The 57,671-nt window shown below is 45.1% G+C and carries 54 protein-coding genes, 1 tRNA gene and 1 riboswitch (2 of these 56 cut by a window edge); of the genes, 15 read left to right on the top strand and 40 right to left on the bottom strand.

Going from position 1 to position 57,671, the window contains the following annotated elements; genetic code table 11:
* On the top strand, window positions 1–4 hold the 3' portion of the coding sequence (locus AABI20_RS05755) for a GNAT family N-acetyltransferase (RefSeq protein ID WP_338347087.1). Its footprint begins 293 nt before the window's first position; only the last 4 of its 297 coding nucleotides appear in the window; its start codon lies off the left edge, out of view; the stop codon is at window positions 2–4.
* A gap of 252 nt (window positions 5–256) precedes the next feature.
* Here the strand turns inward: AABI20_RS05755 and AABI20_RS05750 are convergent, their stop codons facing one another.
* The 3 genes from AABI20_RS05750 to AABI20_RS05740 all read right to left on the bottom strand — a co-directional run bounded on the left by AABI20_RS05750 (window position 257) and on the right by AABI20_RS05740 (window position 4,474).
* Window positions 257–1,552 (bottom strand): acetylornithine deacetylase, encoded by a 1,296-nt coding sequence (locus tag AABI20_RS05750; RefSeq protein WP_338347084.1) that lies wholly within the window; start codon window positions 1,550–1,552, stop codon window positions 257–259.
* 416 nt (window positions 1,553–1,968) lie between these two features.
* Window positions 1,969–4,131: an AAA family ATPase gene (locus AABI20_RS05745; RefSeq protein ID WP_288846840.1), complete on the bottom strand. Its 2,163-nt coding sequence runs from the start codon at window positions 4,129–4,131 to the stop codon at window positions 1,969–1,971.
* A gap of 61 nt (window positions 4,132–4,192) precedes the next feature.
* Entirely contained in the window at window positions 4,193–4,474 is a 282-nt protein-coding gene (locus AABI20_RS05740; RefSeq protein WP_248661608.1) for a transcriptional regulator, read from the bottom strand.
* A 210-nt stretch (window positions 4,475–4,684) separates the two neighbouring features.
* On the opposite strand from AABI20_RS05740, the gene AABI20_RS05735 reads away from it, so the two are divergent.
* The 3 genes from AABI20_RS05735 (at window position 4,685) to AABI20_RS05725 (ending at window position 8,199) form a co-directional block, all read left to right on the top strand.
* Complete coding sequence (locus tag AABI20_RS05735) at window positions 4,685–5,857, top strand: DUF998 domain-containing protein (protein ID WP_047975660.1); 1,173 nt, start codon at window positions 4,685–4,687, stop codon at window positions 5,855–5,857.
* Between the two features lie 41 nt (window positions 5,858–5,898).
* Window positions 5,899–7,398: a 23S rRNA (uracil(1939)-C(5))-methyltransferase RlmD gene (rlmD, locus tag AABI20_RS05730; protein WP_338347081.1), complete on the top strand. Its 1,500-nt coding sequence runs from the start codon at window positions 5,899–5,901 to the stop codon at window positions 7,396–7,398.
* Between the two features lie 90 nt (window positions 7,399–7,488).
* A complete protein-coding gene (locus AABI20_RS05725) occupies window positions 7,489–8,199 on the top strand; it encodes a DUF6198 family protein (RefSeq protein WP_288846835.1) in 711 nt (236 codons plus the stop codon).
* Between the two features lie 141 nt (window positions 8,200–8,340).
* On the opposite strand, the gene AABI20_RS05720 is transcribed toward AABI20_RS05725, so the two are convergent.
* The 8 genes from AABI20_RS05720 to AABI20_RS05685 form a co-directional block, all read right to left on the bottom strand.
* Window positions 8,341–8,967 carry a folate family ECF transporter S component gene (locus AABI20_RS05720; protein ID WP_047974896.1) on the bottom strand — a complete coding sequence of 209 codons (627 nt, stop codon included), beginning with the start codon at window positions 8,965–8,967 and terminating at the stop codon, window positions 8,341–8,343.
* Window positions 8,968–8,999: 32 nt separating this feature from the next.
* Window positions 9,000–9,094, bottom strand: a riboswitch (THF riboswitch).
* Between the two features lie 138 nt (window positions 9,095–9,232).
* Window positions 9,233–10,744: a peptide chain release factor 3 gene (locus AABI20_RS05715; RefSeq protein WP_288846834.1), complete on the bottom strand. Its 1,512-nt coding sequence runs from the start codon at window positions 10,742–10,744 to the stop codon at window positions 9,233–9,235.
* Between the two features lie 138 nt (window positions 10,745–10,882).
* Complete coding sequence (locus tag AABI20_RS05710) at window positions 10,883–11,818, bottom strand: ABC transporter ATP-binding protein (protein WP_047974898.1); 936 nt, start codon at window positions 11,816–11,818, stop codon at window positions 10,883–10,885.
* Window positions 11,818–12,870, bottom strand: coding sequence for an ABC transporter ATP-binding protein (locus AABI20_RS05705; protein WP_338346105.1), 1,053 nt, complete (start codon window positions 12,868–12,870; stop codon window positions 11,818–11,820). Before AABI20_RS05705 ends, AABI20_RS05710 begins: the two co-directional genes overlap by 1 nt.
* 10 nt (window positions 12,871–12,880) lie before the next feature.
* On the bottom strand, window positions 12,881–13,906 hold the full coding sequence (locus tag AABI20_RS05700; protein WP_288846830.1) for an ABC transporter permease: 1,026 nt from the start codon (window positions 13,904–13,906) through the stop codon (window positions 12,881–12,883).
* A gap of 9 nt (window positions 13,907–13,915) precedes the next feature.
* Complete coding sequence (locus tag AABI20_RS05695) at window positions 13,916–14,833, bottom strand: ABC transporter permease (protein WP_047974901.1); 918 nt, start codon at window positions 14,831–14,833, stop codon at window positions 13,916–13,918.
* Between the two features lie 199 nt (window positions 14,834–15,032).
* Window positions 15,033–16,673 (bottom strand): peptide ABC transporter substrate-binding protein, encoded by a 1,641-nt coding sequence (locus AABI20_RS05690; RefSeq protein ID WP_338347076.1) that lies wholly within the window; start codon window positions 16,671–16,673, stop codon window positions 15,033–15,035.
* A 225-nt stretch (window positions 16,674–16,898) separates the two neighbouring features.
* On the bottom strand, window positions 16,899–18,455 hold the full coding sequence (locus tag AABI20_RS05685) for an ABC-F family ATP-binding cassette domain-containing protein (RefSeq protein WP_047974944.1): 1,557 nt from the start codon (window positions 18,453–18,455) through the stop codon (window positions 16,899–16,901).
* A 137-nt stretch (window positions 18,456–18,592) separates the two neighbouring features.
* Here AABI20_RS05685 and AABI20_RS05680 point away from each other — a divergent pair, with 137 nt between their 5' ends.
* Together AABI20_RS05680 and AABI20_RS05675 are read left to right on the top strand one after the other, a co-directional pair.
* Window positions 18,593–18,922 carry a VOC family protein gene (locus AABI20_RS05680; RefSeq protein ID WP_047974903.1) on the top strand — a complete coding sequence of 110 codons (330 nt, stop codon included), beginning with the start codon at window positions 18,593–18,595 and terminating at the stop codon, window positions 18,920–18,922.
* 119 nt (window positions 18,923–19,041) lie between these two features.
* Window positions 19,042–19,114, top strand: a tRNA-Lys gene (locus AABI20_RS05675).
* A gap of 133 nt (window positions 19,115–19,247) precedes the next feature.
* Here AABI20_RS05675 and AABI20_RS05670 read toward each other — a convergent pair.
* Together AABI20_RS05670 and AABI20_RS05665 are read right to left on the bottom strand one after the other, a co-directional pair.
* A complete protein-coding gene (locus AABI20_RS05670) occupies window positions 19,248–20,846 on the bottom strand; it encodes a peptidoglycan amidohydrolase family protein (protein ID WP_338346098.1) in 1,599 nt (532 codons plus the stop codon).
* A gap of 329 nt (window positions 20,847–21,175) precedes the next feature.
* The gene (locus AABI20_RS05665; protein ID WP_047974904.1) at window positions 21,176–22,171 is read right to left on the bottom strand and encodes an NAD(P)/FAD-dependent oxidoreductase; all 996 of its coding nucleotides are present in this window, start codon (window positions 22,169–22,171) and stop codon (window positions 21,176–21,178) included.
* Window positions 22,172–22,247: 76 nt separating this feature from the next.
* On the opposite strand from AABI20_RS05665, the gene AABI20_RS05660 reads away from it, so the two are divergent.
* On the top strand, window positions 22,248–23,204 hold the full coding sequence (locus AABI20_RS05660; protein ID WP_288846826.1) for a nucleoside hydrolase: 957 nt from the start codon (window positions 22,248–22,250) through the stop codon (window positions 23,202–23,204).
* 139 nt (window positions 23,205–23,343) lie between these two features.
* Here AABI20_RS05660 and AABI20_RS05655 read toward each other — a convergent pair whose 3' ends face one another.
* The 8 genes from AABI20_RS05655 to AABI20_RS05620 all read right to left on the bottom strand — a co-directional run bounded on the left by AABI20_RS05655 (window position 23,344) and on the right by AABI20_RS05620 (window position 33,581).
* The gene (locus tag AABI20_RS05655; protein WP_047974906.1) at window positions 23,344–23,991 is read right to left on the bottom strand and encodes a deoxynucleoside kinase; all 648 of its coding nucleotides are present in this window, start codon (window positions 23,989–23,991) and stop codon (window positions 23,344–23,346) included.
* Window positions 23,992–24,137: 146 nt separating this feature from the next.
* Entirely contained in the window at window positions 24,138–25,271 is a 1,134-nt protein-coding gene (locus AABI20_RS05650; RefSeq protein WP_047974907.1) for a S1C family serine protease, read from the bottom strand.
* Window positions 25,272–25,342: 71 nt separating this feature from the next.
* Window positions 25,343–27,232, bottom strand: a complete 1,890-nt coding sequence (locus AABI20_RS05645; RefSeq protein ID WP_338347071.1) for an ATP-binding protein — start codon at window positions 27,230–27,232, stop codon at window positions 25,343–25,345.
* A 24-nt stretch (window positions 27,233–27,256) separates the two neighbouring features.
* Window positions 27,257–27,970, bottom strand: a complete 714-nt coding sequence (gene yycF / locus AABI20_RS05640) for a response regulator YycF (RefSeq protein WP_047974909.1) — start codon at window positions 27,968–27,970, stop codon at window positions 27,257–27,259.
* A gap of 155 nt (window positions 27,971–28,125) precedes the next feature.
* Window positions 28,126–29,115, bottom strand: coding sequence for a ribose-phosphate diphosphokinase (locus tag AABI20_RS05635; RefSeq protein WP_059394109.1), 990 nt, complete (start codon window positions 29,113–29,115; stop codon window positions 28,126–28,128).
* A gap of 133 nt (window positions 29,116–29,248) precedes the next feature.
* Window positions 29,249–30,067, bottom strand: a complete 819-nt coding sequence (locus tag AABI20_RS05630) for a Cof-type HAD-IIB family hydrolase (protein ID WP_047974911.1) — start codon at window positions 30,065–30,067, stop codon at window positions 29,249–29,251.
* Between the two features lie 113 nt (window positions 30,068–30,180).
* On the bottom strand, window positions 30,181–32,634 hold the full coding sequence (locus tag AABI20_RS05625) for a phosphoketolase family protein (protein ID WP_288846821.1): 2,454 nt from the start codon (window positions 32,632–32,634) through the stop codon (window positions 30,181–30,183).
* A gap of 218 nt (window positions 32,635–32,852) precedes the next feature.
* On the bottom strand, window positions 32,853–33,581 hold the full coding sequence (locus AABI20_RS05620; RefSeq protein ID WP_047974913.1) for a GntR family transcriptional regulator: 729 nt from the start codon (window positions 33,579–33,581) through the stop codon (window positions 32,853–32,855).
* Between the two features lie 92 nt (window positions 33,582–33,673).
* Between AABI20_RS05620 and AABI20_RS05615 the strand changes: the two genes are divergently transcribed.
* On the top strand, window positions 33,674–34,180 hold the full coding sequence (locus tag AABI20_RS05615; protein ID WP_047974914.1) for an aminoacyl-tRNA deacylase: 507 nt from the start codon (window positions 33,674–33,676) through the stop codon (window positions 34,178–34,180).
* Window positions 34,181–34,253: 73 nt separating this feature from the next.
* Here the strand turns inward: AABI20_RS05615 and dnaB are convergent, their stop codons facing one another.
* The 8 genes from dnaB to AABI20_RS05575 all read right to left on the bottom strand — a co-directional run bounded on the left by dnaB (window position 34,254) and on the right by AABI20_RS05575 (window position 42,477).
* Window positions 34,254–35,738: a replicative DNA helicase gene (gene dnaB / locus AABI20_RS05610; RefSeq protein WP_338347064.1), complete on the bottom strand. Its 1,485-nt coding sequence runs from the start codon at window positions 35,736–35,738 to the stop codon at window positions 34,254–34,256.
* Between the two features lies 1 nt (window position 35,739).
* Window positions 35,740–36,192 (bottom strand): 50S ribosomal protein L9, encoded by a 453-nt coding sequence (gene rplI, locus AABI20_RS05605; RefSeq protein ID WP_338347061.1) that lies wholly within the window; start codon window positions 36,190–36,192, stop codon window positions 35,740–35,742.
* A gap of 83 nt (window positions 36,193–36,275) precedes the next feature.
* A complete protein-coding gene (locus tag AABI20_RS05600; protein WP_047974916.1) occupies window positions 36,276–38,309 on the bottom strand; it encodes a DHH family phosphoesterase in 2,034 nt (677 codons plus the stop codon).
* 219 nt (window positions 38,310–38,528) lie between these two features.
* On the bottom strand, window positions 38,529–38,792 hold the full coding sequence (gene rpsR / locus AABI20_RS05595; RefSeq protein WP_047974917.1) for a 30S ribosomal protein S18: 264 nt from the start codon (window positions 38,790–38,792) through the stop codon (window positions 38,529–38,531).
* Window positions 38,793–38,822: 30 nt separating this feature from the next.
* Window positions 38,823–39,347, bottom strand: coding sequence for a single-stranded DNA-binding protein (ssb, locus tag AABI20_RS05590; RefSeq protein WP_047974918.1), 525 nt, complete (start codon window positions 39,345–39,347; stop codon window positions 38,823–38,825).
* A 31-nt stretch (window positions 39,348–39,378) separates the two neighbouring features.
* The gene (gene rpsF / locus AABI20_RS05585) at window positions 39,379–39,675 is read right to left on the bottom strand and encodes a 30S ribosomal protein S6 (RefSeq protein WP_047974919.1); all 297 of its coding nucleotides are present in this window, start codon (window positions 39,673–39,675) and stop codon (window positions 39,379–39,381) included.
* 195 nt (window positions 39,676–39,870) lie between these two features.
* The gene (locus tag AABI20_RS05580) at window positions 39,871–41,244 is read right to left on the bottom strand and encodes a Na+/H+ antiporter NhaC family protein (RefSeq protein WP_338347058.1); all 1,374 of its coding nucleotides are present in this window, start codon (window positions 41,242–41,244) and stop codon (window positions 39,871–39,873) included.
* Between the two features lie 6 nt (window positions 41,245–41,250).
* Window positions 41,251–42,477, bottom strand: coding sequence for an MFS transporter (locus AABI20_RS05575; RefSeq protein ID WP_047974921.1), 1,227 nt, complete (start codon window positions 42,475–42,477; stop codon window positions 41,251–41,253).
* Between the two features lie 233 nt (window positions 42,478–42,710).
* Between AABI20_RS05575 and zwf the strand changes: the two genes are divergently transcribed.
* A complete protein-coding gene (gene zwf / locus AABI20_RS05570; RefSeq protein ID WP_248661633.1) occupies window positions 42,711–44,171 on the top strand; it encodes a glucose-6-phosphate dehydrogenase in 1,461 nt (486 codons plus the stop codon).
* A gap of 96 nt (window positions 44,172–44,267) precedes the next feature.
* On the opposite strand, the gene AABI20_RS05565 is transcribed toward zwf, so the two are convergent.
* The 3 genes from AABI20_RS05565 to AABI20_RS05555 all read right to left on the bottom strand — a co-directional run bounded on the left by AABI20_RS05565 (window position 44,268) and on the right by AABI20_RS05555 (window position 46,485).
* On the bottom strand, window positions 44,268–45,479 hold the full coding sequence (locus AABI20_RS05565) for a GNAT family N-acetyltransferase (protein WP_338347053.1): 1,212 nt from the start codon (window positions 45,477–45,479) through the stop codon (window positions 44,268–44,270).
* A 16-nt stretch (window positions 45,480–45,495) separates the two neighbouring features.
* Entirely contained in the window at window positions 45,496–45,798 is a 303-nt protein-coding gene (locus AABI20_RS05560) for a helix-turn-helix transcriptional regulator (protein WP_338347050.1), read from the bottom strand.
* Between the two features lie 192 nt (window positions 45,799–45,990).
* The gene (locus tag AABI20_RS05555; protein ID WP_338346079.1) at window positions 45,991–46,485 is read right to left on the bottom strand and encodes a DUF1440 domain-containing protein; all 495 of its coding nucleotides are present in this window, start codon (window positions 46,483–46,485) and stop codon (window positions 45,991–45,993) included.
* A 98-nt stretch (window positions 46,486–46,583) separates the two neighbouring features.
* Here AABI20_RS05555 and AABI20_RS05550 point away from each other — a divergent pair, with 98 nt between their 5' ends.
* Both AABI20_RS05550 and AABI20_RS05545 read left to right on the top strand, forming a co-directional pair.
* Window positions 46,584–47,132 carry a YbhB/YbcL family Raf kinase inhibitor-like protein gene (locus AABI20_RS05550; RefSeq protein WP_168778611.1) on the top strand — a complete coding sequence of 183 codons (549 nt, stop codon included), beginning with the start codon at window positions 46,584–46,586 and terminating at the stop codon, window positions 47,130–47,132.
* 320 nt (window positions 47,133–47,452) lie between these two features.
* Window positions 47,453–47,962 (top strand): hypothetical protein, encoded by a 510-nt coding sequence (locus AABI20_RS05545; protein ID WP_152666232.1) that lies wholly within the window; start codon window positions 47,453–47,455, stop codon window positions 47,960–47,962.
* A gap of 347 nt (window positions 47,963–48,309) precedes the next feature.
* On the opposite strand, the gene AABI20_RS05540 is transcribed toward AABI20_RS05545, so the two are convergent.
* Entirely contained in the window at window positions 48,310–48,720 is a 411-nt protein-coding gene (locus tag AABI20_RS05540) for a MarR family winged helix-turn-helix transcriptional regulator (RefSeq protein ID WP_288846813.1), read from the bottom strand.
* 106 nt (window positions 48,721–48,826) lie between these two features.
* Between AABI20_RS05540 and AABI20_RS05535 the strand changes: the two genes are divergently transcribed.
* Window positions 48,827–50,485 carry an alpha-keto acid decarboxylase family protein gene (locus AABI20_RS05535; protein WP_338347047.1) on the top strand — a complete coding sequence of 553 codons (1,659 nt, stop codon included), beginning with the start codon at window positions 48,827–48,829 and terminating at the stop codon, window positions 50,483–50,485.
* 253 nt (window positions 50,486–50,738) lie between these two features.
* Here the strand turns inward: AABI20_RS05535 and lepB are convergent, their stop codons facing one another.
* From lepB to AABI20_RS05515, 4 genes are all read right to left on the bottom strand, one after another.
* Window positions 50,739–51,368, bottom strand: coding sequence for a signal peptidase I (lepB, locus tag AABI20_RS05530; protein ID WP_047974930.1), 630 nt, complete (start codon window positions 51,366–51,368; stop codon window positions 50,739–50,741).
* Between the two features lie 48 nt (window positions 51,369–51,416).
* On the bottom strand, window positions 51,417–51,731 hold the full coding sequence (locus tag AABI20_RS05525; RefSeq protein WP_288846808.1) for a hypothetical protein: 315 nt from the start codon (window positions 51,729–51,731) through the stop codon (window positions 51,417–51,419).
* Window positions 51,732–51,766: 35 nt separating this feature from the next.
* Window positions 51,767–52,702: a ribokinase gene (locus AABI20_RS05520; protein WP_047974932.1), complete on the bottom strand. Its 936-nt coding sequence runs from the start codon at window positions 52,700–52,702 to the stop codon at window positions 51,767–51,769.
* Window positions 52,703–52,816: 114 nt separating this feature from the next.
* Complete coding sequence (locus tag AABI20_RS05515; protein WP_047974933.1) at window positions 52,817–53,332, bottom strand: hypothetical protein; 516 nt, start codon at window positions 53,330–53,332, stop codon at window positions 52,817–52,819.
* Between the two features lie 68 nt (window positions 53,333–53,400).
* Here AABI20_RS05515 and rpiA point away from each other — a divergent pair, with 68 nt between their 5' ends.
* Window positions 53,401–54,258: a ribose-5-phosphate isomerase RpiA gene (gene rpiA, locus AABI20_RS05510; protein WP_288846807.1), complete on the top strand. Its 858-nt coding sequence runs from the start codon at window positions 53,401–53,403 to the stop codon at window positions 54,256–54,258.
* 166 nt (window positions 54,259–54,424) lie between these two features.
* Window positions 54,425–55,786 carry a threonine/serine exporter family protein gene (locus AABI20_RS05505; RefSeq protein ID WP_338347044.1) on the top strand — a complete coding sequence of 454 codons (1,362 nt, stop codon included), beginning with the start codon at window positions 54,425–54,427 and terminating at the stop codon, window positions 55,784–55,786.
* A 113-nt stretch (window positions 55,787–55,899) separates the two neighbouring features.
* Here the strand turns inward: AABI20_RS05505 and relB are convergent, their stop codons facing one another.
* Entirely contained in the window at window positions 55,900–56,184 is a 285-nt protein-coding gene (gene relB, locus AABI20_RS05500) for a type II toxin-antitoxin system RelB/ParD family antitoxin (protein ID WP_288846805.1), read from the bottom strand.
* A gap of 266 nt (window positions 56,185–56,450) precedes the next feature.
* Between relB and AABI20_RS05495 the strand changes: the two genes are divergently transcribed.
* The gene (locus AABI20_RS05495) at window positions 56,451–56,876 is read left to right on the top strand and encodes a cytidine deaminase (RefSeq protein WP_338347041.1); all 426 of its coding nucleotides are present in this window, start codon (window positions 56,451–56,453) and stop codon (window positions 56,874–56,876) included.
* A gap of 71 nt (window positions 56,877–56,947) precedes the next feature.
* Here AABI20_RS05495 and AABI20_RS05490 read toward each other — a convergent pair whose 3' ends face one another.
* Window positions 56,948–57,439 carry a helix-turn-helix domain-containing protein gene (locus tag AABI20_RS05490; RefSeq protein ID WP_338347037.1) on the bottom strand — a complete coding sequence of 164 codons (492 nt, stop codon included), beginning with the start codon at window positions 57,437–57,439 and terminating at the stop codon, window positions 56,948–56,950.
* A gap of 166 nt (window positions 57,440–57,605) precedes the next feature.
* Window positions 57,606–57,671, bottom strand: partial view of an AEC family transporter gene (locus AABI20_RS05485; protein WP_338347034.1) — the final stretch only. It continues 891 nt past the right edge of the window; only the last 66 of its 957 coding nucleotides appear in the window; its start codon lies off the right edge, out of view; it ends in the stop codon at window positions 57,606–57,608.

The following is a 57,671-nucleotide window of genomic DNA, read 5'->3' as shown; positions in this document are numbered from 1 at the left end:
GTAGTCTGGATGGAAATAGCCCCCGTCGTCAATAAAAAGCGCCGAAAGTAGGATAAGTAGCAACCCCATCGTCAACAAAGGTAAAAAGCATCCCCATCCTCTATCAAAAACCGTCAAAGCTAATTGGAAGAACAGCGTTTCATCCAGATTCACTTTGACGTTTTTTAGTAGAAATCGGCCCCATTGTGCAGGAAATCCACCACCGGTTCGGTCGACTTCTTTTTATTATTTTAGGTTAGCAATCACCAGCGAATACCTAATGTGCTTCTACTGATTTTTCACTCTGACACCAGTCGAGGATAAAGGCAGCAATCGTTTTAGTGTAGGTTTGCAGTTGTGCCAGGCTCGCCGACTCATTATCGCTATGGGCTTGAACAAACTGGCCCGGACCGTAGACGACGGCCGGAATATGGTAGTAGCCAAACCAACCACCATCAGAAACCGAAGTCGACATTCCCACCACCGGCTTTTGGCCAAAGCTTTCTTCATGGGCCCGCGCTAATTTTTGGAAGGCATCGCCATCCGGATTTAATTCCAGCGCCGGGAAGATTTCACCTTGATCAACCAGCATCGAATCACCACCCCACTCAAAGGTTGGCAGGTCATCCTTCAACCATGGGTCAGCCTTGGACGCTGCCAGAACGGCCTCTTCAACCTCTTGTTCAATTCCCTCAACCGTCTCATTAGGATAAAAGTGAACTGTAATCCACAGCCGACATTCATCGGCCACAAAGGCCGGGTGGATGCCGCCTTCGATATAGGCAGGGTTAATCGTATCCGTTCCGGGTGCAAAGCCAGGATAAGACTTTGTGATGCCCCAATAGCGCTCAAGTTGCTGGAGGGCATTCATAACGACCGGCATCTTTTCAACCATGCTAGCAGCCTTCAGGCCACCACCAGTCTGAACCATTTTAATCCGGTTCCCATCATGGTAGGTATGAGGCGACTTCAGCGTAATCCAGCCTGTGATTACCCCACCTTGCCCCTGGAAGTGCGTATCGCTGGTATCACCAACAATGGCAAAATCAATCAGGTCTTGGTGGTAGTTCAGCAAAGTCTTAGTTCCCGCTTCGCCCAACTCTTCGCCAACCACGGACTGCAGGTAAAGGTCACCGGGCAAATCAATATGCAAATCAGCCAGGATTTTAAAAATCAAGACATAGGCAGCCATTGCCCCCTTCATATCACTCACTCCGCGACCAATTAAGGTGTCGCCCTTTTTATTCAGGACAAAGGGGTCGGTTTCCCACAAATCCTGATTTTCCAGGGCAGCCACATCGACATGGCCATTTAACATGAGATTGTGATGGGTTGCCGGTGCGCTCCCCGGCTTCTTGGCTTCGAGCAATCGGTCTTTTTCATAAAAGTCTTCAATTTTGGTTTCCAAGCCATATTGCGCTAATTCGCTGGCCAGCCACTCTTGTAGTGGGCTGGTATTTCGTGCCGGCGGTGAAACCGTTTCAAACGCGACCAAACGCTCAAGAATGTGTAAAAACTCTTCTTGCCCCTGGTCAATAGCAGCAAAAACCGCTTGCTTCTCATCAGTAGTCATTTTTTCTCCAATCAAAAAAACTTCTCTGCAACAGTGTTTTGTGCTAGAGAAGTTTCGAGTTGGACAATGAGCCCTAATTTAGTATCAACGTATTTGGCTTTCCTACGCGAGTGCTAACTCTCAGGTTCAAAGGGTCCCTTTTCAGGTCTCAGCGGATGGCTCCCCTAGCCTTTTTAGAATAGCATACTTTTGTGCAGAATCGCAGCAAAGTGTTGTGATTGTTGCCAGAGACTGCGAGGGGTCCACCGAAAGTCTTCAGCTTGCTGGCACGAACTGCCGAAAAATCCACCGAAAGCCGCCAGATTGCTGCCGAGGATCACCAAAAAATTCACCAAAAGTCGTAATCAGATTGCAGAGCTAAATCCCACTCAACACGCCCAGCCGCAACCTGCGACTGGGGCTCGTTTTAAAAGCGATTACTTTGCTGATTTGTCATCAGACTTTGCATCGTCATCTTCTTCGATAGCTGAAATGACAACCTTGCCATCAACCAAGTCAGCTGACAATGCCTTTTTACCAGGGTTATCCAAGTAGAAATCAGTTACTTGATCACGAATCTGTTGTTCAATTACTCGACGCAATGGACGAGCACCTAGGGCTTCATCATAACCATCTTCAATCAAGTGTTCCTTGACACCATCAGAAATCCGCAACGTCAAGTCCTTCTTAGCCAAGGTCTTATCCACATCCGCCAACATCAAGTCGACAATTTGCTTCAAATCTTCCTTAGTCAAGGCTGAGAATTCAACCACACCGTTGAAACGGTTCAAGAATTCTGGACGGAAGAACTTGGACAACCGGTCCATTAAGTCACCCTTTTCCACATCCTTGTTACCAAATCCGGCATTTGAAGTGGCAATGACCACGGTATTCTTGAAGTTCACCACGTTTCCTTGACCATCCGTCAAGCGACCATCATCCAAGACCTGCAAGAGCAAAGTCAAGACTTGTGGATTAGCCTTCTCAATTTCATCCAACAAGACGATTGAGTAAGGGTTACGACGAACTTTTTCTGTCAAAGTATTGCTGTTGTCGTCATAGCCAACATAACCGGCTGTTGCACCAATCAACTTTGACACGGCTGTTAAATCAGAATATTCTGACATATCCAAACGGATAATGGAGTCCTTCGAACCGAAGAGGTCTTGTGCTAACTGCTTTGCCAACTCCGTCTTACCAACACCAGTTGGTCCAACGAAGAGGAACGAACCAATTGGACGGTTTCCTTCATCGAAGCCGGCACGGTTACGACGAATGGCACGGGCAACGAGGTCGACGGCCTCATCTTGACCAATAACCTTACCAGCCAAGCGCTTGTCGATTTGCTTCAAGTGTTCGATATCTGAAGCACCCATCTGTGAAACTGGGATACCCGTCAAACGTTCAACGGCTTGAGCAACATCGTTTGGCGTTGCCTTAATCTTTTCAACGTTCTTAGCAGAATCTAACTTCTTTTGAACGTCAGCAATTTCATTCTTAACCTTCAAAGCCTTCTCATAGTCTTCTTGACCAACAGCATCTTCTTGGTCCTTCTTCAAATCAGCTAACTTCTTTTCCAAAGAAACCTTGTCGGTTGCTGGGTTCTTAGCTGACAAATGAGCAGCCGTCATATCAATTAAATCGATGGCCTTATCAGGCAATGACCGTTGTGGGATATACTGCACTGAGTAATCCACAGCTGCCTGCAAGACATCCTTTGGTAATTCAACGTTGTGGTGCTTCTCGTAAAGAGGAGCAATTCCTTCCAAAATCTTCAACGTATCTGCTGCTGAAGGAGCGTTGACCTTGACTTCGTTAAACCGACGAGCCAAAGCGGCGTTCTTCAAAATCGTGTTCCGGTACTCATCTTGAGTCGTTGCACCAATCAAAGATAATTCGCCACGTGACAAGGCTGGCTTCAAAATGTCAGCCAAGCCCTTACCACCGTCTTCGCCACCGGTTGAACCAGCACCAAGAATTTGGTGGATTTCATCGAAGAACAAGACCACGTTACCAGCGTTCTTGACTTCATCGACTAACTTTTGCACGTTTTCTTCAAAGGCACCACGATATTGCGTACCAGCTTCCAGTGCTGAAATATCGATTGAATAAATTTGCTTGTCTTGGATAGCGGCCGGCACATCCCCGGCGGCAATGGCCTGAGCTAGGCCTTCGATGACCGCCGTCTTACCAACACCAGCATCCCCAACCAAGACAGGGTTATTCTTTGTCCGCCGGCTCAAAATTTCGGCTGTTTCTTGAATTTCCTTGTTCCGGCCGATAACTGGATCAAGCAAGCCATCCTTGGCTTCTTGGGTCAAGTTCCGACCTAATTTTGCCAACATGCCATCTTGCTTAATTTGTCCGGGCTTTGCGGCTTGAGGGCGACCATTACCTGCTGTCTGACCTTGTTGTGCGTCATTTGGTAACTGACCAGTTTGCCGATATTGTGCAAACTCCTCTGGCGTCACTTCCCGACCGTTAATTAGATAACGGCGGTTTTCTGAGTTTAAACCATTCAAGTTACCCATCATACTATCAAAGATATTGTTCATATCTGAGTTAAATCCGTTGTTAAATGCATCATTTTGATTTGCCATAAATTAATATACCTTCCTCTTTATATAAATTTACTTTCTTTTCGAAATTGGCAGTGTCATCTCAACCGTCGGATTTCGAATCCCGCTTATTTTTAACGAGTGATTCTTGATCTGGATCAGGTTTCTGATAACCGTTTTCCAATTCCTTTAATACTTGCCACATTTCCATTTGCTGGGCCCGGGCTAAGGCATCTAAATCTCGTATATTTAGTGAAGTTGCTTGGCTTTGGGCCTTATTGAAAGACCGATGAATCGTCGTGTAACCATAGCCGGATTCTTTCGAAACCCGATAAATGGTTAACGACTTATCCACCAAATAAGCCTTAATGTTAAAACGTACCATTCTGATCACCCCAGTTTTGATATCTCTTTTCTAACATTTTCTTCCCCCTCCACATCTATTATTATAACACATACATGGTATAACACAAGTGTGCTATATTATTTTTTTTATTTTTTGATTAAAATAGAGTAGTTGCCCTAGAGTCAAGCGGCTCTAGCTATAATGATTCCAACAAAATAAAAAAATTCTTCCTATAAAAAGGGGTGTCGAATGGCCAACCAGCGTTACGAAATCGAAATTCCAGAAGAGGCCGTCAATAATCTCGACTTAACTGACGGGGCCAAACTTGGCTTAGTTGTCAATAATGCTTCCTTAACTTTGACACCAGTTCTAACTGAAAACAATAAACAGGAACTCTCAATCCGGCGGTTTTTGGTGCCATCATTCTTGGCAACCATCGCCTTTGCCTTTTGGATTTTATGGCAAAAAAACCCTTTAATCCCGCTCACCGGCGACAGCTCACTAGCAACAGCCGTGATTTTCTTTGGTGAAATTACTGGGATGGGTTCCTTTATCCCTCTTCATCTCAAAAATATCCGCCAAGAAAAAGACCTAATTAAGAAGAAAACCGATACGCGTCTCGCACCAACCCTGTTTTTTTCAATCGCCCTCATTCAGGCCTTTGCCATGATTGCTTTTTTCTGGGCAATTGGCTACCTCTTTCAGGCAGCAATCTTTGACCGATTGACGGCGACCATCCTCTTTTTCGTCTTTGTCAGTATCGTCAACTATTTAATGGTTTACACCGTCACACTAATTTCCACGTCCTTTATGATGGTCCTTTTGATTATTACCATCGTCTGCGGGGTCCTAGTAGCCATGGTAACCAACTCGCGGCTTTTATGGTGGCAGCATAATTTTTCTTTTTTGGGCACGGCCAAGGCCCACTTTTCCTGGACCTTTAACGCTACATTAATCATTGCCGGCATACTCTGGGGAACTTTAATTGACTACCTATTTGTTCCCATCCAAAAGCGTTACAAACAGCACCACCGATTGACCATTTTAAGGGTCTTTCTAACATTTGATGCCTTGTGCTTGTTGGCCATCGGTGCACTCCCAAATAATCCCGGCCTTCTCCATATCGCCCATGACACAGCGGCCAACTTGTTAATTGTTGGTACGGGTGGTCCCATGCTTTTAATTTACTGGCTTTTGCCCAATGCCAATCGTGAATTTAAGCTCTTTTCATTAGGAACCGCCCTCAGCATGGTAGTCACCGCCTTTCTCTTCTACGGTATTCGTTACCTGTCTTTGACGGCCTTTGAAATCATTATTTTAGGCCTTGGTATTTCTTGGCTCTTGCTTTTAATGCAAAATATTCATATGCTGTACGAGACGAAGTCCCAATCGTACCAAGTCACACTCAAATCAATCGAATAAAATCAGAACCCGCTTTTGTACCATGAAAAGGAATGACACCTATGTCAGCAGAAAAAAATAACGCTCACCAAAAGGCTCCCAGTCGGTCAAAGAGTGCCACTCGCGGACAGAACCAGAGTAACCGTCCCCGCCCAAACCGTTACTCAAAAAATCAGGGCAACCGCTCCAATCGCAGCCAACCCGTTGAGGTTAAAATTGGGCAAAAGTTCCCATTAACCATCAAGCGGCTCGGCATTAACGGTGAAGGAATCGGCTACTTTAAGCGCAAAATTGTCTTCATCCCCGGTGCCTTACCAGGCGAAGTCGTCACCGCTAAGGTAACTGATTTTACCGAAAAGTATATTGAGGCTAAGGTTGTCACGATTCGCGAGGAAAGCCAGGACCGCGTCACGCCAGAAGATCCGGCTGCCGACTTGGTTGGTGGATTCGAACTCGCCCACCTTTCTTACCCTGCTCAATTAGCCTTCAAAAAGGACCTAATCGTGCAGGCCCTGGAAAAGTTCCAGCCCAAGGGCTTTGAAAACTACCAAATCAATGACACGATTGGAATGGATGTTCCCTACCACTACCGCAATAAGGCTTCTTTACCAATTCGCAAGATTAAAGGTGAGGTTAAATTAGGGCTCTACAAGCGTGGCACCCACGATATCGTGGACTTACCAACAATCGCTACCCAAGATGAAACATCAATGGCCATCGTTCGTCAGGTCGGCCAAATCTTGTCCGATGCTTCTGTTTCCTTTTACAACGAGACCAAGAACACCGGCCTGGTTAAGACCATCATCGTTCGTGCCAACCAAGAAGGCCAGGCCCAGTTAGTACTGGTCACAAATGTCGAGGAATTCCCCGGTCGTTTAGCGGTCATCGATGCCCTCACGGAAAAGATTCCTGCCCTGAGTGGTATTTTCCAAAATATCAATTTTGGCAAAACATCGCTGATTTGGGGCGATGAGACCATCAAGCTTTGGGGTGATGACTACCTCCATGAGGAAATCTTAGGGCTCAACTTCGCCTTTTCCCCACGGGCCTTCTTACAGCTCAACCACGAGCAGATGACCAAGACCTACGAAATCGCGATTAAGGCATTAGACCTGAACAAGGGTGACACCCTGGTCGATGCCTATTCAGGCGTGGGAACGCTTGGCCTGTCGATGGCCTTCTTGGTCAAGGAAGTTCGCGGAATGGAAGTTATTCCAGAAGCTGTCGCAGACGCCCGCTTAAACGCTGAAGAAAATGGCATTGAAAACGCCTTCTATGAAGTAGGAACAGCCGAAAAGGTCTTTCCAAAGTGGGCTAAGGAAGGCTTTGCACCAACTGCCGTGGTCGTCGATCCACCACGACCGGGTTTGGACGATGCTTTCAAACGAGCTTTGCTCAAAACAAAGCCTAAGAAATTAGTCTATATTTCTTGCAACCCTTCAACACTAGCCCGCGATTTAGCAGACCTCGATTCTGCCTATCAAGTAGACTTTATTCAACCAATCGACATGTTTCCTCAGACTCCCCGTTGGGAAGGCATCGTGAAGCTGTCACTGAAATAAAAAGATAGAAAAGAGCCGTTTTATTTAGCGACTCTTTCTTTTATAATGAAAATAATGTGATTTTTATCTTTTGGAAAGGCAGATGCAGCTATGTACCACCGTGATGGACGATATTTTGAATTAAGTTGGCGGCAGGTTTACTTTTATTTTTTGCTCTCACTAACGCTCGATGCCCTTGGAAATGGGCTTTCCGTGGCAACAAACCTCGGTTCTGCTCCGTGGACTGCCGGTGCAGCCAATTTGGCCCACGTTACCGGGGTACCGATTTCGATTTACCTGGCAGCAACGACCGTTTTGGTTGCCGTTGCAAATCTCTTTTTGGCCAAAAAGTTTGTTTTCAAGCGTTTCCTCGGCAATATCACCTTCGGCCTTCTTTTTTCCTTTTTAGCCGGCTTTTTCAATACTATTTTTGTTCAGATGGGTGTTCAGACAGTTTCACTGTGGCTCCGCATCCCACTCGATCTTTTTGGTGTTGCCGTCGTTGGAGTCGCCATTTCGGTTTACCAGCGGGTTAACTTCATCCTTCATCCGATTGATGATATGACCAACATCCTACGCTTCTCCTACTTCCGTGGTTCCGCTCCCAAAGCACAAATTTCCAACTTTATTTTTGCCATTGGTATTTCACTAGCTTGTTGGGCCTATTCGGGTAGTATCGTTTCCATTAACATCGGAACGGCCGTTTCCTTCTTCTTGCAGGGACAAATTATCGCCTGGTCCGACAACCTAGTCTTCCCTCACCTTGTCCACGGCAATATGGATTTAACCCACAAGGATATCCCAGTCCAAAACAAGGATTAAAAATCAGTTTCAAACACAAAAAGGCACCCACGTTCGAAATCGAACGCGAGTGCCTTTTCAGTTTACTGGCAAAAAACATCATAAAAAGTTGCTTTACACCGTGAGCCAATCCCGCTTTCGAATTGGGATCAACCTGATTTTTTATGGTTTTGTTTGAATAGAATCAGCTTGCGCCGTTTGCTTCCTCTGTGACGGAAAGAATTGTTGACCAATTTGAGTTACAATGCGGTTATTCAAAACCAAATAAGTTAGAACCAACTGGATTGGGAAGAAAATCAATTGCTTTGGCAACCGTGCTGACAACATGGCCGAAAAGACCGACCATGAATGTTGTGGTGAATACATGACCATCAAGGCGAAGGTATTCACTAAAAAGTTAACCACAAAGGTAATCAGCAAAACGGCCACCAGGATTTTACCCCAGTGAACGGTCTTTGTCAGCGGCTGTTGGTAGAAGAACCCGCCATAAATAATTCCAGCTAACACAACGCCAAAGGCCATAATTGGCGACCAGGCGCCATGGGCAACAAAAAAGGTCACATTAACGAAGTCGAGTAAGACCATCACCAGCATCGTCCAGATTGGACCGAAGAACCGCCCCATCAGAGACGATGCCAAAAAGACAAAGGAAATCTTGATGGTTGGTGTCAGCATGACCGAAAACTTACCGATAACCAACGACAGGGCCATTAAGACCGCTAGCAAAACGAGCTGCTGGATCGACAAAGAAGACAGCCCCCATTTCTTGAAAACTGTGTGCTTGTTCATATTCTTGAACCTCCTAAAGGAGCGTTCACCGGGTTGGTGAATGCGAAACCCGTACCGCACATAAATGTTTCGTCAGTGGCTCACATTCCGTTTCCACTGCACTTAACGCACGGGTTCCTACCCCATATTTATTTTTTGCCAACTATCGTTTCGTTCAAAGATATTTAAATTTAAATAAAACGAACATTTGACGGTATCTATTATATCACGTTCGTTTATTTCAAGCCAAAGAAAAATGCCACCATCGCGATGGCGGCATTTTTACTTACATCTTTGCTTCTAATTGAACGTCTGGATACTTATCCTTAAACCAGTTCAATGCAAAATTATTTTCAAATAAGAAGACGGGACGGTCGTAGCGATCCTTGACTAGCAAGTTCCGCGATGAAGCCATCTTTTCGTCCACTTGGTCTGGGTTAATCCAGCGGGCAACCTTTGAACCAATCGGCTCAAATTGAATTTCAACGTTATATTCATTTTCCATTCGGAACTTGAATACTTCGAATTGCAACTGTCCAACAGCACCAAGAATATACTCGCTTGAGTTCCATGACTTGTACAGCTGAATGGTTCCTTCTTGGACCAGTTGGGTAATGCCCTTGTGATATGACTTTTGCTTCATCACATCCTTGGCAATGACCTTGTTAAAGTACTCAGGGGTAAAGGTTGGCAAATCAGGGAAACGCACAGCCTTCTTACCAGAGAAAATCGTATCACCGATTTGGAAGTTCCCGGTATCATAGACACCGATAATATCGCCTGGAACGGCTCCCTGAACGTTTTCACGCTCTTCCGCCATGAACTGGGTCACATTGGCCAAACGAAGCTTCTTGCCCGTTCTTTCCAGCGTAACGTCCATGCCTCGTTCAAAGACACCAGATACAATTCGCACAAAGGCAATCCGGTCACGGTGACGAGGATCCATGTTAGCCTGAATCTTAAAGACAAAACCAGTAAATTCAGGATTGTCTGGTTCAATCACCTGGTTATCAACTGTTGTTACCGGCGCGGGCATTGGCGCGTAAGTCAGGTATTCCCGCAAAAATTCGGTCACACCGAAGTTGGCTAAGGCGGAGCCAAAGAAGACCGGCGTTAACTTACCCGTAGCAACGGCCTCTTCGTCAAATTGGTTCCCAGCATCTTCCAACAATTCGACTTCATCCAATCCCTCTTGGCGAACTTCTGGATGGTCGGCTGCATTTTTAAAGGGAATCATTTCCTTTTGCTTCAAGTCATAGATTCCCTGCAAAATCTGTCCAGAGCCAATTGGCCAGTTCATTGGGTATGCTTGGATCCCAAGGATACTTTCCAATTCGTCCACCAAATCCAATGGCGACCGGGCATCACGATCAATTTTGTTAAAGAAGGTAAAGACGGGAATGCCACGTTTTGAAACGATTTCAAACAGCTTCTTAGTTTGTGGCTCAATTCCCTTGGCGGCATCAACAACCATGACAACCGAATCAACGGCCATCAGTGTTCGATAGGTGTCTTCCGAAAAATCTTCGTGCCCCGGCGTATCCAAAATGTTAATGCGCTTGCCTTCATAGTCAAACTGCAGGACAGAAGAGGTAACAGAAATACCACGCTGTTGCTCAATGGCCATCCAGTCCGATGAAGCCATCTTCTTGGCCCCACGACCCTTGACCGTTCCGGCTTCACGAATAACCCCACCATGGAGGAGTAATTGTTCCGTTAAGGTTGTTTTTCCCGCATCGGGATGGGAAATAATGGCGAATGTCCGCCGATTTTCTAATTCTTGTTCAAAGTTTTCCATAATAAACTTATTTTACATGAAAAAAGCGCTCAGGGCTAGGGCTGAGCGCAGAAACATCTGCTTTCAGTTCATCCTGAAACGCTTTTTTAATTTAAACTATTTAGGTTAGAAAATAGTAGGTACGTAAAGTGGTCTGATTTACTTTTGTTCTGCCTTGTATTGCTCAGCTTCCGCTGGTGTTGCCAAGACAAAGTGACCAGGTTCAACCTCAACCATCTTCCGTTCCTGTCCATCCTTTTCGAAGCTGGCATCGTATGGCTTAATCACACGCTGCTTTTCAACGATTGGGTCAGGTTCAGGCACAGCCGAAAGTAAGCTCTTGGTATATGGGTGCAATGGATGGTTATAAACTTCATCTGCAGTGCCCAATTCAACCAACTTTCCCCAGTGCATCACACCAATTCGGTCAGAGATGTACTTGACCATGGCCAAATCGTGGGCAATAAAGAGGTAAGTCAATTTGTTTTGCTTTTGCAAATCAGCCAACAAGTTGACAACCTGAGCCTGAACAGAAACGTCCAAAGCTGAGATGGGTTCATCGGCAATGATAAACTTTGGCTGAACAGCCAACGCACGGGCAATTCCGATTCGTTGCTTCTGTCCACCAGAGAATTCGTGTGGGTATCGTGAGGCGTGGTCCTTGTTCAAGCCAACCAGCTTCAACAATTCCAATACCTTCGCTTCGCGTTCGGCACGCTTCTTGCTGTAACCAACCTGGTCAAGACCTTCGCCAATGATATCTTCAACCCGCAAACGGCCGTTCAATGAGGCCTGTGGGTCCTGGAAAATCATTTGCGCTTGCTTACGAAAGTCCTTCATTCCCTGCTTTTTCAACTGACCCAAATCTTGACCATCAAAAGTAATGGTTCCTGAATCTTGGTCATACAGCTTCAGAATCGTCCGACCAATGGTCGTCTTTCCTGAACCTGACTCCCCCACCAAACCAAAGGTTTCTCCTTCATAAATATCAAAGGAAATCTCATCAATTGCCTTAGTGGCGTTGCTCTTACCAGCGTTAAAAGTCAGGTTCAAGTCCTTAATTTCAACTAATTTCTTTGCATCTGGATTTTGCATTACTTGGCCCCCTCATTTTCTAAGGTCTGCCAAAATGCTTGGCGACGCTGAATCTCAAGTGGTGGTGTTACCTTTGGTGCCCGATCATCTAAGAGCCATGTGGCTGCAAAATGAGTTGGTGACACTTCAAAGAGTGGTGGCTGCTTTTCATGATCGATTGCCAAACCATAGACGTTTCGATCCGCAAAAGCATCACCCTTTGGTGGGTAAAGCAAGTCAGGTGGCGTACCAGGAATGGCTTGCAAGGTACCGGACTCTGTCTTTGTTGATGGCATTGACCCCAACAACCCCCATGTATATGGGTGTTGTGGATTATAGAAGACTTCGTTCACCAGACCGGTTTCAACAATCTTACCGGCATACATAACAGCCACTCGATCGGCGATTCCAGCTACGACACCCAAATCGTGAGTGATAAAGATAATCGCCGTGTTGTTCTTCTTTTGCAACTTCTTCAAGACCTGCAATATTTGGGCCTGAATCGTCACATCCAAAGCAGTCGTTGGTTCATCGGCAATCAAAACCTTTGGATCAGCGGCCAATGCAATGGCAATAACGGCACGCTGACGCATACCACCAGACCATTGGTGAGGATAATCATTGATATGTTCCTCAGCGTTTGGAATCCCAACATCCTTCATTAGTTGCAAGGCCTTCGCTAGTGCTTCAGCCTTTTCAACTTCGTGATGCTTCATGATTGGTTCCGCAATTTGGTTACCAATCTTCATCGTTGGGTCTAATGATGTCATCGGGTCCTGGAAGACCATGGCGACTTCAGAGCCACGATAACTTTCCCATTCTTTTTCAGACAACTTGGCCAAATTCTTACCGTTGTAGAGAATTTGACTTTCTTCACCTAGTTCAGCGTTTTGAGCATTTAGACCGAGGAGGGTCTTTGTCGTTACTGATTTACCGGAACCAGATTCCCCAACAATGGCCAGGGTTTCGCCAGCATTTAAGTCAAAATCAACGCCTCGAATCGCCTGGATTTTTCCAGCATAGGTGTTAAAGTCCACGCGGAGGTCTTTTACTTGTAAAATTGGTGCTACCATGAAGGCCTCCTTATTCATCCGCCATCTTTGGATCAAAGGCATCGCGCAAGCCATCACCCAAGAGGATGAAGGCCAAGGATACCAAGACCAAGACGATTGATGGAATCAAAATTTGATATGGGTAGTATTGCAACATGTTCTGTCCATCAGTAATCAACGTTCCCAGTGAGGCAGTTGGTGCCTTGACACCCAAGTTGATGGCTGACAAAACAGCTTCGAACATAATAGCTGCTGGAATCGTCATCATGATTTGCACGATGATTGTTCCAGACATGTTTGGTACCAAGTGCTTCAAGGCAATCTTTGGACCCGATTCGCCCAAGGTCTTGGCAGCCAAGACGAAGTCACGTTCTTTGTAAGTCAGAGTTAAGTTACGAACCTGACGAGCCATTCCGGTCCAACTAGTCAAAGCGATGGCCAAAATAATTGACCAAATACTTGAACCAAAGAGCATCGCCAAGAGGGTCACGACAACTAAGTTTGGAATGGCTGAAATCACTTCAATGACACGTTGCATGGTAGTATCAACCCAACCACCAAGCCAACCAGATACCAGACCATAACTAACACCAATCAAAAGGTCAATGGCAGTCGCGACAATGGCAATAAAGAGCGAAATTCTCAAACCAACTGTCACACGCTTAGCTACTGAACGACCAAGGTTATCTGTTCCCAAAAGGTAGTTTTGATCAACACCATTCTTTTCATAAACATCCGTGGCATCAACTGACCCAGGGGTTGTCGTCTTCCCATCCCAGCCGGGAATTGGTAAACCAGATTTTGGTGGCAAGTTCTTATATTTAGAACCAGCATTAGTATTAAAGTCGTTAGCAGAATTTTGACTAACTACCGGCACTGAAATCAAAGCATAGAGCATGACCAAGACCAAGAAAATTAAACTAACAACTGCTAATTTATTCTTACGAAGACGGCGCCAAACGCTTTGCCAAGTTGACAAGGCAGGCTTCACGATGTTTTCGCTGGCCGACTTATCTTCAATCCCAACGAGGGAAAATTCATTTTGTACTTCTTCCATGTTCTCCCCCTACTTCAACCGAACTCGTGGATCAACAATTGCCGTCAAAATATCGGTAATCAAGATACAAATCATCAACATCGCAGCATAAACGATAGTGGTTCCCATAATAACCGGATAATCCTTTGTTGGAATTGAAGAAACGAACTGTTGCCCAATTCCCGGAATTGAAAAGATGTTTTCAACCAAAGTTGACCCAGTCAATAGGTTGGCAACCATCGGACCGATTAACGTTAAAATCGGAATCATTGAATTCCGGTAAGCGTGCTTACGGATTAACTGTGTTCCAGTCAAACCCTTTGCCCGGGCTAGTTGGATATAATCCGAATGCAAAACATCAATCATTTCAGAACGGACAAATCGTGTAGTCGTTGCTGCGGGACCAACGGCCAAAGCCAACGTTGGCAGAATTGTTTCGGAGAAGCTATCGCCCCAACCAGAAACTGGCAACCATCCAAGGTCGTAGCCGAAGACGTAAAGCAAAACGATGGCCAAGATGAAGGAAGGAACCGAGATTCCCAAAGTGGAAATAATTCCCAAGAAACCATCCATCTTCTTATTTTGGTTTTTAGCGGAAACCGCCCCGAACCAAAGGCCAAGCAAGATTCCAACAACCAAGGCTTGTAAACCAAGTTGCGCGGAAACTGGTAACCGTTGACCAATCAACATTGAAACTGATTGGTTCTGGTACTGATAGGACGTTCCAAGATCACCATGCAACAAATTGATTAGGTAATCAAAGTACTGAACAACGACAGGCTTATCCAACCCATATGTTTCGTTCAATTGAGCAATTGCCGACGCCGACAAGTGCGGATTATTGTAGGGCGTTCCTGGCAAAATCTGCATTAAGAAGAAAGTGGCCGTGACCACAATCCATAATGTGACTACCAGGATTAACACTCGTTTTAAAATGTATTTGGCCATGAAAATGACTCTCCTAATGCTTTGAAAAGTGACTAATAAATGATGAAAACTAAATTTGAGGAGCTGTTTTAGAAAAACACCATTCACACCAAAGGCAGGCCACTCGGGAAACTATCCACGTAATCCTCGGACGCCTCTCTCTATGACCTGCCTAGTACTATTCACCACTGTGGTAAATAGAATAAAATTTTATTGAATTTTACTTCCGATAAGCGTTCGTCAAATCGAGCGTCAAACCGGCTGGGCTTGTAACAACACCCTTAACATTTGAACGGGTCAAGTATGCACCCTTCCATGAGTAAAGTGGGTTGATGTTAGCACTGTTCTTCAAAGCTGCTTCAGCTGCCTTCCAGTCAGCGTCACGTGCAGATGGATTGTTAGCATCTGTGCTTTCAGCCTTTGTCACAGCGTCGATGTAGTCTTGGTTCTTGAACTGACCATTGTTCATACCAGTATCAGTTGCCTTGAACATGTCGTAGAAGGTTGAACCGTCTTGGTAATCACCGTTCCAGTTTGAAACAACGATATCGAAGTTACCATTTTGTGAATCTTGCAAGCGTTGCTTGAATGGGACAATCTTTTCAGTAACAGAAATTTGGTCACCGAATGTTGATTCCCAAGCCTGCTTCAAGTAATCAACTGTATTCTTTGAAACTGGAACGTCAGCATCGGTTTCAAGAGTAACGTTCATCTTACCCTTGTTAACTTCCTTGATTCCTTCTGCAAAGAGTTGCTTTGCCTTGTCCTTGTCATAAGAATAACCAGGAGCAACATAAGTTGACAAATCTTCACCATTAGCAGCCTTAACCAAGTTATTTGAAACGAGACTCTTAGCAGCATCACGAGATCCACCAGTTGCTTGGGAAGCCAATTCCTTACGGTTGGTTGCCAAGTTCAAAGCTTCGCGAATCTTTTCATTTTGCAAGTAAGGGTTCTTTGCTTGGTTGTACTCCAAGTAAGTTGAAGCAGCAACAGAAACTGTCTTCATATCCTTATTGTTCTTGTTAGCAGCGTACATTTCAGGCGAACCGGTAATAGAAGCGCGGTCAAGCTTACCTTCCTTGTACAACTTAATGGCTGTTTCAGGATTCTTGATAACTTGCCAGTTAATCGTCTTTGTCTTGACGTTCTTGGCGTTCCAATAGTCATCGTTCTTAACAATCTTGAACTTATTGTTCGTTCCGTTCCAGCCTTCCAACTTGTAAGGACCAGAATAAATTTGGTTTGCAGCAGTTGTTCCATACTTAGAACCCTTTTCCTTCACGAAGGATTCCTTCTGCGGTGCAAACTGAGTAAAGCTCAAAAGATACTTAAATTGCGGCATTGGCTTTTCCAAAGTGAAAGTCAAAGTATTGCCATCTGCTTTAACACCTAAATCAGAAACTGGCTTCTTGCCAGCAACGATGTCATCAGCATTCTTCACACCTGATGTCAGATATGAATACTGTGAGGCAGTCTTTGGATCAGCGATTCGCTGCCAAGTATAAACAAAGTCCTTAGCAGTCAAAGCAGAACCATCAGACCATTTCAAACCTGAACGTAACTGAACGGTATAAGTCAAACCGTCTGATGAGACGCTGTATGACTTAGCCAAATCAGGAGCTGGATCCCCCTTTGAGTTCACACGCAACAAGTTTGATTCCGTGTTTCCCAAAATCGTGCTTGAATACTGATCAGTACTCTTTGAAATATCCAACGTTTGAATTTCAGCTCCTAAACCGTAATTCAATGCTGATTTATCGTCTGAGGGACTTGTGCCCCACCAGCCAGCAGCTCGAGATCCCCCAACTGCGGCCAAAACAACGACTGCCGCAACAGTCCATTTCTGCCATCGTTTCATGATGCTTCCTCCTCGGTACAACTTAATGTTTGTTTAATCTTATCAGACAAACACACCGTTTTCAAATAATTTTTTAATAAAAACGATAATTTCGTTGCTTCGAGGCTTAGTTTACCGCTCAAAATGCTCATTTTGACGGGATTTGTTATTTTTCCTAACATCAAAAAAGGATGATTTTGTTAACAAAATCATCCTTTTGGTCTTTATTATTCACTTTTAACCGACTTATTCCGGATTTTCCTTGTAAGACAAAGCAGCCACGTTTAATGTTTGATCCGCTAAATCCTTCGTAAAGGAAACCTCGTGGGAAACAATAATGGCATTACCTGGGAACGCCTTAATCGCCTTATACAAAGCTTGTTTCGTTTCTTCATCCAAGTGGTTCGTTGGTTCATCAAGAATCAAGAAGTTCGAAGGCTTCATTTCCATAATAGCGAGCTTAACCTTCGTCTGTTCCCCTCCGGAAAGCTGGAACAACGGCTTTTGCGCATTTTCAGCATTAATGCCGGCTCCTGCTAATCGTTGTCGCAATTCCTTTGGCAAAATCGTTGGGAATAAGTCCTGCATCGCCTGTAATGGCGTTTGCTGGTCGTTATCCCAGTCCAAGTCCTGGTCAAAGTAATTAACTACGGCTGATGGTGAAAATTCCACCTGACCGCCAAGAGAGGGAATTTCGCCCAAAATTGACTTAATCAACGTCGACTTTCCTGCCCCGTTGAAACCAGCAAAGACAATCTTCTTTTCCGTTGTCAACGAGAATGACACGGGTTCCAAAATTGCCTGTTCATACCCAACTGACAAATCAGTCACCGTCAAAGCGGCCGCCGACTGGGAATTGACGTATGGGAAGTTAAACTTAGCCTTCAGGTTTTCTGAAGGTGGATCAACCTTATCCATCCGGGCCAGCATCTTTTCACGAGACTTCGCCTGCTTTGAAGTTGAAGCTCGGGCCTTGTTCTTGGCGATAAACTTCTCAGCCTTGGCAATCTCAACTTGTTGCTTTTCGTACTGACGCATCTGCTGCTCAGAACGTTCTTCCTTTTGGCGCATCGCCTTTTGGAAAGAACCACGATACTTAGTAATCTTACCAAAAGAAACATCAGCAATCGCGTTCGTCACCTTATCCAAGAAATCAAAATCGTGCGAAATAATCATGGCTGCGCCTTCAAAGCCCTGCAAAAAGCCTTCCAACCATTCGATATGCGAAACATCCAAATAGTTGGTGGGCTCATCAAGGATAATGACATCGTCATTTTCTAAGAGCAACTTGGCCAAGATAACCTTAGCACGCTGACCACCAGACATATGTTCCAGTTCGCGGTCACGACCGATGGCTTCCAAGCCCAAACCGGAAATAACTCGTTCGATTTCCGTATCAACGTCGTAAAAACCAGCAGCATCCAGTTCCTCTTGCAAGCGTCCTGCTCGCTCAAGTAGCTTATCATCGGCAGTAGCGGCGTACTTTTCGTACAATTCCGTTGCGCGATCCTGCTTATCATAGAGGTCCTTGTAAGCTGTATGCAAGAAATCAACCAGAGTCATCCCCTCTGGAATTTCTGCGTACTGGTCCAAGTAGCCAATTTTCAGGTTTTTCGCCCAATCAATTCGACCTGATAGCGGCAAGACTTGCCCCGTCAAAATTCGAATCAAAGTTGACTTACCAGCCCCGTTTTGACCGACAATCCCCATGTGTTCACCGGCTTGCAATTCCAAGTCAGCATCGTCATATAATGTTTTTTCTGCGTAGGCCATCGAGAGCCCACTTACTTCTAATAATGCCATAGGATTTAGTTTACCACACTTTGTCATTGCGAGCATGGCCAAGGCCCCCTCTTTGGGCTATACTGGATAAAAGAACGTGACAAATCATTGTTCCTTGTTATTATAACGCGAACCTATTTCTTGGAGAATCAAAGTAGATGAAAGCTCGTAAACTTAACCATAAAGAAATCCCCGCACAAGACCCCAACCGTGCCTTTCGTTTTTGGCGCGACGTCTTCGACCTCCCTCAAAGTGGCGCTCAAACTGACCGTATCTTAGTTGTTGATCACGACGACCTTACTTTTGTTCAGGGCCAACCGCGAGCTGATTTTGAACTCTTAGTACGTGATCACCTCCCTGAATTAAAAAAACACTTAGCCAATAATTTCGTTGCCATCGAAAAGGAAAAAGAACGTTTTAACAATAAAGTCGCAGTCACAGTCAAGGACTCCGAGGGTAATACCGTGGTGATTGAAGCCAACGCCTGATGTCACATCAACGAACTCACTAAAAAAATTATTGACCATATCCATTTATTTTTGCTAAAAAGCTTGCTCAACTGCCACAACCGTGATATACTATTTTTTGTTGTTTAAGACAACTCCATGGTTAGTTAGCTCAGTTGGTAGAGCAACGGACTCTTAATCCGTGGGTCCAGGGTTCGAGCCCCTGACTGACCACTACAGTAATCCTTGAGGAATTCCTCAAGGATTTTTTTGTGTTTTAAAGATTGTTTACTTAGCCTGATTGTTTAAATCAAGCATCAAAAAAAGCTAATGACGCCATCTCTGGTTTCATTAGCTTTTTAACTGCTTATACCTGTCGGTAAACATAGTATGCCAGGCTACCGCCATTGGCGTTTGCTGTGTAATTATAGGCTGCGTCATAATTCCATTCTTGAACAGCCGTACCCGTTTGACCACCCGTTACGTAGTTAACGGAAATAGCGCGGGCATTTGGATCGTTTGAGACAATAATTTGAACATGACCAGCAGATCCACCTGAGGCACCTTGCTGACCCCAAATAACGATATCACCACGTTGTGCATCCCATGGTGTGTTTGTTGAAATCAGTTGATAACCATTCTGTTCCAAATAACCGTGCAAAGAGTCCGTATTGTACAAGTAAGCGGGCTTTGATGCACCAGCCTCATACAAGGCTTCTGTAATCGCACCAGAACAATCCGCCGTGCCATCGGCACCATTACGCGATCCCGTCATGGAATAAGTCAACTTTCCCTGATGGTCATAGAACCAATTAATCACCTGATCCGTGTTGACCTTATTCGTAGTAGCAGTCGGCTGCACTGCTACACTTGTTGAAGCTGGGGCCTGTGAAGCAGCTGCCTGTGACGTTACTTCTTGAGAAACCGGTGCCTCTGAAACGACAGCCTGTGAGGCAGGTGCTTGGGATGCCACTGCTTGTGAAGCGGGCTCTTGAGAAGCAGCAGCCTGCGATGTAGCTACTTCAGAATTAGTAGCCTGTGAAGTGGCCGCCTGAGAGGTAACTGCTTCTGAATTGGCTACTTGCGAAGTATCGGCCTGTGAACTAGGTGACTGTGAAGATGTAGCTTGCGCCTGACTCAAAGACTGCGTCTGTGAGTACAAATCGGCTGACTGTGAACCAGCTACTTGAGTGGCATTTTGCTCCATCGCATAGGTCTTATCAGTATTTGCCTGTTGTGCACCAGCACTCGAACCAGAAAGGGACGGTACTTGACTAGCTTGGCTTTGGTTGACATTTGCCGTCATTGACTGAGCTGTGGCCTGCGAACTAGTCACCGACAAAGATTGACTCTGAGCAACCGATTGGGCAGCGGCCGTCGTTGCTGCCTGGCTACCCGTTTGACTTCCCTGGCTAATCGCTTGTGAAATGGCCTGTGAATCGGCTGCCACCTGAACAGAATCAGTCGTTGGTGCGCCCTTTTGCATCAACACCAAATTCGGCTGACTCGTTTGACTCTGACTTACCTGCACAGCTCCAGCAGACAGCAAGACACCAGTATTTTTAAGTTTTTGAATCACTTGAGCCTGGTCACCCAAGCGATATCCTGAAATCAACAGCCCTTGGTCATCCAAGCCCAACTGCTGGGCTGCTTGTTCCGTGCTAAGATCATAAGCCTGGGCAATCACACCCAAGGTGTCCCCCCACTGTGTCGCATAGCCATGAATATTTTGTCCTTGACCTTGCTTGGCAATGGCAGCCTTTACCTGGTCAAGCGAATTTGCTTGCCATTGACTGTGTTGGTCAACTTGGGATTGTGCCTGCCCCTGAACTTGATCAGCACTAGCTGTTTGATTTTGATTCAACACGGTCGCCCCAAAAACAGCCCCCGTTGCTGCTAATGTCGTCGCACCGGCTGTAAACATTAATCGGTGCCTAGGGTGATTATCTTGATTATTGTGCATCATGGTTGGTTACCTCCGCTTTCTTAATTGCAATATTTTGAACGTAACAAACTAAACCGAACGTAATCATTTCGTCCATCTTTTCGATAGTTTTAAAATTAGACTGGATAGCTGACTCCAAAAAATTTAGTTATCCCCAAAGAAAAAAATTAACCCGACTACGTCATAAACCCTCTCCGCTTCTATTTTACAGCATTAGCCTCGAAATTGTTACAGTAGCAGGTCAAAAAAGGCAACCTTGTCAAAATCAAGCAAAAAATTTTGTTTTTGATAACCAAATCGGCAACAGACAAAAAAGCTTCCGCCTCTGTCTTAGTAGCGAAAACTTTCCTTTACAAATTCATTGAAGATGAATGACCAGGACCACCTCGGTCGGGGTCAATGGCAGCAATCGCTGCGTTCACCGCCGCCGGTGCTTGACCAAAGCCAGTGGCAATTAAATCAACATGATTCGGATAAGATGAAGCATCTCCAATGGCAAAGAGAGCCGGTTGCTTCGTTTCCATCTGGTCAGTCACAACGATGCCAGCTGAATCCCAATCAAGGTCAACTTGCCAACCGGTATCGGCTTGTCCCTTTGTTAAGAACCCATACTGAACGAGCAGGTTATCCACAACTAACTCTTCTTGCTGATTTTTATCCTTAACGTGTTGCAGAGCCAATTCTAATCGGCCATCGGCCGTTTTTTGAGCGCTTTTAACCTTTTTGGGTGTTTTTTTAATTACCTTAGTTTTCTCTAAAGCCAATACAGCCTGCTCCAAAGCTCGGAATTGGTCCCGGCGATGAATCAAATAAGTCCTCTTAGCAATCGAATCTAGTTGCTCCGCTAAATCAACTGCCGAGTCACCACCACCAAGAACTGCGACCTCCTGATTTTGATATAGTGAGAGGTCTGGGGCAAAATAAGACAGGCCATGCCCTTCCAGTTCAGCCTCGTTGTCAATTTGCAACCGGCGGGGCTCAAAAGCACCTTTCCCAGTGGCTAAAATCACTGAACGGCCAGTCACGCCTGTTTGCCCGTCATTAATAGCGATTTGCCAGTTATCACCAACACGGACAATATCTGTTACTTTGGCTTCCGTCTGGACATCGACCGGAAACTTAGCCAACTGTTTTTTGAGGCGGTCAATCAATTCGCGACCAGAAACCCCTGGTAACCCCGCAACGTCCCAAATTTTTTTATCGGGATAAAGCGTTTGCACCTGGCCGCCAAGGTCCGTCAACGCTTCTAATAAAAGCACCTTGGTATTGCGCAAGCCAGCATAGAAGGCAGCAAAGAGGCCTACCGGACCACCACCAACAATAATAATATCGTACGTTTTTTCCATTTTGACTCGCTTTCTTCGTGTTTTACCTAACAATTTTGCTATAATAAAGTGTACCCAAACTAAAGGAGAATGCGCAATGTCTCGCAAAAAAATGATTTTAGATCTCGACACTGGTATCGATGATGCCTTGGCCCTGGCTTACGCCATCGGTCATGATGACATCGACTTGATTGGGATTATTGCCACCTATGGCAATGCCCTGACCAATGTCACGGCCAAGAATTCACTTGACCTCTTAGACCTCTTAGGCGCCCATGACGTTCCCGTTTTCATTGGTGAATCACATTCATCAACCACCACTGATTTCACCGTTATGCCAATCTCACAGGCCATTCACGGCCAAAACGGTATCGGCGATGTTGAAGTGGCGGCCTCAATGCGGTCCGTTGACAGCCAAAATGGTATCGACTTCTTGATTGAAGCCGCTCACCAGTACAAAGACGAACTGATTTACCTGCCAACTGGTCCCTTAACGAACCTGGCCAAGGCCCTTGAAAAGGACCCAAGCATCGCTAAGTTAATCGGTCAAACGACTTTAATGGGTGGTGCCTTGACGGTTCCTGGAAACGTGACGCCATTTACGGAAGCCAACATTCACCAAGACCCCGAAGCCGCCGACTATGTGTTTAAAAATCAGGAAAACCTGACCATGGTTGGCCTCGATGTTACCCTGCGGACGCTTTTGACAAAGAAGCATACGCAAGAATGGCGTGACCTTGGCACAACCGCCGGTCAAAACTATGCCGACATCATGGACTACTACATTGATGCTTATTATAACTTAGATATCGACAAAAAAGGAGCTGCTCTCCACGACCCATTGGCCGTTGCAGTTGCCGTCGACCCAAGCTATGTCACCACTTTGGACTTAAACATGCAGGTCACTTACGACCAAGAATCAGGCGACTACGGCCGCACAATTGGCGACAAGGCCAAGCTTTTGGAACCAACGATTTCAAAGGCTGCCGTCCTAGTTGATCAAGACCGTTTTGTCTCCGATTTTCAGCAGATGATGCTCAAGGTGCTTGCCTAACATTCTCTTACTAAACAAAAAGACTTAACCAGTGACAAGCTTAGCAGCTACTTGGTTAAGTCTTTTTTGCTGTGATTTTAACTGGTTCAGGTTTTTTGGGGCATGAGCCGCGCTTAGTCTAGCCACCTCACCTGATTTTTTAATCCTTGTCAGCAGCCAATTCTGCTAATTTCTGGTCAACTAAGGCCAAAACCTTTTCCTGAGCCGCAGCATCCTCAACAAAGTTCAGCTCATCACCGTTAATCTGGAGCTTTGGTGAGCGGTCGTACTGATCAAACCAAGCATCGTAGCGGGCGTTCAAGTCCGCATAGTATTGGTACAAGTCCGGGTCCTGCTCTATTTGCTCATATGGACGGCCACGCTTCTTAATGCGAGCCAACATGGTGTCCAAAGAAACACGAACATGGATTAGTAAGTCCGGTGTCTTGGTCTTGTTTTCCTCTGAAACTTCTTCTAAAACGTTGTTGACCAAATCCTTATAAATGTCGACTTCGGTCTGTGTTGCCCGGCCCAAATCAGCATTGAGCTGGAAAAGTAAGGCATCTTCAAAAATTGACCGATCCAAGACCGCATTCTTTTCTTTTTGCGCTTCGTGAATCTGGTCCAAACGGGTATTCAAAAAGTAAATTTGGAGCAAGAAACTGTATTTCTTGGGGTCCTGGTAAAAGAGTGGCAAAATTGGGTTATTATCCACACTCTCATAGTAGGCCTGACCACCCAAATGCTTTGCTAAAATCTCTGTTAAACTGGTCTTTCCAGCACCAATTGTCCCGGCTAATACAATCATATGTTCATTGTTCTCCTCATTTATCGCTTTTTTAAGTATAGCAAAATCCCAACGGCAATTCTGCCTTCGTCGTCAACTTTTAACATAAAAAAATCGACCAACATTTTGGTCGATTTTTGTTTTGAAATCGATAAACGCCAGACATCTTAAGACTGCAAAGTCTGATTTAACTTAAGGGTAACTGTCTTCTTCTCAGTACCACGGTAGTAAGTCAGCGTTGTCTTATCGCCGACCTTATGCGTGTACAATTGTTCACGCAAATCAGCCTGGTTGGCAACTGTCTTACCATCAATACCAACAATCACGTCATACTTCTTCAGACCCGCCTTATCTGCTGGTGAACCGCTGTTGACCTTGTAGAGGACCACACCACCGTTAACGGTGTTTGGAATCTTCAGCGTTGACTGCTGCTCGTTAACGGGCACCTGCGACAGGTTAATCATCTGAATTCCCAGTGCCGGCCTTGTCACCTTACCGTCCTTTACCAGCTTATTGACGACATCAACAACCTGGTCCGAAGGAATCGCAAAACCAATTCCTTCAACCGCTGTGCCGTTTGATGACGATGACAGCTTCATCGAGTTAATTCCAACAACCTGTCCCGCTAAGTTAATCAAAGGGCCACCGGAGTTTCCGGGATTAATAGCGGCATCGGTTTGAATAACCGTTGAACCACCATAATTTTGGCCGGTATCATCATCCGCTTGAACCAAACGCTTCGTGGCCGAAATAATCCCTTCCGTTACAGAGGAAGCATATTGTGATCCCAATGGTGACCCAATCGCCAATACCTGTTGACCAACGGAAATTTTAGCAGAATCGCCAAAGGAAGCCGTTGAAATCATCGAAGAGTCAGTAATCTTCAAAACGGCCAAATCAGTTAAGGAGTCCTTACCGACCAACTCCGCCGTCACCGTCTTATTATCGTTGGTGATCACCTGAAGCTTATCAGCACCGTCAATCACGTGGTTATTGGTCACGATAAAGGCAGAACCTTCAGCCTTTTTATAGACAAAGCCAGACCCTTCCGATGATTCATTATAAGTGTTACCGCTCTTTTTAAAGTTAATTACTGAAACAACAGAGTTAGCTACCTTGTTGTAAGCAGTGGTGGCCGTATTCTTAGAAGTCATCGTTTTTGTTGTTGTCGCCTTAGTCCGAACCGGACTATGCGTCACTTGGTAATTTTGATAAATCTCTTGTCCAGCTAAAACAGCTCCACCACCAATTACACCGGCTAAGGCTCCAGCCAAAATTAAATTCGTTAGGTTCTTTTGCATGGTCGTCTCCAAAATTTGTTAACACCACTATACTTGAGTGAAATTAAGCAGAAATTAAGGTCACGAAAGACTTAATCTTCATCCCACTGTTTTTCAGTCGATAACAAGTCATCTTGAACGTAGTTAAGGGTCATCTTAAAGGTTGACCCTTCATTTTCTTTTGATTCGACCCAGATGTGACCACCAAACTTTTCAACCACTTCCTTAGAAATCGCCAATCCCAGTCCGGTCCCTCCTTGGGCTCGCGACCGTGATTTATCAACACGGAAGAAACGGTTAAAGACCTTTTTTTGGTCAACCGCAGGGATTCCCAGGCCTTGATCTTGAATACTAATCAGCACCTTATCTCTTGATTTTTCCAATGAGACCGTAATGGTGCCACCATCGGGTGAGTACTTAATCGCATTATTCATCAGATTATCAATGACTTGGGTCATCTTATCATGGTCAATATCAACCCAGAATTCTTGATCGGTTGGGATATGACGAACAATCTTAATCTTTCGATCCGAATTTAAGTCCTTTGACGGTGACAACAGAATCATATCAAAACGGTCCAAAATAAAGTTCAACATGGTATTTAGTTGAACCAACTCGGTCTTAACTTCCATCGTCCCCTGGTCCATCCGTGACAACTCAAGCAAATCAGATACCATCCGCGACATCCGGTCCGTTTCGTTTTGAATCACCGTCAAAAATTCGCCAAGAATTTTAGGATCTTCCTTAGCGCCTTCCTGCAAAGACTCGACGTAGGACGCTACAGTGGTCAACGGTGTTCGCAGTTCGTGAGAAACGTTGGAAACAAAGTCACGGCGGTCCTGATCAATCTTCTTCTGTTCCGTGATATCATGCAAAATCAGAACCATGGCATTAATCAAGCCAGAAGGATTTTTAATTAAAGAGACCCGAACTTCAATAATCCGCTGACCGACATCAACCGTCATCGCTCGTTGTTGCTTAATCAAGTCTCGAACACTTTGGTATTCAGGGAGGTCCAACAGGTCAAAGACCTGCTGACCCAGTGCTGCTTGTTCGCTGACACCAAGCAACTTGGTTGCTGCCCGATTAATAATCGTCAGTTGGCCATTCGCATTCGTCAGCAAAACCCCATCAGCCATATGATGAAGAATAGAATGGAGGCGGTTACGTTCATTGCTAATGATTTCGGTTGATTCCGCAATCCGGTTTGATAACGTATTGACCGAATGGGCCAATTGCGAAATCTCATCCGAACCAGAAATCGTGTTAACCATCGAATAATCACCAGCCGCAATCCGGGCTGTCTGCTTATTGATGATTTCAATTGGGCGCGTCAACGTCCGAGATAGAATAAAGGCCAAATAAACTGAAGCCACAAGTGTTAGCAAGCCGGCCAATAAAAACAAGAACAAGATTTGGCGAGCATTGGCGTAAACCTTCTCTAGGCTAGCATAAACTACCACAATCCCAACAGGCTTCTCGCCTGCTTTACTTGGAGTATTAGTACCGTTAGCATACAGCTGACGAGTTACCACCGCCTGTTGGCCGTTGCCTTGGTCGCGGTCCTGGGTACGAATTTTAAGGTATGAATTCCCACCAGCTAAGGCACTTTCACTATTAGAATCAATTTTTTTGGGCAATAGCGACTTCTTTGTCGACTGGCTGGAAACTAAATTGCCGGATTTATCATAGACTAAGACGTTTTCGACAAGGTTTGAATCAAAGTCCCTGACCGATGTATCCACTTTAGCCTGGTTAACCTTACCAGTTTCAGTGTCCAGTCCTTCAACAATTTTCTTGGTCACATAGGTTGGCATTGTCAACTCTGCTTCACTGGCAATGAGGTCATGCTGCTCGATTTGATGGACAAAGAAAACTCCAAACGACTCTAAAATAACAATTAAAAAAAGGACAAAGACAAACGTTATCCGGAATCGAATCGATTGTAAGAGTTTAACAATGACTTTCATAATTCCTGACAACGAGTGCCCGTCCTTTCATAGTTTTTATTTATTTGGGTTCTTACCTGATGAGAGGTAATAACCAACACCACGACGCGTTCCTAACCAAACAGGATGTGATGGTACATCTTCAATTTTCTCACGCAAACGACGAACTGTCACATCGACCGCACGAACATCGCCGAAATAATCGTAACCCCAAACCTGACGAAGTAGGTTTTCACGGTTCATGACTTGGCCGATATGTTGGGCCATGTATGAGAGCAATTCAAACTCACGGTGCGTCAATTCAAGGTCAACACCGTCTTTGGTGACCATATAGGTCTTTGTATGGATAATCAAGTTACCAAGTTGAATGTCTTCTTGGTTAACCGCTGGGTCATCTGACCGACTTGGCGTGTGACGATTACGCAAGTTCGCCTTCACTCGGGCAACTAATTCACGGTTCGAGAATGGCTTAGTGATGTAGTCATCAGCCCCCATTTCCAAACCAATAACCTTATCAATTTCAGAGTCCTTAGCCGTCACCATAATAACTGGTGTCTTATCCTTAGCCCGAATTTGACGCAAAACTTCAATTCCTTCAACTTCAGGAAGCATTTGATCTAACAATACCAAATCAGGATTTTCTGACTTGTACAATTCCAATGCCTCGGCTCCGTCACCAGCCGTTACGACCTCGTAACCTTCTTTTACCAAGTTAAACTTGATGATATCCGAAATTGGCTTTTCATCATCAACCACTAAAATTTTATACATACGCGTCTCCAATTAAAACATTTTTCATTCGTTATTGTAACATAAAAAATTGGCCTTTCAGCCAATTTACGAATAATCCTCACAAAAAAGACTATTTTTAGCACTCTGGCCAAAAACAGTCTCTCAATAGTTACTTTATCTTTCCTGTAAACGCCTTAGTCTTCTTGTGAACTACGACGGCGGAAGCGGTGCTTAAACATTGGACTAATCGCTTCGTTCAATGAAACACGGCGAATAGCTTCACCAATCAACTCACCAACAGAAACAATTTCCAGCTTGTCAAACTTCTTTGAGTCTGGCAAGTTAATGGAATCGGTCACAATCACCTTAGTGAAAACGGAATTTTGCAAACGTTCCAAAGCTGGTCCTGAGAAGACAGCGTGTGATGCGGCCACGTAAACTTCCTTAGCACCGTGCTCCAACACTAATTGAGCACCCTGCGTAATCGTTCCGGCTGTATCAATCATGTCATCGACCATGATGGCCGTTTTACCAGCAACATCACCAACAATTGAGCCAACCTCTGCCACGTTTGGCTTCGGACGACGCTTGTCAATCACGGCAACCGGCGCTTCCAAACCAAGCATGTTGTTCAAATTGCGGGCACGTGTCATTCCACCGTGATCAGGTGAAACAACAACGGCGTTTTCCTTGTCGGCAATACCAGTTTCAATCAAGTAATCGGCCAACAATGGAGCTCCCTGCAAGTGATCCATTGGTAGGTCAAAGAACCCTTGAATTTGAGCAGCGTGCAAGTCCAGAGCCATCACGCGAGTGGCTCCTGCTCGTTCAATCATATTAGCAACCAACTTGGCTGTAATTGGTTCACGTGAGCGAGCCTTCCGGTCCTGACGAGCATAACCGTAATAAGGCAAAACCACGTTGATTTGGTCGGCTGATGCCCGCTTCAAGGCATCAATCATAATCAACAATTCCATCAGGTTATCGTTAACCGGTTGGGATGTTGATTGAATCACAAAGACATCTGCGCCACGGACAGATTCTTCAATGTTAATTTGCACTTCACCATCAGCAAAGCGCTTCACCGAGATGTCACTTAATGGCACACCGACTTCAGCAGCAATTTTTTCTGCTAAGGGGTGGTTCGATGAGAGAGAAAAGAGTTTTAGGTTTGACTTAGTCATTTTTGCTACTCCAGATTAAAGAACAACGATTTCTTATATATTATAACAATAAAATCAGGACAACTGGGCAAAAAAAGCGACTGATTTTATCATCGTCGCTTGTAATCTTAAGTCACTAATCTATTGCTACCAATTAATCGGCTAAAATAAAGCGCTCGATGGCTTTTGCGACACCATCATGGTTGTTATCAGTCGTCTCCTGGTTAGCAATGGCCTTAATTGATGGCACCGCATTTCCCATGGCGACTCCAATTCCGGCAGCTTCAATCATCGTATGATCGTTTTCCTGGTCACCAATCGCCATTGTTTCTGACTGGTCGATGCCCAATTCCTTGGCCAAGGCCAACAGCGCCTGGCCCTTAGAAGCAGCCGTATTCATAAATTCAAGGTTATTTGGGGTTGAACGAACCACATTGGCCTCTTGCTTCAGCTCTGCCGGTACCTTTGCCTGAATGCTATCCATAAAGGCCTCGTCACCAATAGCAATTGCCTTGACAAAGGAGGTTTCCTTCAACTCTGAAACTTCGTCCTTAATGGTCAATGGGAGACTGACCACAAAGTTCTCCTGACTAGCAAAGACATTCACATTCGTCATCACCGTATAAGCGTCAGAGTCTGACTCAACCTGAATATAGGTGTTATTATCCGCTGCAAATTGCTGTGCCTTCAAAAAAGTGGTCCATGGCAAGGCAGCTCGGTGGAGAGTCTTTTGACCATCCGTTGTTTGGACCAAGCCACCATTGTGGGTAATCACATAATGGTCTTCGCCCAAGAGATCTAATTCATTCAAAATCTTCTTAACGCCTGTCTCTGGTCGCCCAGTGGTAATCACCACATGAACACCCTGTGCCGTCGCTTTTTGGATAGCACTTTTTACCGCCGGTGTAATCTCGCGATTATCGTTATAAAGCGTGCCGTCAATATCAATCGAAACAAGTTTAATTGCTTGCATAAAATTAGCCCCTTTTCAAGATTATGTCAATTATAGCAAAGTTTAGTTAGGCTTTGCCGATAAATGAGTATAAAAAAAGAACCGCCGAGGCGATTCTTTCAAGTGTTAATAGCTTACTTCAAAGCAGACCATTGCCACTTAGTGAATTCTTCGATATCGCGACCTTCTTCACGGGTCACCTTCATGTGCTTTGCCAAGATGTCATCCATCTTAGTGATGAATGTATCGGCAGCAGCTTGATCAACTGCACCACGGTCTGCAAGGACAGCAACAGCTTCCTTAGCTTGGTGGAAACGATCAAGGTGTGAGTAAACACGCATGTCGTAAGTAGTTGTGATGTCACCATCTTCACGGTATCCGTGAACAAAGACGTCACCGCGGAACTTACGCTCGAAGAAGAATGATTCAACCAAGTCTTCGTATCCGTGGAATCCGAAGATAACTGGTGTATCAGCTTGGAAGAACTTGTTGAATTCGTCATCTGACAATTCACGTTCGTCGTTTCCAGCTGATTCTGACTTTTTCTGCAAACGAAGCAATTCAACAACGTTTACATAGCGGAACTTAACTTCAGGGAATTCCTGGTTAACCAACCACAATGCGGCCAAAGTTTCGATTGTTGGTTCTGTACCAGCAGAAGCAAATGTGATGTCCACATCAGCTGATGGTGCAGTAGATGCCCAATCGATAACCTTCAAACCTTCAGTAGCCAACACTTCAGCTTCAGCAGCTGAGAACCACTGTTGACGTGGTTGCTTTGAGATAACCATGTGGTTAACCTTTGAGTGTTCGCTGAAGGCACGTTCCATCACTGCCAAAGTTGAGTTACCATCGGCTGGCAAGTATTGACGGATGAAGTTTGACTTCTTTTCGGCCAAGTGAGTCAACATACCAGGATCCTGGTGAGTGTAACCGTTGTGGTCCTGCTGGAAAGCAGTTGAAGTAGAAATCAAGTTCAATGATGGGTAGTCATTACGCCATGCTTGTTCTGAAGCGTGACGCAACCACTTGAAGTGCTGAGTGATCATTGAATCAACAACGCGCAAGAATGATTCGTATGAAGCGAAGATTCCAACACGACCAGTCAAAGTATAACCTTCAAGCCAACCTTCAGCTTGGTGCTCTGACAATTGAGCATCCAAGATACGGCCTTCTGGAGCTTCGTATTGGTCGTTAGGGTTCTTAACTTCTTCCATCCATTGACGGTTAGTAGTATCAAACAATGACCACAAACGGTTTGACATCGTTTCATCAGGACCAAAGACACGGAATGACTTAGGGTTCATTTGCATTACCTTTTCAAGGTAGTTTGACAAAGTGAACATGTCCATGTTGCGGTTACCATCTGGCAAGATAGTTCCACGGTTGTCTGCGTTGATGTCGTTTACGTAATCGCGCCAGTCTGGCAAGTCAAGATCCTTAAGATCTTCACCGCGCTTACGACCACCGTTAGCGATTGGGTTAGCTGACATACGCTTGTCGCCCTTAGGAGCGATGGCCTTCAATTCATCCTTCAATGAACCATCAGCGTTAAACAATTCTTCAGGCTTGTATGAGTTCATCCATTCTTCGAATTGTGGCAATGTGTCCAACTTTCCTTGTGCCAAAGGCAATGGAACTTGGTGGGCACGGAATGAATCTTCGATTGGCATTCCAGCTTGGTCGTGGGTAGGTCCACCCCAACCCTTTGGCAAGCGAGCAATAATCACTGGCCATGCAGGAATTGTACCATCTTCATACTTACCGTTTTCACGAGCATCCTTTTGGATAGCTTGGATGTCTTCAATAGCAGTATCGAAGATATCAGCAGCCTTTTCATGGTAAGCCATGTAGTCATGGATGTCATCGTTTTCGATGAAACGAGCTGAGTAACCAAGACCTGCAAAGAAGTTCTTGATTTCTTCATCTGACATACGTGAGAAGACAGTTGGGTTTGAAATCTTAAATCCGTTCAAATCCAAAATTGGCAAAACAGCACCATCGTTCTTGGCATTCAAGAACTTGATTGAGTGCCATGAAGTCATTGATGGGCCAGTTTCGGCTTCACCATCACCAACAACGGCAAAAGCGATTTGGTCAGGGTTGTCCAAAACAGCACCGAATGCATGTGACAATGAGTAACCCAATTCTCCACCTTCATGCAATGAACCTGGAGTTTGGGCAGTCATGTGTGAACCAATTCCACCTGGGAATGAGAAGCGCTTGAACAAAGTTGACATACCCTTCAAGTCTTGAGTAACTTCTGGGTAATCAGCAGTATATTCACCATCAAGGTAAGCGTTCGTAACCATGACTTGGCCACCGTGACCAGGGCCACCGATGTAGAACATGTTCAAGTCATACTTGTTGATCAAACGGTTAGCATGAGCATACAAGAATGTTTGACCTGAGATAGTTCCCCAGTGTCCGATTGGCTTAACCTTAACATCTTCAGCTTGAATAGGCGTCTTAGTTACTGAGAACAATGGGTTTGACTTCAAAAAAATCATCCCAGCTGACAAATAGTTGGTTGCACGCCACCACTTATCAACAAGTTCCAAGTACTCTTTTGAGTTGTAATCAACCATGTAAATAGTACTCCTTTTTCTTTCAACGAAGCCCGCTTCTGCAAACTCCGGATATATATTTACAAGTCCTATTATATCGAGAGTATTCCATTCATTCAAGAAAAAAAGCCCTTTGGGCCTAACTTTTTCGTTTTTGGTTGCATTTCTTTATTAATTGGGCCGGTCCAATTAAGCTTTGTTAAACACATTCCATAAAATTGTTTACTAAATCAGTTTCCTTATTCCGAACCAAGCGAGACGAAAGCATTATAACGTAGGTATTTGTAGTGCAAGCGCATATTAGAATATTCCAACGGTGTCCCATCATCCATGAAGAAAATCCCTTCCATGATACCCACAGGTTCAGTTGCTTTGAGCTTTAACAGCTTCTGTTCTTCGGCATTGGATGGCTCGGTCATGATGGTCATAAATGACCTTGTCACTGTCTTGGACTTGCGTTTTTCAACATATTCGTAAATGGATTTGGTCACCGTTTCCCGATTAAGCCCCGGCAATAAAGAAATCGGCACGTAACCATACTCAATCATGAATGGCACGCCATCCAATTTACGGAGGCGTTTAATTTCATAAACGAAATCCCCATCGTTTAAAAATAATGCTGATTGCTGCTCTGGCGTCGCCTGAATCACCCGGAAGTCCAGGAGCTCAATGCTGGGTGCCTGACCATTAATCCGAAAAGAATCCGAAACGCCCAAGTTTGATCCCTCATGTTGAAAGATTGCCTGATTTTTCAGGTATAAGGGGTTCACAAAAGTTCCAGACCCACGCTTCTTAAAGATAATCCCCTGCTGGACCAAGACATTGAGGGCCCGTTTGATGGAAGAACGTGAAACCTGGTAATCTGCCGCTAATGTTCGCTCATCTGGTAATTTGAGGTCTTCGTACTGACCCTGATAAATTTTTTGTTTGATATCGGCTTGCACCGTTACATAAATTGCTTCTGACATAATATCTATTGTAGCATAATTGGTCCGACCACTTTTTAAAATTGGTTCTAACTGCTTTTTCTCTGATTTTTTTCTTGTGCTAAAATAGAGTCATGGCAAAGAAGAAAAAAGATAAAAAAACATTACCCGAACAAGTCCTCGACAAGCACGGCGTGTCCTATGAGCCACTTGAACTAAACGCATTGGACTTAAGTGAAGAAGAGATTGCGACTAAGATGAATGAATTGGGCATTCAACAATCCGACATCTTTAAGACGCTGGCCGTCAAAGGTGACAAAACCGGTCCTTTGATTGCGGTTGTTCCCCTCACCAAACGCCTAGATATGAAGAAATTGGCTGCGGTTTCTGGGAACAAAAAGACCCATATGTTGCCACTCAAGGAACTAGTGGCTACCACCGGCTATGTTCACGGTGCCAACAACCCCGTTGGTATTTGGCAGAACCACGGCTTTCCCATCTACTTCGCCAAGGAAGCAGAGACAGCTGATTACTTCCTGGTTTCGGCCGGTGAACTCGGTCGCTCCGATAAGTTAAATCCCAAAGAGTTGGCGGCGATGATTAACGCCCCCTTCGCCGATTTAACCGAAACGGAATCATAAAACAATTTTCAACAACAAGCAAAAGGCAGCACATCTATTTTGAATGTGCTGCCTTTTGCTTTTATTTGATTATTTACCAGCCTTGCGACATATCAGGAATTGGGCCAAAGCCCGATTGCTCCTGACGATAAGTACCGGCCATGTTCGAGAATTTAAAAGTTGGCTTGTTAAACATCAACTCCGCCTTCCCTCTAGCCCCGGCACGGTTCTTTTCAACAAGGACTTCAATTGGGACAACCGTTTCCTCTTCGACTTGGTTGCCACCCTCATCATCGTCCTCACCTGCTCGGTTGGGATGGTAGTCATCCCGGTACAAAAAGGCCACGATATCAGCATCCTGCTCAATCGAACCGGATTCACGCAAATCCGAAAGAATTGGCCGTTGGTCTTGACGCTGCTCAACGCCACGCGAAAGCTGAGCCAAGGCAATAATCGGCGTATGCAATTCCTTCGCCAACTTTTTAATCGAACGAGAAACTTCAGAAACGGCCTGCTGGCGACTTTCACTATTGGCAGACTCAATCAAACCCAAGTAGTCAATCATCACCAACCCTAGTGGATGGGGATTTTCATCCCGTTCTTCTTCTGGCATGCGCCCCACAACCTCGCGCTCTAATTTACGCAACTTGGCCGAAATTTGCGCCATCCGAATTCCTGGCGTGTCATCCATATAAATCTGCATGTTCGCCAACGATTGAACGGCTAAGGTTAATGCAGCCCAATCCTCTTCTTGCATATCACCAGTGGTCAATTTATTAGAATCAATGCCACCTTCTGCAGCGACTAATCGAGTTACCAAATCAACAGCACCCATTTCCAAAGAGAAAATCACAACAGGCTTCTTCTCAGTTTTGGCTGCGTTTTTGGCAATGTTCAAGACGAAAGCCGTCTTTCCAACGGCCGGACGGGCACCAATGACAATCATTTGGTCTTCACGAAAACCGTGTGTTAACTCATCTAATTGGTCATAGCCCGAGGCGATGCCGATGACCTTACTATCGGTTTCGCTGGCTGCCTGCAAATTTTCTTGGAATTCATTCAAAACGTCCTTAATCCGGCGCAAATCATCATCGCCCTGACTTTGGGCCAAACGGTCGAGCTGACGGCCGAGGTCCTCGAGTAATTCACTCGATGGTTCGGACCCGTCATAGGCCAACGTCATCGATTCTGTTAACGTTTGAATCAATCGCCGCAAAATCGCTTTTTCATGGACGATTTGTGCATAAAATTTTAAGTTTGAAGCAGATGCTGAAGCCTGTGAAATTTCAACCAAGTAGTTGACCCCGCCAACATTTTCCAACTGGCCCATGGCATTCAACTTGTCTTGCAGGGTCAACATATCAACAGGTCGTTCTTCTTCAACCAGCAGTTGCATGGCTTTAAAAATTTCTTGGTGCTTTTGCCGATAAAAATCGCTTGGGTCAAGGACGGCTTCCGCCGCGACAACGGCTGCCTCTGATTGAACATCAAAGAAAATAGCACCCAAAACGGCACGTTCTGCCGCTTCATCATTGGGTGCTTGTCGATATTCATTGCCCATTACTGAAACATCAGCCATTTTAGCCCTCGCTAACGTGCACTCGGAGGTCGGCCATCACATCGCGGTGCAACTTAACAGGAACTGTGGTGAAGCCCATTACGTGAATTGGCTGATTTAAGAGTAGCTTCCGCTTATCGATTTTGACCTTGTATTGGTCAGACAAAGCAGCCACGATTTGCTTCGTTGAAACAGCTCCAAAGAGACGACCATCCGTACCGGCCTTTCCCTTGATTTCGATCACTGTCTTTTCGTTTTCTAGCTTTTCCTTCAACTGCTTGGCTTCAGCCAATTCTTCAGCCGCCAACTTCTCTTCGGCCTTCTGCCGACCCTTGACTGCCCCGAGGTTTTTCCCAGTTGCTGGTTCTGCTTTTTTATTCTTGATTAAGAAGTTGTTGGCGTAACCATCCGGAACGTCCTTCACTTCGCCCTTCTTACCACGACCCTTAACATCTTCCAAAAATACAACTTTCATCTTTGCCTCCTTTTGGGCTTGTTCATCACGAGCCAAATACTTTGTTTTATCTTACTGATTTTATGACAACATTGTCAAAAGTTTTATTCAGCTTCTTCCGCTTCTTGACTGGCAATTGCTTGCAAAAGCTGGTCAGCAGCCTCGTCTGTCGTCACGTCAGACATTTGCGTGGCCGCATTGGACAAATGGCCGCCACCACCAAGGTCTTCCATAATTGTTTGCACGTTGAAATCGCCGTTTGACCGGGCTGAAATCCCAACCCGACCGTCATCACGCTTTGTGAGCACAAAGGAAGCCTTGACGCCCTCAACCTGAAGCAGTTCATCGGCTGCCTGGGCCGCAATCACGCTTTGGTAGACGGTATCGTTATCGCCAACCGCAATCGCTGAATGATTGTTAATCTCAGCTAAGTGAATCAATTCTGCTCGGGCCTTAAAGTCCGAGAACTTTTCCTTTAAGAAGGACTGGAGTAACTCATTATCGGCGCCATTGGCCCGCAAATACGAAGCCGCATCAAAGGTTCTTGATCCCGTCCGCAAAACAAAGTTTTTCGTATCAACTTGAATCCCGCCAAGCATGGCAGTGGCTTCGAGTCCGGTAATTGGTGCACCCTTTTGGTTCTGGTACTGCAACAATTCCGTTACCAACTCTGACGTTGATGAAGCATATGGTTCGATATAAGTCAGCATTGGCTTATCCGGCAGGCCATTTTCAGCCAAACGGTGGTGATCAATAACCACAACCCGATCCTTCAAGTCCTTCAACAAATCAGGTGCGCCATCCAAGGCCTCCTTGGCATGGTCAACCAAAATCAGCAATGACTTCTCCGTTGCTAAATCAAGCGCCTCTTTTTCGCTAATAATCGAAGCACCGAGGTCAACACCAGGCTCCCCCTCGCCCATCTGATCTGCTCGGACGGTCGCCAAGAGCGATTGGATATCTGAAAAAATTTCGTCCTCATTAACAACCACAAAGGCCTTCTTGCCCCGTGTTTGGCTAAAGCGCCATAGACCCATTGCCGAACCAACGGCATCCATATCTGGCCTCTGATGGCCGACCACAAAGACTTGGTCGGACTGATCCATCAATTCGGCAATGGTTTGTGAAATCACCCGGGCCCGGACACGCGTCCGCTTTTCCATCGGATTCGTTGTTCCACCATAGAAGCGGGCTGGCATGTCTTCTGCCTTCACAACCACTTGATCACCACCACGACCCAATGCCAAGTCCAAGTTTGTTTGCGCTAATTGAACCAAAGAATTGATGTCTTGTTCCCCATAGGCGATTCCCATCGAAAGCGTCAGGGGGGAATTCTGCTGGGCCGTTGCTTCACGGACAGTCTTAACCACCGAGAATTTCTCGTCTTCGGCCTTAGCCAAGTCACGTTGGTAACCCATCAAGAGGTAAGTTACTGGTGACAAACGGCGGACGTACAAATGGTACTTTTTAGCCCAATCCGTCAACTGTCCAGTCACATAAGTCCGCAACTTCGACGTCTCAGAATCAGGCATTCCTTCTGTCACTTCTTCATAGTTATCAACCGAAACCAATCCGGTGACCAGCCTGTGATCAGCTAAGTCGCGGTTTAAGGCTTCATTTTGGCTCACATCTAAGAGGTAAATAACGCCCAACTGTTCCTGATAAGCCATGTCAAAGGATCGGTCAAGCCAGGAGAAACGGTTAACCTTATCATCGGCATAATTTTTCACAGCAAAGGCTAGATCCCCATCTGCCTCCGACAGGCTTTCACCAATTAAATCTTGGTCAGCCAATAAGTTTTGGAGGTAGGGATTCACCCAGACAATCCGGTCCCCTTTACCCAAAAGAATAATCCCCATCGGCATTTCTAAAATGGCCTCTTGTTGGCCTAATTTAACGCGGTAGGTCAACTCCTCTAAGTAGGACTCATTTGATTGACCTGCCTGGATTAATCCTTTGAGCATGGTAGCAAAAAAAGCCACCAAGAGCACAAACCAAACTAACCCTAAGATCCAACTAGTCAAAAGTGCCAAAATCAAAGAAACAAAGGCCACAATAAACATGCCAATCGTTCCTGTCATAAAGGTTTTATTTTGTTGAAAGCGGGACAACACCCGCAGCTTCGAAAATGTTTTCATGAAGGCCTCAACTATTCTTTGCTTACATACTTACCTAACATTTTACCATACGAACAAAAGACTGTTGAAAAGTAAGCTAACCAGCTAACCAAAAGAAAAAAGTCAGACCGACTCTGGCATATACCGCAAAAGTGATAATCCTTTTTGAGCATACGACCATCAAAGGGCTGACTTTTAGAACAAAAAAACCAAGACAATTGTCTTGGTTTTCCTTGCACATTAGTCTTCAGTGACGAATGGCAACAAGGCCATGATACGAGCACGCTTGATAGCGGCCGTAACCTTGCGTTGGTTCTTTGCTGAAGTTCCAGTCACACGACGTGGCAAAATCTTACCGCGTTCTGAGATGAAACGTTCCAACAATTCTGTATCCTTGTAATCCACGTATTCGATGTGGTTGGCTGCAATAAAGTCAACCTTACGACGACGGCGTGGTCCACCTTGTGGGCGACGACGTTGTGGACGTGCGTTTTGTTCAGGCATAATCTGTCTCCTTTCAAATGAGATGTAAAGTTAAAATGGTAGGTCATCATCAGAAATATCAATTTCTGAATTATTGTTGGCCGCAAAGGGATTTGCCCCCTGCTGGTTACCACTTTGTTGGTTGTTATTTTGATTTGCGGATGCAAATGGATCAGCGTTACCAAAGTCCTGGCTATTGCCAGAGAAGTCTTGGCCTTGACCAGACCCATTTTGGGCCCGACGGCGTTCACTTTCAGCCTTTGATTCAAGTAGTGAGAAGTTATCAACGACAACTTCTGTTACATAAACACGTTGCCCGGCATTATTTTCATAATTACGCGTTTGCAACCGACCTTCGATTGCCACCAAAGCCCCTTTACCAGTAAAGTTGGCAAAGTTTTCAGCTGATTTTCGCCAGATAACGGCGTTGATAAAATCAGCTTCACGGTCTCCATTGGCATTGGTAAAGTTCCGATTCACGGCAAGCGAAAAGGAGCCAACCGCTACACCAGATTGGGTATAGCGCAATTCCACGTCACGGGTTAACCGTCCAATTAAAACAACTCGATTAATCATCTTTTAGGTCCTTTCCCGGTGGAATTGTGTCTTATTCAGCGTCGCGCTTGACGATCATTTGACGCAAGATGTCAGATGAGATCTTAGCCAAACGGTCAAATTCAGTTACTGCTTCGTCTGATGCAGCGTTGAAGTTGACGACATGGTAAGTACCTTCACGGTAACCAGCGATTTCGTAAGCGAAACGACGGTTAGACCAGTCAGCTGACTTGATAATTTCCGCACCGTTGTCAGCCAAGATCTTGTCAAAGCGTTCAACGAGCGCCTTTTTTGCATCTGCTTCCATGTCAGGGCGAATAATGTATGTTAATTCGTATGCTGTAGCCATGTATTTTTCCTCCTTTTGGTCTCTGGCAGCCAAACGGCTGCAAGGAGTGCGTGCATTCTTTGCACTCACATCCATTTACTATACTAAATCAGGTGCCTTTTTGCAAGCACAACATCGTTTTCCACCGTTAGCTAATTAGACGAAAGGAGTCGGCCATTTCTGACCGACTCCTGATTTTTATATCGAGTAAATAACTTATTTGGCTACTTCGTCTTGGGAAGCCTGACGCAATCCGATTCCGGTCAAAGCCGAAAGCAATGAAAAGACAGGTGAGAACAAGGCTAAGAAGGTAAAGGGCACGAAGGACAAGACTGGCACGTGAAGCGTCTGGCTTGCAAAGGCCCCGGCAACACCCCATGGGACCAGGTAGTTAGCAATCGCTCCCGAATCTTCCATAGCCCGCGACAACGCTAATGGTGACAAACCAAAGCGCTTATAGTCTTCCTTAAAAATTTGTCCAGGCAACATCACTGAAAGATACTGTTCACCCACTAAGAAGTTCGTAGCAATCCCCGTCAACAAGGTTGCAAAGACGATGGACTTCTGACTCTTCAGGTACGAAACAATTGGGTTCATCACTGCTCGTAAAATACCAAGGTTTGATAAGAGACCACCCAAGGCCAAAGCCAACATGATCAACATGATGGTTTCCATCATTGCCGTCATCCCGCCACGGTCCAACAAGGCGACCAGCGTCGCATTCGTTGATGACGTCTTGTAACCGTTAACCACCAAGTTCGCCCAGGCCTTCAAAGAGTGTCCGGACAACAAGTAATAAGCCGTGTTGACTACCACATTAATCAACAATGATGGAATGGCCGGAATCTTAGCCAAGGCCGAAATTAGAATCAAGGCAATTGGCACGATCGCCCACCAGGTTGGCTGAATCAACTGCGTGACCGCTGCCGTCTTGACGCTAACCCCACCTGTATGGTGGGCCGAAAAGCCAAAGACAAAGGCTAAAATCAGCGTAACTACCATGGCCGGCAAGGTTGTCCACATCAAATTTTTCAAGTGAGCAAAGAGATCAGTACCAGAAACGGCGGCCGCCAAGTTAGTCGAGTCTGCCAATGGTGAGCTCTTATCCCCGAAGATAGCACCGGAAATAATCATCCCCGCTACCAAGGCTGGGTTAAAGCCAAGGGTTATTCCAACACCCATCAAGGCCACCCCGACCGTTGACATCGTCGTAAAGGCAGAACCAATCATCGTTCCAACCAACGCAGAGGTTAACAGCGCCGTTGGCAAGAACCAAGCTGGGTTAATCAGCTTAAAGCCCAACCAAATCATGGTTGGAATCACACCCGTCCCCAACCAAAGGGCAATCATTGAGCCAATCAGCAAGAACAAGAACAAAGGCGCAATCCCGGCCTCAATTCCCTTAATCAAGGCCGCCTGCGCGTCCTGAAAAGTGACACCCGCGAGACGCATCACCAAGATAATCCAAGCAATGGCGACCAACAAGGGTGCAATTGGCGCAAGACCAAGGCCAATAATGCCCCCAGCCAAAATAAAAATGACACCGGCCAGAAGGCCAACTGCCAATTTACGGTTTACTTCACGTTGCATAAAAAACTATTCCTTCTTTTTTCGGGCCACAATCAACAGACCCACATTTGCCACAATCATGGCGATAAATACGGAGAAGAACAGCGGGTTAAACCAACCATGGTCCAACATAATACCTCCATAAAGAGGCCCAACCATTCGTCCAAGTGAAATCATAATGCTGACAAAGCCTTGTGCCTGACCGGAAACTTCCTTCGGCGTTAACTGGGCAACCCAGGCTGGCACCTGTGGTGAAGCTAGCATTTCACCCAAAGTCAGTAGCTCAAAGACCAAAACGATTTGCCAGAATTGGTTCACGAACAGCATTAAAATAAATGATGAGGCAAAGACAAAGCCACCCATAATTACTGAGAGGCGATACGGATGCTTGTTTGCCCAAGTTGAAATTATCTTTTGAAAAAGGATAATTGTCAAGCCATTTAAGACCCAGAGGTCTGCATAATGACGTGTTGAAATCCCAATCGAGCGCAGATGCGGGGCCATAACGGTCTCCCACAACATATAAGAAAGATAAATAACAAAGAGGAAGGCTGCCAAAAACCAGAGTAACGGTGACATCTCAAACTTGGCGGGTTCCTTAACCGCTTGCTGATTACGCGTTAAGATTGGTTCTGCATGATCTTCGTGACTGATTTCTTCAGCCTGATCATCATCCATGACTGGCGCAATGTCCGTATTGACATTAAAAATGCTGACCGCAATCCCTGTCAAAATAAGAAAAAGCGTCGCTGCCAAAAGCATTAACCACTGGAAACCGTAGTCAAAAAGATAACCAACGGCTAAGGTCCCAATTACCACCCCAACATTGAGGACGATGTACATATTATTAAAAATAATTCGTGTGTTCTTGCCGGTGACAGTCGTTGCATAAGCATTAAGCAACGTGTTAACCGAACCAATCCCAAAGGAAGCTGTCATCATCAAAAAGGCAAAGACCGGCCAGCCATTATAGAAGAACAAGGTCACCAAGGAGAAGAAGGCAATTAAGCTGGCCCCAATCAATGTTGGATACGGTCGCCAACGGTCAAATAGCTTACCAGCAATGTAGGCTCCTAAAATATTCATCAGGGAAGAAAACAAAATGACAACACCCGCCATCGTCAAATCTTGTCCCAAAGAAACGGTCATGTGGAGGGTTGTGACGGGCCAAATCATGGCATTACCAGTATTGGCGAATAAATTGGCTGTTAAGAGCCAGCGTTCTGATAATTTTTTGCTTTGAATGACTTGCATAATCCCTCCTTATTATTACATTAGTATAACATGAATGTCCTTTCATACCCGCCTATTTGCCTTTTTTCCCTCAAAAATGTAAGTGCTTACTTTTTTATTTAGAAAAAATATGTAAGTGCTTACTTCTTTTTGGCTCTAAGGGTGAGAGTTTTTTCAATTCTGACCTTTTTGTGATTTTTTTGCTCATTTCCGTTATAATAATAGCGAACGCAAAATAGATAAAGGGGACTCTTATGGTTGCAGAACTTAATACTTTAGTAACTTTCTTCGGCGCAACTGGTGATTTAGCCAAGCGCTTGCTTTACCCATCAGTCTTTAACTTATATAAAAAGGGCTACTTGGCAGAACACTTCGCCGTGGTTGGGACCGCTCGTCAGGACTTGACAGACGCTGAATTCCAAGACATGGTCAAGGAATCAATCTCAGCTGGTCAAGACGAAAAGCAGGTTGCTGATTTTATCGCCCACTTTTCTTACCGTGCATCTGACGTAACCGACGCTGCTGGCTACGTTGGTCTCAAGAAGGAAATCGAAAACGCCTCTAAAAAGTTTGGTGTTGTCGGCAACCGCATCTTCTACATGTCTGTTGCCCCTCGTTTCTTCGGAACAATTGCAAAGTTCTTGAAGTCTGAAGGTCTTTTGGCCGACAAGGGCTACAACCGCATTATGATTGAAAAGCCTTTCGGTACTTCTTATGCGACAGCCGAGCAACTCCAAAACGAATTAACAGAAGCCTTCAATGAAGACCAGGTTTACCGCATCGACCACTTCTTAGGCAAGGAAATGGTCTTGAACATTGCGCCATTGCGCTTTGGTAACCCCCTGATTAACAATGCTTGGAACAAGGACTACATCAAGAACGTTCAAGTTACTTTGGCCGAAACATTGGGCGTTGAAGAACGCGCTGGTTACTACGATACTGCCGGTGCCCTTTTGGACATGATCCAAAACCACACAATGCAAATTATCGGTTGGTTGGCCATGGAAGAACCAAAGGACTTCTCCGACGTTGCCATCCGTGACGCCAAGAACGCCGCCTTCTCTGCCCTTGAAATTTATGACGAAGCCGGGGTCAACCGCTACTTCGTTCGCGGACAATATGGTGCCGGCAAGACTGCTGGTCATATCGCCTACAACCAAGAACCAGACGTTCCAGCAGATTCAAAGACAAACACTTATATCGCTGGTGAATTGCACTTCAACACCCCTCGTTGGGAAGGTGTGCCATTCTACGTCCGTTCAGGAAAGCGTATGACTAAGAAGACAACTCGCATTGACGTTGTCTTCAAGGCTGGCGCCTTCTCATTTGGCTCTGCTCAAGAACCACAAGAAACTGTGCTTTCAATCGTGGTTTCACCAGACGAACAAATTACTTGGTCATTGAACGCCAAGGAAGTTTCTGATAACTTCAACACTCAAATGATTAAGTTGAACTGGGCACCAACAGCCGAACAAAAGGCTGTTACGCCAGCACCTTACGAACGGATGCTCCACGATGCCATGGACGGCAACGGATCAAACTTTGCTGACTGGCACGGTGTTGCCACTGCCTGGAAGTTTACCGACGCCATCTCAGATGTCTACGCTGCCGACAAGGCACCGCTTGAAATCTATGAATCTGACACCATGGGTCCACAAGCCGCTGATGACCTTTTGGCCAAGAACGGCGATGCCTGGGTTTTCCGTGGCGAATAAGCTTTTCAAATTAAGAAGGTCCACTTCAGTGGGCTTTTTTTCTTTCACAAAAATTTGTTCACAAAAAAGCACTGACCTAACGGCCAGTGCTTTTTGCTAACTCAAAACTTTTTCCATTAAAATGTCACGCTGGGCATCCGTTCCCAGCTGGAACACATGGTCGGAAAAGGGCGTAAAGCCAATTTTTTGGTAAAAAGCGAGTGCGTTTTGATTGTGTTCCCAAACGCCCAACCACACCCGACTCTTGCCAAGAACATTCGCCTGGTCAAAGGCCTGGTTCAGCAACTGCCGGCCCAAGCCAAGACGTTGAAAGGCAGCCAAGAGATAAATCCGTTCGACTTCAAGTGAACCGTCGCCCTCCTCTTCTGATTGGGCTGAGCCCCAATTGACCTTTAGATAGCCTGCCAGTTCATCATCATGAAAGACAAAATAGAACTGACTGTTTGGATTCTCCACTTCGGCCAATAGTTTATCGGTAGCATAAGCGGTATCCAAGTATTCGTTTAAATCAGCCGCTGAATTATCATCAGCAAAAGTCTCCGCAAACGTCCGACGGCTAATGTCCTGCAAAGCGGCAATATCAGCCGCCGTCACTTCTTTCATCTTTGCCATAGGCCCATTTCCCCCTTGCTGCACCCGAAAGGCTGGGTCCGATAATGCTTCTGTTTCGCGTTGGAATTCAGCCAAAAAGTTTTCCATAAAGGCAGACCGCCGCTGACCTTCTTCTTGTCCGGCCGGCGTATTCAATTGATCCGCTAATTTCAATAACTTTTCATAAAAATGGTTAACAGAAGTAGTTTGGTGGTGACGGTATTGGTCCTTCGTTTGCAGTTGCACTGGTTTAATCGCTGGGTCGTACAGTGGATGGCCCCTTTGTCCACCATAAGCAAATGTCCGAGCAATCCCAATTGCGCCCAACGCTTCCAAGCGGTCAGCATCTTGGACATACTGCCCTAATAAGGGAAGATCATAATGTTTTTTCAAGTTAGCGGAATAGGAAAGATGGGTAATTGTTTCGGCCACCAGCGCCTGGCCAATCGGTGCAATCCCCGACTGACGAAGCAAATCGTCAACTAAAATTTGCTGAGCGGCAACGTCAGCCACCACCTTATCGTCGATGGTGTCGTGAAGCAAGGCCGCTGCCTCCAGGATTACCTGGTCCTGTTTACTGATCTGACCATGATCTTCCTCATAAAGCGAGACTGCCAACCGGGCCACTTGCTTGGCGTGCAAAAAATCATGCCCAGAAGTGTCGCCCTTCAATGTTTCTCTTGCAAAGTTTCGAATCCCCGTTAAATCAATCGCCACTAGATATCCCTTCTATTCAAAAACGCCCCTTCGTTCGAATATTTAATCGGAGCAAAAACTCTTCAAATGTCCAACCGTAGAGGTAGCAAAAAGACAATAAGAGGGTCAAATCAGGACTGACCTTCCCCGCCTCATACTTAGAAACCGTACTTTGACAAATGTTCAACGCATCCGCCACCTGAACCTGTGTCAAATGGGCTTCCTTGCGTCCAACTTTGAGTTCGTGCGCAACCTTCTTTTGGAGCCAATAGCGAAAAGAAAGGTCTCTTAAAACCTTTTTCAGATCACCAGACGGTCCCCAGTTGAAATTTGTGACCATATTACGTCCTCCAATGAATGAAGAGCGTAATCAAAAAATTCCTATACTAAATTCTTGCCTCTATTGTAACGAAAAACGACCGAATTTGCACCATAGATTATCGCGCCAAGAAAACGCCGGTTCTTTGCTAATTAAAAGGCCCCGAATACTGATTTTTCAGCAATTCGGAGCACTTTTTAATAAGATTAATTTTTATAGGTAAATACCAGAAATGGGTAATCCAAGAGCCACCAAGTAAACGGCCCAACCAAAGATTAAATAACCAACCATTTCGACCGCTAATTCGTAAACAGAACGATGCCAGAAAAACGGAATCGTCTTAAAAGCTGGTAGAAAAAGAATATCAACCACGATCCAAAGAACGAAGCCAAACATCGTGCCCAGCCCATAGGTCAACCGACCATCAAAGTTAGCAGCCAAAACAAAGAAGATGGCCACCAACATCGAATAAACATAATAAACACTTAAGGAAATGACCGGGATCCTCTGATTACCAGCAACGATCAAGCTTTTTTGTGCCTCTTTTTTAGTCAAACCGAGTTCCTGTAAGAAAATCTCAATCGGCCCATTTTGGGTGGCCATTTGGCTGCGAGGAGGCAGGGTTTTCGTCCAACCGAATCGGACCATGCCGCCAAACAAACCGGCCAGGGCACCAACCCAAGCTGCATTAAAAATGGTGTTGAACATAGAACTGTTTCTCCTCAAATAATTCTTTTTAATCATAACACTTTGCCCTTAGAAAAAGCAGTGTTATAATGCAGAAAAAGACGATAGGAGTCACATTTATGCAGATTCAAGTGACAACAGAAGATGGCTACTTGCCAGACGCTTATAGCAAGTTTGCCAACGATAGCGAAAAATCAGGTCGCTACCCCATTCAATCATTTCCCTTTGAGGTGACAGACCTCCCCGCTGGCACCAAGTACCTGTCCTGGGCTTTCATTGATTTTGATTCAATTCCCGTGATGGGTTTTCCCTGGATTCATTGGCTAGCTGCCAACTACCCGGTGACTCAAGACACGGTCTCAATACCAGCGAACTTAGCCCAACTCGCTGCTAATCATGAAACAGACGTTGTCAATGACGGCTTCGTCCAGGGGGAAAATTCCTCTTATTCTCGCTATATTCAAGAAAAAGATTCCAAACTCAAACAGACTTATATCGGTCCCGTACCACCAGACCATGACCACCGTTACACCCTGATGGTGATTGCTTGCAAAGAGAAATTACCCGTGAAAGCCGGATTTTTCTTAAACGAACTTCATCACTTAAAGCAAGACAATCCAGCCATCATTTTGGCTGATACAAGCGTTGATATCTTGGCCAAAGCCTAGTAGTTTTCACCAATAAGCCAACGACTGACCGAAAACGACGCTTGTTGATATCTTGGCCACAGCTTAACGAGCATCACCGTAAAAACACTTTTTAAAAGTTTAAGTTTCACATTTTTTGTCTAAGAAATGCTTAAGCTTGTCCTGGTCATTTTTTTCTTTGGTATACTTAACCCTTGGATGACACTTGCAAATCCTGATTTTTTCAGGAGTACTCGGTAAAACTTTTTCTCATAAAGCTGTCAATCAACTACTGCGTTTTTTGACAACCCGGAAACAAGTTCTATATCCTGGTATTTAAGATACAAACGGAGGATTGTCTGTTGAAAATTAAACGCGAAAATATGAAAGATTACTATACTTTCTCCTCGACTGCCGAACTAACACTGTTCTTGGGCATCGAGCGTGAAACGCTCTTTCAACGAGCTAAGATGCGCGGGATTGATTTAAACGGCACGTATACCGAAGAAGAATTAACGGCGTTAAAGCCCGCCAAAAAGTCTGCTCTTGCTGATTTAAGCATCGATAGCGAAGCTGAAATCGAAATCTTAAAAATGCGTCTGGAAATGTTGGAGTCTCAGCTTGGCTATAAGGACCGACAACTCGATGATCGCAAACAGCACATCGATACCTTAAAGTCGACCTTGGAAAAGGCTGAACAGAACCTGGAAAAAACGCAAACAACCGTTGACCAACAACAACATATTCAAATGGCAACCCTGTCACAGTTAGACAAGGTTACCTCTCGTGTCCAACGAATTGAAATGGAAGACGAGCAAAAAAAGCACTGGTGGTCTCGTAGCAAAAAAGACAAGAACAACCAGAGCAAGTAAAAATCTAGACCTAAAAGGCCAGTCGCCGATATGCTATCGGTGACTGGCCTTTTTTGCTTGATTTGTACTTCTTGTATTAAAATGGATAACTTTTCCACTGACTAAAAATCTTTTATTTTCTAAGGCTTTCTAAAAGATACTAATAATCGCTCTATAAACAATATCGATTAAAATAAAGAACAATAACAAGCCGGACGTATCGAACAAATAATTGGTCCAATTATACTGATGTGAATGAATAAAATCAATCAAACCGACTATTAAAAACTTATAAGAGACAATGATCAAAAAAATCGATACATATTGTTTCAATTTAGTTTTCAATACGTACTCCACTTTACTTTATTTTATTCCACCCTGTCCAGGTACTTTTGCGCCAGCTTCGTCATTGCTTTTTCCCAATCGCCGTTTGCCTCATCAAAATAGCGGTCCAAAAGGCGCTTTTGCTCTAGGTTAATTTGATCATTAAGGGCAAGCCCTGCTGGGGTTAACTGCAAATATTTGACGCGCTTATCCACCGTCGACCGGTGTTCCGTCACCAGGCCTTTATCCATTAAATCGCGGATGGCAACGTTGGCAGCTTGCTTGGAGATGCCAATGAGGACCAAAATTTTCTTGATACTGACGTCCTCTAATGAAGAAATAATAAAGAGCATCCGGTGTTGGTTCTTGGTTAAATCGTATTGCGCAAGGTCAACCAGTGAAGCAAATTCCTGATAAGCAAAGAAGATTGTTGGTAATTTTTGATCGATTTCCAAAGGAAACCCTCCTTTTTAGGTCAATTAGGTTGACATAATTAAAAATAGGGTCTATAGTTCTTGTTATAGGTAAACTTAATTGACCTAAAAGAAAGGAAGAACTTTTATGACTGAATATACTATATCAGATTATCTCTTGGATGTAATCAAAACCATGGGTGGCGACGAGATTCTCGGTGTCCCCGGTGATTACAACCTCCAATTCCTGGACCATATCACCCATCGTAACGATATGAAATGGGTCGGCAATGCCAACGAATTGAATGCCTCTTACATGGCTGACGGCTATGCTCGTGAAAAGGGATTTGCGACCTTTGTGACAACCTTCGGTGTTGGTGAATTAAGCGCCATCAACGGTTTGTCCGGAAGCATTGCTGAACACGTTCCTGTTTTGGAAATTGTTGGTGCTCCAACAAACGGTGTACAACGCGCTGGTAAATTAGTTCATCACACCTTTGGTGACAGCAACTTCGACCGCTTCATCAAGGCTCACGAAACATTGGGTATCAAGACAACCGTCTTGGATGAAGACAATGCCATTGACCAAATCAACGAAACGTTGACTTACATTGCTAATGAAAAGAAACCTGCTTACCTTGTTTTGCCAAGTGACTTGGTCAACGCTCCCGTTAACCCTGCCGTAAAGGAAGGTATTAGCGCTTTGTTCACCACCACAAAGCAAGAAGCTCCTGCTTCAATCGCAGCAATCAAGCAGGCCACAGCCAAGGCTAGTCACCCTGTGATTGTTGTTGGACACGAAATCGATCGCTTTAACTTGGGCCAAGCTGTTCAAGACTTCTCATTAAATAACAACATCCCCATTGTTGATCTTGGCCTTGGTAAGGCAGCCGTTGATGAAAGCTTTACCAACTTCGTTGGTACTTATAACGGAACAATTTCTAACGAATCGATTAACCATTTCGTTGCCGATGCAGATGTTGTCTTTGTCTTGGGTGCTAAGTTGACCGACTCTGTTACTGGTGGCTTCACGCAGGAATTCGATGAGAGCCAAACGATCACGCTCTCCACACGCCGTGGCACAATCTTTGGTCAATCTTTGCCAGCAGACTTTGACTTTGTTGCCACTATCCAAGGCTTGGCCACAACTGATTTGAACTTGTCCTTGCCTGCCGTACAAAAGCCAGCAGAACCCGCTGCCTTGCAAGCTAGCGACCAACCTTTGACTCAATCCTTCTATGACCGGGCCTTGCAAGACTTCATCACTGGCAACAAGACTTTGATTGCTGAACAAGGAACCTCTTTTTTCGGTTTGGCAAGCCAAAACTTGGCCAGCGGTGCTAAGTTCTTCGGTCAACCATTGTGGGGCTCAATTGGCTACGCCTTCCCAGCCGCAATTGGTGCTCAATTGGCCAACCCTGACCGCCGTGCCGTTTTGACTACCGGTGAAGGTTCACTACAATTGACTATCCAAGACTTTGGTTTGGCTTTGAAGGAACGCTTGAACCCTGTTTTGTTCATCATTGAAAATACCGGCTACACGGTTGAGCGTGTTATCCACGGTATGGACGAACCTTATAACGATGTACCAAAGTACCGTTATGACTTGATTGCTCCTGCTTTTGGTGCCAGCGACGACCAATACGACTTCATCGAAGTTTCAACTGAAGCAGAATTGATCGCTGCCATGAAGAAGGCCGACCAAGAAACTGACAAGATGGTCATCGTTCAAGCCAACATGGGTATGAAGGATGCACCTGCTCAGTTGATTGAAACTGGTATCCGCTTCGAAGCCCAAAACCATTAATATTTATTCTCCTCACCATTTCCTTTTCTGCTTACAGCTTATATAAAATCAGCCCCCCTTTGCCTCGGCAAAGGGGGTGCTTTTTGAGTGTTAGAGATACGGGCATCCCAAATTGGAGCCAGTCGCCAGCACTTAAGCAGCAATGCGGGCACAAAAAAGCCGTCCAGCAGGTTTTCCTGATTCGCAGCCCCGAAATTTATTGGTTCCAATTTCGGCGTTGTTCGTCTCATCCTGCCAAACGGCTGATTATTTTTTAATTAGTAGCAAAGAAGTGATTACGTTCTTTTTCAACGTTCTTCTTAACAGTGTTACTATACCAGAATGGCACAATCACCCGACCGACAACGTGCTCCTTGGAAACAAAACCAAAGTAACGACTATCGTTTGAAACAGCACGGTGATCACCCAAAACGAAGTAGGCGTCCTTAGGCACAACCGTCTTGCCTTGGTCTGATTTCTTCCACATTCCTGTTGAAGAAAGCGTGCCAAGCGACCAAGTCGAACCGAAACTAGCTTCCGTTCCAGTCTGTTGTTCATCTGACGAAATAAAGGACTCGTTAACCTTTTTATTGTTAACGTACAGGTCGCCATTGCGGTATTCGACCGTATCACCTGGGATACCAATCACACGCTTAACATAGTCCTTGTTGCCAGCCTGGATTCGCGGATCTTCCTTCCGGGCATCAAACACAATAACATCCCCGCGCTTGGCCTCATGGGTCTTAGTCACCAAAACCTTTTGCTCATCTAACAAGTTTGGCGCCATCGAATCACCATTGATGGTGACGACGTTCACCAAAAAAGTGGTTATGACCAAGTAAACTGCAATACCAAAAGCAATTGGAGCAATCCAATTCCAAAGAAAGCTCAAAAATTTTTTCATATTCATTTCCTTAATTGATTTTACTATTATGTAGTCCTGAACTAAAAATCAGGAGCGCACCGTATTAATCGTTATATGATAGATTTTATCACTTGTTCGCCCTTTTGTATCGAAATGATAGATACCGTGCGCCAAATGCAGGTCTTTTAAGTCCGAATCCATGTACAAATCAGGAACGATATCCGTCGGATTAGGGCCAGGAAAGGCCTTCTGCCAGTCAATAATCAGGTTGTTCTCAAAGGAAAAGGCCAGGACCCGGTAGTCCAACACGGGTGGTTGAGTGGCTTCAGCCCCAGAATCAACCTCTTCTTGGACCGAGACCCAGTAATCCTTCCTGGTTAGGTTCATTTCAGCAATTTTCAACGCTAAGATCCTCCTTCCTTACTTCCGTCGTTTTGTTACTTAGTCTTTGGTAGTTGGGCCAAAATCGCATCCTCAAATGGAATGGATGGCAATGCACCAGGTTGGGCCACCGTCAAAGACGCCGCCGCCACGCCGTACTTGATAGCCCCTTCGATATTGGCAAAGGATGGCACCAGGCGTGACAAGAGGGATCCAATAAAGGTGTCACCGGCTGCCGTGGTATCGATAGCGGTCGTCTTAATCGCGTTGACCATCACTTCCTTGCCGTCGGCTGATTTGTAAAAGGCCCCCTTATCGCCAAGAGTAATCAACACGTGCTTAACGCCCGCCTTGAAGAAGAAGTCTGCATTTTGAATCAAAGACTCGCGGTCCGTAACCGGAATGTTGGTTAACAACTCCGCCTCATGTTCGTTTGGAATCACCAAATCACTTTCCGCCAACAATTCCTTGGGGAAATTTTCTTGGTCGGGCACTGGTGCCGGGTTCAAAACCGTCACAGCCCCGGCTGCGTGCGCATCCTTAAAGGCTGACAGCACTGTTTCCAATGGAATTTCCAACTGGGCCAAGCAAAAGGCTGCATCCTCAAAGGCGGCCCGTTGGTCCCAAACATCCTTGGCTAAGAGCTGACCGTTGGCCCCCTCATAAACATAAATAATATTATCACCAGTGGCCTTAGACACCGTAATATAGGCCTGGCCTGTTTCGGCATCCTGGGATTCTAAAACATAGTCAAGGTTCAACCCATCCTCTTGGACTCGTCCAGCTAAATCAAAGCCAGCACCAACCTTGGTAATAAAGTTGGCTTGACCACCAGCGCGGGCCACCGCCACCGCTTGGTTGAGGCCCTTGCCTCCCATGACTTCTTCTTGGTGCTGAGGCGTTGAGAGCGTTTCCCCGCTATTGGCTAGCCGGGGCACCCGGGTGACCTTATCCAAATTAGTTGAACCGATAATTGTTGTCTTCTTGACCATGACGAAATCCTTTCGCAGCCGTCAGTTACTTCACTTTCCTTCTACTATTTTACAAGAAAAGAGCCCGTTTTTCTGCCTGCATTGCAGACTTTTCCCAATAAAAGGGTACACCCATTAAGTCGTCTTTTGTTGTCCTTGATAAATCAGCTTCGTAAACCGTTCTGATTTTGGATCATAGTGCGCCTGATAAGCATCGACAATCGTACTCTTCGTGCTTTCACCAGACTTCATCACGGTACTTTTAACCTCAATTGTCATATCGCCAGCCTTGTTCCCCTTCTGAAAGGCCTGCGATCCCTCATAAGTTGACTGAAGCTTGGTTGAATTAATCTGGCTCTGACTGTCATCATCCGGCATTACCTTATTAATCACTTTGGCATTGGTCACATCATTTTTAATAATATTTTGCTTGTTATTGGCGTATTCCTCATCGTTGGACCACTGGTAAAGATTTTTCATCAAGTCGTCCGCCTTCGTTCCCGCCGTTTTTGCCTGGCTTTGACTGAGTTTGACGCTCGGCTGCTTCTCCTGGCTGTTCCCAAAGACATGGGGCAAGACCGCCAAAGCGATAATCTCAACCACCGCTAGGATGGCTAAGATTAGGTAAATCATTTTTGCTTTTTTACTCACTGAATTCTCCTCAAATTAGCCAAAATCAGTTTGGCTAACCTTTATCTAGATTCTTCTACCATACTAACATGGTCGCCTTAGCAAGGCCATGGCTGCTCACGGGAGCAAACAAGGTCGACCGCCCAGCTGATTTTTCAGGCGAAAAGGGCAAAATGCGTGAAAGTAACAATTGGTTTAAGGGCCATTTCTGCTATAATAAAAGTAATGACTATTCCTTGCCGGTTGTTGGAGGATCAAACGTGAATGATGACAAAGTAAAAGCGGCCCAAATGGCCGTCGAGTTGATTCCCAACCAGGCGATTGTTGGCCTGGGTTCGGGATCAACGGCCTCAATCTTTATTGATTTATTGGCCAAAAAAGCCCATGAAGAACAAATGGACATTACCTGCGTAGCCACATCCGTCCAAACTTCTCAACTCGCCCTTGGTTTCGGTTTAAAAGTTGTTGATATCGATGCCGTCGACCGCATCGATGTGACCGTTGATGGGGCTGACGAAGTCGATGGCAACTTGAACGGGATTAAGGGTGGTGGTGCCGCTCTTCTTTTCGAGAAGATTGTGGCCACGAACTCAACCAAAAATATCTGGGTTGTGGACTCTTCCAAGCAGCACCTACGCTTGGGGTCTTACCGCCTTCCTGTGGAAGTGGTGAAGTTTGGTGTCCACCATGTGTTTAACTACCTTAAAACTCGTGATTTAAAGCCCGTTTATCGGCAGCAAGAGGATGGCAATTACCTGACGACTGATTCTGGTAATTACATCATTGACGTTGATATCACTGGTCAAGAGGATTTGCCCCAGTTGGCCCAGGACCTTAAGGCCTTGACCGGTGTCGTGGAACACGGTCTTTTTATCGATATTTGTGATGTCTTGTTGGTTGGTAACACCGGCCAAGCAATCTACAAAGATCAATTAACCCACTCATAATTTCAAACAGAAAGTCCGGCAAATTTGCCGGACTTTTTTGTCTCTTTTTGAAGGTAAAATCAGCTTTGAAGACCGCATCAAATCGCCTTGAATTGCTGATTTAAAAGGCCTATCATATAATTTATATTGACTCTGTTTTAAAAAGTTCATGAGAAGGATAAAGGCCATGACAACCCCCACAACACAAGCTGCCATCGAAGACACCATTCATCCCGAACGCCTCCATCACCACATGGCGATTCGCTGGGAAAAGGTAATTGAAAATGATCAAGTACCAGCTCGTCAAGCGTCTTTGCGGGTACGGGCTTCAATTGTAGGTCGAGTTGGTCTTTTACTTCTTTCCTCTGGAACAGGTGCCTGGCGGGTCCGCGATGCCATGAACATCGTGGCCAGAGCGCTTCAAATGACTTGCTCGGCCGACATTGGTTTTACCTCCCTCACAGTCACCTGCTTTGACGGGGTGGAATCGTTTACCGAAAGCCTCTCGCTTGCCAGCTCGGGGGTTAATACCGACAAGTTGACTCAGCTCCAAGACTTTGTCCAACGCTTTGCCAGTGACTATGCCGACCAAAAGCCGGCCCTTATCCACCAACGACTTGATGCAATTAAAAAAGAACCCGGCAACTACCAACCTTATCAATCTGGTTTAGCCGCTGGCCTGGCCTGTGCTGGCTTTATCTTTTTGCTTGGTGGCGGTTTGATTGAAATGATCTGCTGCTTTGTTGGCGCTGGATTAGGACAATTTACCCGTAAGCTCCTGGGAAAACGTCACTGGACCTCCGTCGCTACCACGGCGCTGGGCGTGGCCATCGCCTGCCTAGCTTACTTTCTATCCTTACGATTTTGGGGGCTCTTTTTAACCAATACCTCAGCCCATGAAGCCGGCTATATTGGCGCCATGCTCTTTGTCATCCCCGGCTTCCCCTATATCACGAGTATCCTCGATATCACGAAGAACGATATGCGGTCTGGATTGGAGCGTTTAACCTTTGCCCTGACGACGATTATCACGGCAACCTTTATTGGTTGGCTCCTAGCCCTCAGCTTTGACTTCAAACCACAAAATTTCTTGCCACAGGGACTATCACTCTACCCACTAATGGCATTGCGCTTAATGGCCTCCTTTGCCGGTGTTTACGGCTTCTCAATGATGTTTAATTCCAAGCAGAAGATGGCCATCACCGCCGGCCTGATTGGCGCCGTTGCCAATACCACCCGGTTAGAGTTGGTGGACCTTGTCCACTGTCCACCAGCAGCGGCTGCCTTTATCGGTGCCTTGCTAGCAGGCCTATTGGCCTCCGTGGTAAACCGGAAATTGCGGTACCCTCGGATCACCCTAACCGTGCCATCCATCGTGATTATGGTCCCAGGGCTCTACATCTATCGCGGCGTTTATAACCTCGGACTCAACAACGTGGGGACAGGTGCTGAATGGCTAACCAAAGCCCTCTTAATCATGCTCTTTCTTCCCTTCGGCCTTTTCGTAGCCCGGTTTATCCTGGATAAAAGATGGCGAATGGTGGATTAACACTTTTACTATAGCCATTGAAGAGCACAAAGGACTGACGCTGATAAAATATCAGGGCTAGTCCTTTTACTTTGTTTTAAATGTTTAATGTGGCATCACAAATTCAATCTTTATCAACCATACTTTGAAAATGTTTGACCAATTCCTAGTACACGGCCATTCTTGTAGTCCTGATACCCTGGCTCGATTTCATCATACAAAGATTGGATAATTTTATCCCGACGCTTATATTTTTCGTCGACCAAATCAGTAGGTACCTCACCGTGAGCAACCATCTTTTCCAAAACTGAATTTAAAATTGTCGCCATATCAAGGTGTTCGAAAGCCGCAATCTTTTGGGCCTTAGCGAGCAATTCATCATTTGTAAGAAAACTAAACTGCTGATTTTTTATTAACATCATCATTTCCTTTCTTGTGGATACTCAGGTATATTGGCATATCTATTATGTACTGTTTTTTAGTTAATCATGCGATTCACGGCAGGTATGTGAACCACGATTTCATTACTAAACAAATCAAAGGTATTCTTAAAAAATTACACCACTGATTTTACTTCAGTTTCTCTACTTCCACCTCGTTTTTTATATTTTTAATTGAAAATCAGCTAATGTTGATATAGTGACTATTAAAAACGGCAACACTTTGCTTATACAGAAGAACTAAAATGGATATTTGGGAAAGACTATTTACTAAGGCGGAAGTATTGTACAACCATCATAATGTGTCACCATTTATTTATGCCCAGCATGTTGTGACAGCAATAGAAGCAGATGACGGAAACATCTACACAGGATTTTGTTTTGAGGCCACGGCCGGCGTTTTTCATCTTTGTGCAGAACGTGCTGCTGCATTTCGTATGTTCCAACACAGTGGACAAACAAAAACAAAAAAAATCATCACCTTCAGGGACAGTGCACCAGCAAATGGTAATAGCATGCCTTGTGGCGACTGCTTAGATTTCTTACTACAATTGAATAGTAAAAATAAAGCAACGCGCTTTATGATGGCCTTTAAAACTAGAGAAACTGTTGCCTTATCTGAACTGTTACCAAAGTGGCGGGGAGAAGACCGACTTGATGACATTCAATAGCAAAAGCCACTAACTTCAACCGAATTCAAAAAGACCAACTCAGAGTTGGTCTTTTGTTTATGCACACACAGTTAACGTTGAGAATGTTTATGAATGAAATTAAATAGTTTCTCGGTACGCTTTTGCCATGTATAACGCATGTCAAATTGATATTGCCGATCTAATCGTTTTAATCGAGTAACTACGTAACTTACGATAAGACTACCAACGACAACTGGAATGAATCCCCAAATCGTCAGTCGAATAACATCTGTTGCTTCAAGAAATAAAATAATTACAAAACATAAATCTGCTAACAATAATCTACGATAAATTGGTTTAAAAAATCCTTGAACATCTTTCTTCGTAAAACTATCTTTCATTTTTCCATCTTCCCTTAATAGCTCATCAAGCGATAAATCTAAAATATCGGATAGACAAATTAACAAATTAAAATCAGGATAAGTTTTTCCATTTTCCCAGTGAGAAATTGTTTGCCTAGTCACAAACAGAAGGTTAGATAACGTCTGCTGTGACATTCCTTTTTGTTTTCGTACTTGCTCTAAATGTTCCCCAAACTCCATCACCCTCCCCCTTTCAATTACTGCTAATAACCTATGATTATTATGAGTTAAAAAAGCAAATAATAAAAGCAAGTACTTCTTACCCTTTCCTGGAACTACTTATTTTCAAGAAAAAACCCGCCCTTCTCAACGCTGAGAAGGGCGGGTTTTCTTACCGAAAGATATCTTATTTAAAGAGCATTGTCGCAACGGTATTCACGACAGGCACAACCACCACAAAGAGAATGGTTGA

The organism is Fructobacillus cardui (genome assembly GCF_963580785.1).
Classification (GTDB): Bacteria; Bacillota; Bacilli; order Lactobacillales; family Lactobacillaceae; genus Fructobacillus; species Fructobacillus cardui.
This window is presented reverse-complemented; position numbering and strand designations above follow the sequence as displayed.

Excerpts from the sequence above, each read along its gene's own strand:
- AABI20_RS05750 (WP_338347084.1), bottom strand. The coding sequence starts at position 1,552 with ATGACTACTGATGAGAAGCAAGCGGTTTTTGCTGCTATTGACCAGGGG.
- AABI20_RS05745 (WP_288846840.1), bottom strand. The coding sequence starts at position 4,131 with ATGGCAAATCAAAATGATGCATTTAACAACGGATTTAACTCAGATATG.
- AABI20_RS05740 (WP_248661608.1), bottom strand. The coding sequence starts at position 4,474 with ATGGTACGTTTTAACATTAAGGCTTATTTGGTGGATAAGTCGTTAACC.
- AABI20_RS05735 (WP_047975660.1), top strand. The coding sequence starts at position 4,685 with ATGGCCAACCAGCGTTACGAAATCGAAATTCCAGAAGAGGCCGTCAAT.
- rlmD (WP_338347081.1), top strand. The coding sequence starts at position 5,899 with ATGTCAGCAGAAAAAAATAACGCTCACCAAAAGGCTCCCAGTCGGTCA.
- AABI20_RS05725 (WP_288846835.1), top strand. The coding sequence starts at position 7,489 with ATGTACCACCGTGATGGACGATATTTTGAATTAAGTTGGCGGCAGGTT.
- AABI20_RS05720 (WP_047974896.1), bottom strand. The coding sequence starts at position 8,967 with ATGAACAAGCACACAGTTTTCAAGAAATGGGGGCTGTCTTCTTTGTCG.
- AABI20_RS05715 (WP_288846834.1), bottom strand. The coding sequence starts at position 10,744 with ATGGAAAACTTTGAACAAGAATTAGAAAATCGGCGGACATTCGCCATT.
- AABI20_RS05710 (WP_047974898.1), bottom strand. The coding sequence starts at position 11,818 with ATGCAAAATCCAGATGCAAAGAAATTAGTTGAAATTAAGGACTTGAAC.
- AABI20_RS05705 (WP_338346105.1), bottom strand. The coding sequence starts at position 12,870 with ATGGTAGCACCAATTTTACAAGTAAAAGACCTCCGCGTGGACTTTAAC.
- AABI20_RS05700 (WP_288846830.1), bottom strand. The coding sequence starts at position 13,906 with ATGGAAGAAGTACAAAATGAATTTTCCCTCGTTGGGATTGAAGATAAG.
- AABI20_RS05695 (WP_047974901.1), bottom strand. The coding sequence starts at position 14,833 with ATGGCCAAATACATTTTAAAACGAGTGTTAATCCTGGTAGTCACATTA.
- AABI20_RS05690 (WP_338347076.1), bottom strand. The coding sequence starts at position 16,673 with ATGAAACGATGGCAGAAATGGACTGTTGCGGCAGTCGTTGTTTTGGCC.
- AABI20_RS05685 (WP_047974944.1), bottom strand. The coding sequence starts at position 18,455 with ATGGCATTATTAGAAGTAAGTGGGCTCTCGATGGCCTACGCAGAAAAA.
- AABI20_RS05680 (WP_047974903.1), top strand. The coding sequence starts at position 18,593 with ATGAAAGCTCGTAAACTTAACCATAAAGAAATCCCCGCACAAGACCCC.
- AABI20_RS05670 (WP_338346098.1), bottom strand. The coding sequence starts at position 20,846 with ATGATGCACAATAATCAAGATAATCACCCTAGGCACCGATTAATGTTT.
- AABI20_RS05665 (WP_047974904.1), bottom strand. The coding sequence starts at position 22,171 with ATGGAAAAAACGTACGATATTATTATTGTTGGTGGTGGTCCGGTAGGC.
- AABI20_RS05660 (WP_288846826.1), top strand. The coding sequence starts at position 22,248 with ATGTCTCGCAAAAAAATGATTTTAGATCTCGACACTGGTATCGATGAT.
- AABI20_RS05655 (WP_047974906.1), bottom strand. The coding sequence starts at position 23,991 with ATGATTGTATTAGCCGGGACAATTGGTGCTGGAAAGACCAGTTTAACA.
- AABI20_RS05650 (WP_047974907.1), bottom strand. The coding sequence starts at position 25,271 with ATGCAAAAGAACCTAACGAATTTAATTTTGGCTGGAGCCTTAGCCGGT.
- yycF (WP_047974909.1), bottom strand. The coding sequence starts at position 27,970 with ATGTATAAAATTTTAGTGGTTGATGATGAAAAGCCAATTTCGGATATC.
- AABI20_RS05635 (WP_059394109.1), bottom strand. The coding sequence starts at position 29,115 with ATGACTAAGTCAAACCTAAAACTCTTTTCTCTCTCATCGAACCACCCC.
- AABI20_RS05630 (WP_047974911.1), bottom strand. The coding sequence starts at position 30,067 with ATGCAAGCAATTAAACTTGTTTCGATTGATATTGACGGCACGCTTTAT.
- AABI20_RS05625 (WP_288846821.1), bottom strand. The coding sequence starts at position 32,634 with ATGGTTGATTACAACTCAAAAGAGTACTTGGAACTTGTTGATAAGTGG.
- AABI20_RS05620 (WP_047974913.1), bottom strand. The coding sequence starts at position 33,581 with ATGTCAGAAGCAATTTATGTAACGGTGCAAGCCGATATCAAACAAAAA.
- AABI20_RS05615 (WP_047974914.1), top strand. The coding sequence starts at position 33,674 with ATGGCAAAGAAGAAAAAAGATAAAAAAACATTACCCGAACAAGTCCTC.
- dnaB (WP_338347064.1), bottom strand. The coding sequence starts at position 35,738 with ATGGCTGATGTTTCAGTAATGGGCAATGAATATCGACAAGCACCCAAT.
- rplI (WP_338347061.1), bottom strand. The coding sequence starts at position 36,192 with ATGAAAGTTGTATTTTTGGAAGATGTTAAGGGTCGTGGTAAGAAGGGC.
- AABI20_RS05600 (WP_047974916.1), bottom strand. The coding sequence starts at position 38,309 with ATGAAAACATTTTCGAAGCTGCGGGTGTTGTCCCGCTTTCAACAAAAT.
- rpsR (WP_047974917.1), bottom strand. The coding sequence starts at position 38,792 with ATGCCTGAACAAAACGCACGTCCACAACGTCGTCGCCCACAAGGTGGA.
- ssb (WP_047974918.1), bottom strand. The coding sequence starts at position 39,347 with ATGATTAATCGAGTTGTTTTAATTGGACGGTTAACCCGTGACGTGGAA.
- rpsF (WP_047974919.1), bottom strand. The coding sequence starts at position 39,675 with ATGGCTACAGCATACGAATTAACATACATTATTCGCCCTGACATGGAA.
- AABI20_RS05580 (WP_338347058.1), bottom strand. The coding sequence starts at position 41,244 with ATGCAACGTGAAGTAAACCGTAAATTGGCAGTTGGCCTTCTGGCCGGT.
- AABI20_RS05575 (WP_047974921.1), bottom strand. The coding sequence starts at position 42,477 with ATGCAAGTCATTCAAAGCAAAAAATTATCAGAACGCTGGCTCTTAACA.
- zwf (WP_248661633.1), top strand. The coding sequence starts at position 42,711 with ATGGTTGCAGAACTTAATACTTTAGTAACTTTCTTCGGCGCAACTGGT.
- AABI20_RS05560 (WP_338347050.1), bottom strand. The coding sequence starts at position 45,798 with ATGGTCACAAATTTCAACTGGGGACCGTCTGGTGATCTGAAAAAGGTT.
- AABI20_RS05555 (WP_338346079.1), bottom strand. The coding sequence starts at position 46,485 with ATGTTCAACACCATTTTTAATGCAGCTTGGGTTGGTGCCCTGGCCGGT.
- AABI20_RS05550 (WP_168778611.1), top strand. The coding sequence starts at position 46,584 with ATGCAGATTCAAGTGACAACAGAAGATGGCTACTTGCCAGACGCTTAT.
- AABI20_RS05535 (WP_338347047.1), top strand. The coding sequence starts at position 48,827 with ATGACTGAATATACTATATCAGATTATCTCTTGGATGTAATCAAAACC.
- lepB (WP_047974930.1), bottom strand. The coding sequence starts at position 51,368 with ATGAAAAAATTTTTGAGCTTTCTTTGGAATTGGATTGCTCCAATTGCT.
- AABI20_RS05520 (WP_047974932.1), bottom strand. The coding sequence starts at position 52,702 with ATGGTCAAGAAGACAACAATTATCGGTTCAACTAATTTGGATAAGGTC.
- rpiA (WP_288846807.1), top strand. The coding sequence starts at position 53,401 with ATGGTCGCCTTAGCAAGGCCATGGCTGCTCACGGGAGCAAACAAGGTC.
- AABI20_RS05505 (WP_338347044.1), top strand. The coding sequence starts at position 54,425 with ATGACAACCCCCACAACACAAGCTGCCATCGAAGACACCATTCATCCC.
- relB (WP_288846805.1), bottom strand. The coding sequence starts at position 56,184 with ATGTTAATAAAAAATCAGCAGTTTAGTTTTCTTACAAATGATGAATTG.
- AABI20_RS05495 (WP_338347041.1), top strand. The coding sequence starts at position 56,451 with ATGGATATTTGGGAAAGACTATTTACTAAGGCGGAAGTATTGTACAAC.
- AABI20_RS05490 (WP_338347037.1), bottom strand. The coding sequence starts at position 57,439 with ATGGAGTTTGGGGAACATTTAGAGCAAGTACGAAAACAAAAAGGAATG.